We start from the raw sequence: 53750 nt of genomic DNA, 5'->3' as shown, positions 1-53750 counted from the left end.
CGTGCGTGCGGTGGATGAGGACAACAAGGTGGTGTTCTATCCGATCGATCTGGTCGATGATTCGACTGACGCGCTGCTGCTTGGCGGTATCCCGAAAGGTGCGCGGATCATCGTCGTCGGGCAGAACTTCGTCAGCGACGGACAGGCCGTCATCCCGGTCGAAGCGGACAGCGCGGTCATTGAACGGCTGATCGCCGAAGCAAGCGGCGAGGCTGCAAGCCAATGATGGGATTGCTGGAGCTTGCCGTCAAGAACGCGCGGCTGACGATCGTCACCCTGTTTTTCTTCCTGATGGCGGGCTCGCTGTCCTATATCAGCATCCCCAAGGAAGCCGAGCCCGATGTCCAGTTTCCGGTCGTCTATGTGGGCCTTTCGCTGCAAGGCGTGTCGCCGGAAGATGCCGAGCGCCTGCTGATCAGGCCGCTCGAATCGGAACTGCAGAACATCAAGGGAGTCGATACGATCACCGCCAGCGCCTATCAGGGCGGCGGCAATGTGGTGGTCGAGTTCGACCCCAGCGCCGATCTAGGCACGGCGCTCGACGATGTGCGCACCGAGGTCGACCAGGTCAAGGGCGAGTTCCCCGCCGGCACCGACGAGCCAACCGTCGCCGAGGTCAACATCTCCGAGTTCCCGGTTCTGGTCGTCACGCTGTCGGGCGACGCACCGGAGCGCGTTTTGACGCGAACGGCGCGCGAATTGCGCGACAGGCTCGAAGAGGTATCCGGCGTTCTCGAAGCAACGCTCCAGGGCTCACGCAAGGAGCAAGTCGACGTCATCATCGATCCGGTCAAGCTGTCGTCCTACAATCTGCAGCTCGATGCACTGATCGGCGGGGTCAGTACCAACAACCAGCTGGTCGCCGCCGGAACGCTGCAGGGCGATCAGGGCCAGTACGCCGTCAAGGTGCCGGCGCTGATCGAGACCATCGAAGACATTGCCAACCTGCCTATTGCCGTCAACGGCAATGCGGTGGTGCGGGCGCGGGATCTGGCCACGATCCGCAACACGTTCGAGGACCGTGAAACGCTGGCGCGCCTGAACGGCAAACCGGCAATCGCCATCGAGGTGTCCAAGCGCGCCGGCGCGAACCTGATCGCCACCGTCGATGCGGTCAAGGCGGAGGCCAACGCCTTCCAGGCCGAATTGCCGCAAGGCGTCGAGATCACGTTCAGCCAGGACAAGTCGACGGACATCCGGACCCTTCTGGCGGACCTGCAGAACTCCGTTCTGACCGCGGTTCTGCTCGTCTTCATGGTGATCCTGTTCTATCTCGGCTTCCGCTCGTCGCTGCTCATCGGCCTTGCCATTCCCACATCGTTCCTGATGGGGATCATGTTCCTGTCGATCGCCGGCTACACCGTGAACATCGTCGTCCTGTTCAGCCTGATCCTGGCGGTCGGCATGCTCGTCGACGATGCGATCATCGTCACCGAATATGCGGAACGGCGGATGGCGGAGGGGGTTGCCGCTCCGCCCGCTTTTGCCGAAGCAGCCCGGCGCATGTTCGGCCCGGTGGTCGTCTCGACCCTTACGCGCATCGCCGCGTTTTCGCCGCTGCTGTTCTGGCCGGGCATTGTCGGCGAATTCATGAGTTACATGCCGATCACGCTGATCGCGACGCTGTCGGCGTCGACCATCTATGCGCTGTTGTTCGCGCCGACCATCGGTTCCATCGTCGGCAAGGCAGCTGTGCAGAAGCGCAAGCCGGACGGTTTCTACATGGCCGTCATCAAAAAGGCGGTGCGCTATCCGATCCTGACGATCCTCCTGGTGGCCGCCCTGATGGGCGGCGTGGTCACCACCTACATGCAGAACAACAATGGCGTCGAGTTCTTCCCCTCGGTCGAGCCCGAATACGGCCTTCTCTATGTCAAGGCGCGGGGCAACCTTTCGCTGGAGGAGCAGGACGATTTGGTCCGGCGCGCCGAGGAGCGGCTGCTGTCATGGCCCGGTGTCGAGACCGTCTACACCCGTGTCGGATCGAGCCGCGGCGGCCTGCAACTTGGGTCCGGCGGTTCAGAGGACACGATCGGCACGATCCAGTACGAATTCATCGACTGGCGCGAGCGCAAGCCGGCCAGCGATATTCTCACCGATCTGCGCGCACAGTTCGCCGATGTGGCGGGCGTCAACATCGAGATCTCGGTGCCCGATGCCGGACCGCCACAGGGCCGTCCCATCCAGGTCCGCCTTTCCGCGGACGATCCGACCGGCCTTGAAGAGGCGGCGGCCAATGTCGGCGCCTATCTGGATACGCTTCCGGAAATCATCGATCTGGACACGGGGCTGCCGCCCCTGAGCATCGACTGGGAGCTCAAGGTGGACCGGACCGAGGCGGCGAAATTCGGACTGGGCCCCGATTCGGTCGGCCGTGTGGTGCAGCTCGTAACGACGGGCCTCAAACTCTCCGACTATCGTCCCGCCGGCACCGACGATGCGGTCGACATCCGCCTGCGGCTTCCCGAGGACCGGCGGACCTTGTCGACGCTGGACGAATTGCGTGTCGAGACGGCAGCCGGCTCGGTGCCCCTGTCCAATTTCGTCAGCCGCGAGCCCGCGGCATCGCTCGGCACGTTGACGCGCATCGACGGCGCCCGGACGATCACGGTCGAATCGAACCTGGTCGAAGGCGTTCAGGACTCCGTGCTGCAGGCGCAGGTGGCCGAGCACATGGCTTCGATGGACCTTCCGCCCAACATTCGCTGGGAGATGGTTGGCTCCGACCAGGAGAGCGACGAGGCGGCGGCGTTCCTCGGCCAGGCGTTCGGCGTTGCCATCTTCCTGATCTTTGCGCTGCTGCTCGCCCAGTTCAACAAGTTCACCTATGTCTGGCTGGTCCTTTCGGCGGTGGTCATGTCGACCATCGGGGTGCTCCTGGGTCTGGTCGTGATGGAGATGCCGTTTTCCATCGTGATGACGGCGGTCGGCACCATCGCGCTGGCCGGTGTGGTGGTGAACAACAACATTGTCTTGATCGACACCTATGCGCATCTTCGCAACAAGGGCGTCGACAAGATGGAAGCGGTGCTGGAGACGTGCCGGGAACGCGTGCGGCCGGTCATGCTGACCGCCGTGACCGCGATCCTGGGCGTTCTGCCGATCGCATTCGGCGTCAATCTGGCGCTTCTCAGCCACGAGGTGACGATCGGTGCGCCTTCCACCCAATGGTGGATCGCCCTGTCCAGCGCCATCGTGTTCGGGCTGGCCTTCTCGACGATCCTGACGCTGGTTGTCACGCCCGCCGCGCTGATGATCTTCACCCGCGACAATGAGAGTCTTGCGGCCGGTCACTTCCTCACCCGCTTTGGCCGATGGGTGCGGACACGGCTGCGCCGGAAAACGGCGAAAGCGCCAGCCGCCGCGCCGCAGCACGAGACCACCGAACCGGCCGGGAAACCGGAGCGTGTCGAACCCTTGCCCGAGGAATTGCCCGACGATGTCAGGCCGTTCCCCAAGGCGGCAGAGTAGATTGACCGCTCAGGCGCGCGTCGCACGCGCCAGGTAGCATCCCGGCTTGGCGATGTGCAGATGCAGTTCGGCGATGTCCGGGTCGGCCAGCATGGTGCCGATCGTGGCGTCAAGGTTTGCGCCCTCGACCACGTCGGCTGCCACCATCATCCAGTCTGCATCGAAACCGCGGACCGATATGAGACGGCGGCGGATCACATCGGGGATCGAACCCGGTTCCGGTCGCGCCTGACGGGCGCCGGCTCGCACGAACACGGCGTGGCTGGCACGGTACGGTGTCTCCTCGCCCAGATAGTCGAAATTGGCGAGCAGCAGCCGTTCGCCGGCCTCAGCATCTTCAAGACTGACCCGGCACGGATAACCCGGTTCGCAGTCGGCGGTCCGCCAGCAGGCGCGGCGTTCAGACAGCTCGGCGTCGTCCATCGCCAGCAGTGTTTCGAAGGGTTCGGGCGACAGCGCGTGGATCTGGAAGGTCATGGGCGTCCTCGTTGATCAGGACGCCCAGGATGATTGTCGCGACGCTTCCACGCCACCCGATTCTTGCGGGTCGTGGACCCGGTATCAGGCCGCTTGCCGTTTCGGGGTGATCAGGCCGCGATTGACGAGAATTTCGGCGATCTGGACTGTGTTGAGCGCGGCACCCTTGCGCAGATTGTCGGAGACGACCCACATGTTCAGCCCGTTGTCGACGGTCTGATCCTCGCGGATGCGCGAGATGTAGGTCGCATCCTCGCCTGCGGATTCGTAGGGCGTGGTGTAGCCGCCATCCTCATGCTTGTCGACGACAAGACAGCCCGGCGCCTCGCGCAGGATCTCCCGCGCCTGATCGGCGGTGATCTCGTTCTCGAATTCTATGTTCACCGCTTCGGAATGGCCGATGAAGACCGGAACGCGCACAGCGGTGCAGGTGACCTTGATCTTCGGGTCGAGCATCTTCTTGGTTTCGGCCATCACCTTCCATTCCTCCTTGGTCGAGCCGTCTTCCATGAAGGCGTCGATATGGGGAATGACGTTGAAGGCGATCCGCTTTGTGAACTTCTTGGCTTCCACCGGATCGGCGACATAGACGGCCCGCGTCTGCGCGAACAGTTCATCCATGCCCTCTTTGCCGGCGCCGGATACCGACTGGTAGGTGGCGACGACAACCCGCTTGATGGTCGCCGCATCGTGCAGCGGCTTGAGCGCGACGACGAGCTGGGCCGTCGAGCAGTTCGGGTTGGCGATGATGTTCTTCTTCGTGAAGCCTTCGATCGCGTCGGCATTCACCTCGGGCACGATCAGCGGCACGTCGGGGTCGTATCGGAACGCGGACGAGTTATCGATGACCACGCATCCGGCCGCGCCGATCCTGGGCGCCCATTCCTTGGACACCGATCCGCCGGCGCTCATCAGGCAGATGTCTGTGGTGGAGAAATCATAGTTCTCCAGCGCCTGCACCTTCAGCGTCTTGTCGCCGAACGAGACTTCCTGACCAACCGAGCGGCGCGAGGCGAGCGGCACGATCGTGTCCACCGGAAAGCCGCGTTCGGCAAGGATGTCGAGCATTTCGCGGCCGACGTTACCGGTCGCGCCTGCGATGGCGATTGTGAAACCCATGGTTCCCGTCTCCTGTCTCCCCACTTGCGGTCGTGCGCCACTCTTCCCGCCCCCGGGAGAGTGTGGGGCGGAACGGGTCAGATCGTCGTGGTCTTCTTGATCATGGTGCGCATGGTGGCCGCCTAGTGCCGGAATGCGCGCCGAATGTCAATCGACCCGGCGGTCTGATAGGCTCAGACCATGGCAGCAATCGGGATGAGATCGTCAGTGTTCGTCGCCTTGGCGCTTGGCTCCTGTCTTGGCGCCCGGATGCCGGCGCTGGCCCAGAGCGAACCGCTGTCCGGCCGGCTGACGGGCGACCGGTTGAGCGCGGCGTTTGTCGGCAAGGTCTTTCGCGGGGTTTACGAGGACGGGGTGAACTGGCGTGAAGCCTATCTGGTCGATGGCGAGGTCGATTATGAGGACGACTTCGCCGCCGCACGGGGCGAATGGTTCGTGCGCGATGATCTGCTGTGCACCTTCTACGACGGCGACTTGACAGGCGGCTGCTTCATCGTCAAGCAGCGCAGCGAGAACTGCTTCGACTTCTATGCTGTCGATCCGGCAACAGACCGGCCGGATGCCAGCCGCGATGCCATGCGGTCGGGGTTTGACTGGACCGCGCAGGGCTGGCGGTCGGACCGTGTTCCGACCTGCCCGGAAGGTCTGGTGTCTTGAGCTTTGGCCTGCCGTCAGCCGGCCGCGTAGGCCGCCACGATCGCATCACCCATCTCGGCGGTTGAGACCGGCCGCGCGCCGTCGCCCATGATGTCGCCCGTGCGCAGGCCATCGTCGAGCACTTTTGCGACGGCGGCCTCGATCCGCACGGCTTCATCGATCATGGCGAACGAATAGCGCAGGCACATGGCGAACGAGGCGATCATCGCGATCGGGTTGGCGATGCCCTTGCCGGCAATGTCCGGTGCCGAGCCGTGTACGGGCTCGTAGAGCGCCTTGCGCTTGCCGGTCGCGGGATCGGGCGCACCGAGCGAAGCGGACGGCAGCATGCCGAGCGAGCCGGTCAGCATCGCGGCGACATCCGACAGCATGTCGCCGAACAGATTGTCGGTGACGATGACGTCGAACTGCTTGGGCCAGCGCACGAGCTGCATGCCGCCCGCGTCGGCCAGCATGTGGGTCAGTTCGACATCGGCATAGTGTGCTGCATGGGTCGCCGTGACGACTTCGTTCCAGAGAACGCCCGATTTCATAACGTTGCGCTTTTCCATCGAGCACACCTTGTTGGATCGGGTGCGGGCCAGTTCGAAGGCGACCCCCGCGATGCGTTCGATCTCGAACGTGTCATAGACCTGCGTGTCGACACCGCGCTTCTGGCCGTTGCCCAGATCGGTGATCTCCTTGGGCTCGCCGAAATAGACGCCGCCCGTCAGTTCGCGGACGATGAGGATGTCGAGCCCTTCGATCACATCGCGCTTGAGCGAGGATGCATCGGCGAGCGCCGGATAGCAGATGGCCGGACGCAGATTGGCGAACAGCGCCATGTCCTTGCGCAAGCGCAAGAGACCGGCTTCGGGCCGCTGCTCATAGGGAACGTCATCCCATTTCGGTCCGCCGACCGCGCCGAACAGCACCGCATCGGCTGCCATCGCCCTGTCCATGTCCGCGTCCGAGATCGCCTCGCCGTGGGCGTCATAGGCCGACCCGCCAACGAGACCCTGATCGGTGACGAAGCCGGCGCCCTCTTTCGCATTCATGTGGTCGATCAGTTTGACGACTTCGGCCATGGTTTCGGGGCCGATGCCGTCACCGGGCAGCAGGAAAAGCGAACGCGTTGTCATGGAAGGTCTCGTCTTTGAAGGAAGTCTGATCGCTTCTATGCGCTGGCGCCGGACAACTCAACGCCTTGCGCTCTGCTTTGACTTCCAGTCGAGCGCGCGCTTGTTCTGTCCCGCCAGCCGGGCTGTTTCGGCAATGCGCCGGGCGCGGGTTTCGTCCCGCTTGGCCTGCTTGATCCACTCCAGGATCCCGCGCCGGGCCGAAGGCGGAAAGGCGTCGAAGTTGGCGCGCGCTTGCGGCACCGCTTCCAGCGCGGCAATCAGATCGTCGGGAATGATGCCTTGCTCGACATCGTCGAGGAAAGACCACGAGCCGTCGGTCCGCGCGGCCGCGACGGCGGCGATGCCCGCCGGCTGCATCAAGCCGAGCGTCTCAAGGTGTTCGACAATGCGTTTGTTCACCGCAGACCATGCGCTGCCCGGTTTGCGCGGCGAGATCAGCAGCATGCTGCGCGTCCCGTCCATCTTGCGCGGGAGCGAATCGATCCAGCCATAGCGCAGAATGGCCGCGAGCAGCTTTTCGCGGTCGAGGTACTTGTCGGGAACAGATTTCTTCCAAAGCACCAGCCAGACGCTTTCAGCCGTCTGGTGATTGCGATCCAGCCAGTCGAGTAGATCGGCTTCCGAAGAGATGTCGACCCGATCGAACCGCCTGCCCGCCATCGGTCAGTCCCGCAGCGCGGTCACGTCGATCTCGATCTTCATTTCCGGTCTGATCAGTCCACTGACGGTCATCGTCGCTGCGGGCCGGATGCCGGCGAAGAATTCGCCCAGCACCGGGAACACAATGTCGGCGAAGGACGCATCGGTCACCACATAGCGGGCGCGAACAATGTCGGAGCGGGCAAAGCCGGCCTCGTCCAGCGCCCGGTCGATCGTTGCAAGGGCATTGCGGCACTGGGTTGCGACATCGTCGGGCATCGCCATGGACGCATAGTCATATCCGGTCGTGCCGGAGACGAAACACCAGTTGCCGGCGACGACCGCCCGGGAATAGCCCGCGGTTTCCTCGAAGGGCGATCCCGTCGAAATCCGCTTGCGCACCAGCCTCAGGCCCGCTTGACCGCTATCACGGCGTTGGAGCCGCCGAACGCAAACGAGTTGCTGATCACGGCGGCCACATCGGCCTTGCGTGGCTCGTTGGGCACGTAGTCGAGATCGCATTCCGGATCGGGGTTCGCGTAGCCGAGTGTCGGTGGGAGGATGCCGTCGCGCACCGTACCCACCGCGGCGATCATCTCGAGCGCGCCCGACGCACCCATGCAATGGCCATGCATCGACTTGGTTGACGAGACGGCCAGCGAATCGGCATGGCTGCCGAAGGCGCGGCGAATGGCCTGGGTCTCCGTCTTGTCGTTGCCCATGGTGCCGGTGCCATGAGCGTTGACATATTGCACGTCGCCTCGCGCCAAATCGGCGTCGGCGAGGCATTGCTCCATGGCCCGCGCGGCACCGTCCATGTCGGGCGCGACGATGTCTCCCGCATCGGCGGTCAGGCCCGCCCCGGCCAGCTCGGCCAGGATGGTCGCGCCGCGCGCCCGTGCATGCTCCTCGGTTTCGAGAACCACGGCGCCGGCGCCGTCGCCCAGAACCAGCCCGTCCCGGTCGGCGGAAAAGGGCCGGCAGCCATTGCGGGACAGGATGCGCATGGAATCCCACGCTTTCAGGACACCGAAATTGAGCGGCGCGTCGGAGCCGCCTGCGATCATCACGTCGGCGCGTCCGGCCCGCAGCGTGTCGAGGGCGGCGGCAAAGGCATGGTTGGCGGACGAGCAGGCCGAACTGGTGCCGTAGACCGGCCCCTTGAGCCCGAATGCCATGGAGACGTGCACGGCGGGCGATGACGGCATGGCCTGCGGCACCAGGAAGATGTCGGTGCGCTTCTTCTTTTCCAGAAGTATGGCCTTGTAGTTGGTGTCGATGACATCGCCGCCGAATATGCCGGTGCCGATGATCGCGCCGGTGCGCAGCGGATCGATGCCATGGTCGATGATGCCGCTGTCGGAGAGGGCCTCCTTGGCGGCGATCATGGCCAGCAGGCCGAACCGGCTGGTGGTCAGAAGCAGACGGCGCTCGAACCCATGGTCCGGCAGTTCGCGGACCTGCGCTGCCAGCTTTGCCTTCAGTTCGTCCTTTTCGGGAATGTCGATGGGCGCGATGCCGTTCGTGCCGGTCTTCATGGCGTTCCAGATTGCCGGCGCGTTGGTGCCGAGCGCGCTGATGCCGCCCAGCCCGGTGATGACGATGCGGGGTCGGCTCACGCGCTGGCGCTCTTTTCGACGAGCCCGCGAACGGCGTCGCACACATCGCCGACCGTCTTGAGCTGTTCCCATGCGTCGGCGGCGTTCAGTTCGATCTCGATCTCGAACCGGTCCTCGAGGTCGAAGATGACTTCGGCCAGTTCGAGCGACTGGATATCGATGGTCGAAAGTTCCGTTTCCGGAGAGATGTCGGTGGGATCGCGCTCGATCTTTTCGGCGATGATACGCGCCGTCTCGGCAAAAATAGTGTCTGACATGTGCATGTGCCTTTGTCCGGCGCTGGCCGGGGTTCGGCCAACGCCGTCTGTGGTCCCCGAAAAGCCTTGTGGTGCTTGGTCGCGGCAATGTCAATCAACAAGACCGGCGCGATGCTTGCCCACCGGCCCTGGCCACCGTTTCACGTCCAGGGACGTTCTGCGCTCATCGTGCCTTCGAAGCTGTCGATGGCTGCGGCCTTCTCCAGCGTCAGGCCGATGTCGTCCAACCCGTTGAGAAGGCAGTGCTTGCGGTGTGGGTCGATGTCGAAACGGATGACACCACCGTCCGGCCCGCGTATTTCCTGCGCCTCCAGATCGACCGACAGGGTCGCGTTGGCGCCGCGACCGGCATCCTCGAGCAGCTTTTCGAGCTCTTCGGGCGTGACGACGACCGGAAGGATTCCGTTCTTGAAGCAGTTGTTGTAGAAGATGTCGGCGAAGCTCGTGGAGATCACGCAGCGTATGCCGTAGTCCAGCAGCGCCCAGGGCGCGTGTTCGCGCGACGATCCGCAGCCGAAATTGTCGCCGGCGACCAGGATCGTCGCGTCCTTGTAGGCGGGCTTGTTGAGAACGAAGTCCGGATTGTCCGATCCGTCCTCGCGATAGCGCATCTCCGAGAACAGGCCGCGACCGAGACCGGTGCGCTGGATCGTCTTCAGATAGTCCTTGGGAATGATCATATCGGTGTCGATGTTGATGATCGGCAACGGGGCGGCGACACCGGTGAGCTTGTCGAACTTTTCCATGGGTCTTCTTCTGTGCGTTCGTTCGCGCACCGCTTAGCAAAGCGTTGCGGAAAAATGAAGCGCCGGCGCACATGAGCGGGGACTTGCGCGACCGTGTCCTTCGGCGGCACAAGATGGCATGACCGATTTCGACCGCGCGCAGCTTCGACGCTCCGTTCTTTACGTGCCCGGCGACCGGCCCCGCGCCGTTTCCAAGGCAGAGACGCTGGCCGCCGACGCCATCATTTTCGATCTCGAGGATGCGGTCGCGCCCGGGGCGAAAGCCGATGCGCGGGAGACGGTGCGCGCCCATTTCGCTGCGTTCCCGGCTTCGGACAGGGAGCGGGTGATCCGCATCAATGCCCTGTCGACGCCATGGGGCACCGAAGACGTTCTGGCGGCGCGCGCGGCCATGCCCGACGCGATCCTGATCCCCAAGGCAGACGATGTCGCGGACGTTCTTGCCGTGGCCGATGCGCTGGACGAAACCGATGCAGCGGAGACGATGCGCCTCTGGGCCATGATAGAAACGCCGCGCGGCGTGCTGAACGCACCGGCGATCACCGATCTTTCCCGGCAATCGGGCGCGCGTCTCGACTGCCTGGTCGTCGGAACCAACGATCTGGCCAAGGAGGCCGGAATGGCCGGCGTCACGGCGCGGCAGCACCTGCACGCCTGGCTGATGCAGATCGTGCTGGCGGCAAAAGCCGGCGGCGCTTGCGTTCTCGACGGCGTTTTCAACGATCACAAGGACGCGGCGGGCTGTGCGGCGGAATGCCGGCAGGGCGCGGAAATGGGGTTCGACGGCAAGACGCTGATCCATCCGGCGCAGATCGCGCCGGCCAACGCTGCGTTCGCGCCCGCCGCCGAAGACATTGAACGGGCCAGGCGGCTGGTCGCCGCGTTCGCGTCGGACGACAATGCCGGCAAGGGCGTCATCGCGTTCGAAGGGTCGATGGCCGAGCTTTTACATCTGAAACAGGCCGAGCGGCTGCTCGCGCGCGCCGCTGCGGCCGCACAAAGGGAACGGAGTGAGAGCCCATGAAAGCCTATCGATTGCTGACCGGATTTGACGATTCCGCCTTTTGCCACAAGGTGACCGAGGCGCTGAGCAAGGGATGGGAGCTTTGCGGCGACCCGGTCTATGCATTCGACCCCGTTGCCGCGCAGATGCGGTGCGGGCAGGCGGTGACCAAGGACGTGCCGGGCCACGACTACGATCCGGTGCTGAAACTGGGCAATCTGTGACCGACGCGGCGTCTGCTCTGTGGCATCATGCCGGCCGTTTCGGCCTCGTGATGGTCCTTGCCTGGGCGCTGGGCGTCTGGACAGGATCAAACGCCGAGGCGCAGCCGCAATGTGCCCTGTCGCTGGTTCTGGCCGTCGATGTCTCGTCGAGCGTCGATGAGCGCGACTACCGGCTGCAGATGGACGGTCTGGCCAATGCGCTGCGCGACGAGACGGTGCGCCGCGCGATCGTGCAGGTCGGCGGCATACAGGTGACGGCCTTCGAATGGAGCGGCCGCCGCCAGCAGGTCGAGATCGTTCCCTGGACCTATCTGGCAAGCGATGGTGCGGTTTTCGCGCTCGCCGACCGGCTGCAGGCGCATCGCCGGCGCCACACCGCGTTTCCAACCGCGCTCGGCTATGCGCTGGGCCATGCGGCCGGCCGATTCGGGGCGGCCCCGCTGCGCTGCGTCCGCCATGTCATCGACGTCTCGGGCGATGGCGTCAACAATGAAGGGTTCGGCCCCGGCCCTGCCTATGCCAACTTCCCGTTCGATGGTGTGCAGGTCAATGCTCTGGTGATTGCCGGGGCCGACCCCGATCCCGTCGCCTACTACCGCAACGAGGTGCTGTTCGGACCGGGCGCCTTCATGGAGGTGGCCAACGGATTTGCCGATTTCGAAGCCGCGATGAAGCGCAAGCTGCTGCGCGAGATCGTCGGCGGCGCCTTGTCCGGCCTTAAATGAGGCAGCTTCGTTTCAGCCCGCCGATGCCTCGATATGGGCCATGTCGTCGTCGGAAAGACCAAAATGGTGGCCGAGTTCATGGATCAGGACATGGGTGACGATGTCACCCAGCGTTTCGTCGTTCTCGGCCCAATAGTCGAGGATCGCCCGGCGATAGAGGGTGATCCGGTTGGCTTGATCCCCGGTTGCCGGGTTCCACAGTTCGGCGATGCCGCGGCCCTCGAACAGGCCCAAAAGGTCGAACGGCGTCTCAAGCCCCAGATCGTCGGCGATCTCTTCGGTCGGATACTCGGCGATGCGGATCTGCACATCGCCGGTCAGGGCACGAAACTCGGCAGGTAGATGGGCATAGGCCTCGCGCGCAATCTGCTCGACTTCGGCCAGGCCCGGCGCGAAGCGATCCTTCCAGTCTGTCGTGGGGTCATAAATGCCCATGGCGCCGCCGGTTACACCCAACACTGCTCGGTTGCGGAAAACTTCATATATGCAGACGGGAAGCATTTGGGAAGATGAGCGTCCGCCGGGTGCTGCCGGCGCACAAATGAGGAAGGCGGTCGCCTAAGCTCCCGCCCCCCTGCATTTTCCGGGTCCGAACCGGCCTTTCGGCCTGCCCGCCTCGCGGCGGTCGGCATCCGTGCCGGCCGTCCCGCAGAACCGGAATGCCCGATCGCGAGGATCAAGCCTTCCGCACCGCTCCGACTTTGCCCGAAGGCTCCACCGGATGTATTTTATTCACGCCCTGGCTGGCGCTAGACAACCATGTCCGAAAACACGATCGTCGATCGGAATTGCTTGGAACTTTCGTCCGCAAACAACCCTCGACTTCCACCCGAAAGCAAAAGCCGCCAAGTCCCGAAGGACTGGAACAATCGATCCGCATTCCGTTGAAAGATCACTTCCCGATTGCCTGCATGAATACTCTCGCAAAACCGCCTTTCTGTCGAGTCGGACGTATTTCGGGGATGTGGACGGCTGTGCAAAACCCGGCGCGGGTGACCATCGTCTTTTGAATTCAACGTTCTGCGCCGTCGCGCTCTGTGGACAGATCAGCGGGGTTTCGCCGCGGGCGGTGCCGGGTCTCCTTCGGAACCGATCGCCGCTGCGCGATCGTTGATCGTTTCTCGCACCGCTTCCCAGAGAAGCGAGAAGGATTGGAAGCCCTCATCGGTCACCTCGTCGGTATCCAGCGCGCGGACCACCGTATGAAGAACGGTGTTCAGCTCGTCTTTCAGCGTGGACAGTTCGGCACGGTCGGCGGCTTTCGCCGCCCGCTCCTGAATGTCGAGCAGCTGGTAATTGTAGACATCGGCGCGATTCTTCTGGTTGGCGACGAAACGTGACCGGAGCGCCAACATGCCCGAGATCAGTCCCGTCATGATCATTACGAGCAACGCCAGAGGCTCGGCGTTTTCCTGAACGAAGCTCGGCTCATCCCGGTTGAAGAACGCCTCGGCCCCTTCATGCAAAGGCACAGAAAGGCCGCGTGTCGTGTCGGGCGCGGTGATGGCCGAGGCCAGCGCGAAGCGGATCGTCAAGTCCATCCGGTGTTCGAACAGGATGCGGGTCAGTTCGCGGACCGCCGCAGCATCCACATCGGAGCGGGTGACAAGAACGCGGGCGACGCTCAGCGTCGGAGTGCGGCTGGTCGGGACCGGCAATGCGCCCGTCAAACCGCCCATCGGTACCGCGGCGGGAGCCAGAAACGGTCGTTTGACGGCGATCGCATCGGCCTGTCGTATCGGGATGTAGCGCAGTTTCAGTCCGGTGAGCTGGGCATCCTCGAACATGCGGATCAATTGCCGGTCGCGCATCGACCGGACCGCGAAAAGCGCGTCGACATCGCCGCGCAGCAGCCTGCCGGCGCCATCGACGAACGGTTCGGCCGTCCAGTCCAGATCGCCGATCGGCAGGTCGTAATGGTCGCCGACGACCCAGAAGGAGCGAAAATTGGCCGTGTCGAAATCCGGGATCGAAACGCTGATGCGGTCAAGATCGTGGATTGAATAGGCGGACACGTCATCCCGGACGATCAGGTGAAACAGGTCCGGATAGAGATGGGCGATACCCCGAATGTCGGTGAAGACAGGTGTGTCGGCGCGGATCACCGCCGCATCTATGCGCTTGGCGTTCAGAAGCGCGATGTTCTGCGAGGCGTCGCGGGAAGTTACGACATCGAGGCGGAGCGTTTCGGAATGCCGTTCGATGACCTCGGCGGTCTCGCGCATCAGCGTGTGGGCATCCGAGCCCGCGGGACCGGTCGCCACGGTGAGCACGGCCGGGGCGGGATCGTGATTGATCCACTGCCATGTCAGCAACAGGGCGCCGGCGATGACGGCGACGCTGAAAAAGGCGGCGCGCCGGACAAGCCGTTGGCGGCGCGAGCGAATGTTGGCCGACGTCACGGTTGGCTGTTTCTCGGCAGCGGGCCGTTGGAGATTGCTCGGATCGCCCCTGGTCATCGACCGGCCCCGAGCCGTCTCAGGTGCCGCGGTCGCGCGCGGCAAGCGTGCGCAGGCGCAAGGCGTTCAGTCGGATGAAACCGGCCGCGTCCTTCTGGTCGTAGGCGCCACGATCGTCCTCGAAGGTCACGAGCGCGTCGTCGTAGAGCGAAGCGTCGGACTTCCTGCCGGTGACGATCACATTGCCCTTGTAGAGCTTGAGACGGACCGTGCCCTCCACGCGCGTCTGGCTTTCGTCTATCGCAGCCTGCAGCATGGCGCGTTCCGGTGAGAACCAGAAACCGTTATAGATCAGCTCCGCATAGCGCGGCATCAATTCGTCTTTGAGATGGGCGGCGCCCCGATCGAGCGTCACCGATTCGATGGCGCGGTGCGCGGCCAGCAGGATCGTGCCGCCGGGCGTTTCATAGACGCCGCGCGACTTCATGCCGACGAAGCGGTTCTCAACCAGATCGATGCGGCCGATCCCGTTGTCGCGACCCAGATCGTTGAGCGCCGCGAGCAGTGTCGCCGGGCTCATGGCCGCGCCATTGAGCGCGACGGCGTCTCCCTTTTCGAAGGTTATTTCGATATCGGTCGGCCGGTCCGGCGCGTCCATCGGCGAGACCGAACGCATATGGACATATTCGGGCGGCTCGGCCCAAGGGTCTTCGAGCACCTTGCCCTCGGAGGAGGAGTGGAGAAGATTGGCATCGACCGAGAAGGGCGCCTCGCCCTGCTTGTCCTTGGGCACCGGAATCTGGTGCTTTTCGGCAAAGTCGATCAGATCGGTGCGCGACTTGAAGGCCCAGTCGCGCCACGGCGCGATGACTTTGATGTCCGGATCAAGCGCGTAGGCCGACAATTCGAAGCGGACCTGGTCGTTGCCCTTGCCGGTTGCGCCATGGGCGATGGCGTCCGCGCCGGTTTCTTCGGCGATCTCGACCAGCCGCTTGGAAATCAGCGGTCGTGCGATCGACGTGCCGAGAAGATAGACGCCCTCATAGACCGCGTTGGCCCGGAACATGGGGAAGACGAAGTCGCGCACGAACTCCTCGCGCAGATCCTCGATGTAGATCTCGCGAATGCCGAGCATTTCGGCCTTGCGGCGCGCCGGTTCGAGTTCGTCGCCCTGGCCGAGATCGGCGGTGAAGGTGACCACCTCGGCGCCCAGCTCGGTCTGCAGCCATTTGAGGATGATCGAGGTGTCCAGCCCGCCGGAATAGGCAAGCACCACCTTGTTGATGTTCTTCAGGTCGATGGACATGGAAGTTCCGTGAAAAGTGCGATGGTCGGCGGCGCCTTGCGTGCCGGCGCGCACCATATTGGGTTTCCGTCGGGGCGCAAGTTCGCCGAAGGGGGAAATCCGGCGGCTCGGCTCCGGTCCCGTTGCAAGTTCCGGGTTGCTTTGCGGGCTGGTCCGGCCTTGAATGCCGCGCCGGATCAACCAAGATTGACGACCGATGAGCGATTTCATACCCGATGCGACCATCCTGGTGCAGTTCGCGCTGGCCGCGGTCGTCCTGGCGATCACGCCGGGGCCGGACATGGCGCTCTATGTCGGCCGGGCGATCACTCATTCGCGCGCGGCGGGACTGGCCTGTTTTGCCGGCGCGGTGACCGGCATTCTGGTGCACACCATGCTCGTGGCGCTGGGCCTTTCCGCCTTGCTGGTGGCGGCGCCGACGGCGTTCCTGGTGCTGAAGGTGATCGGCGCCGTCTATCTGATCTGGCTTGCATGGCAGGCGATCCGGCACGGTTCGTCATTCTCGCCCCGTACAGGAAAGAACGCCCGGGCGGGATCGTTGGTGGGCCACTATCTCACCGGTATCGGCATCAACATCCTCAATCCCAAGATCGCATTGTTCTTTTTGACGTTCCTGCCGCAGTTCGTTTCGGCGAACGACCCGCATGCGCCGGGCAAACTGCTTTTTCTCGGCCTTTTCTTCCTCGTCGTCGCCATTCCGATCATCCTGCCGATGATCTTCGCCGCCGACCGGTTTGCCGCCGCGCTGCGCGCCCGGCCGCGCGTCACCCGCACACTCGACTGGCTGTTTGCCGGCGTGTTCGGCGCATTTGCGGTGAAGATTCTGACGGCGCAGGCGCGCTGACCGGAACCGCCCGAGGCGGCCTGTTTCCATCACGGTTCGGGCGCACTATTGCTGGCACAGGCGCAAAAGGCGATTCGCGAGCGGTGCGGTTTGATCAGATTTGACAATGTGGGATTGCGCTACGGGCTGGAGCCGGAGGTTCTGTCCGATGTGTCGTTTCACATCCCGGCGCAGTCCTTCCAGTTCCTGACCGGTCCGTCCGGTGCGGGAAAGACCTCCCTGTTGCGCCTGTTGTTCATGTCGCTGCGGCCGACGCGCGGCCAGATCACCTTGTTCGGCAAGGACGTGCTGTCGCTCGACCGCCGCGAGATGCCGATGCTGCGGCGCCGGATCGGTGTCGTGTTCCAGGACTTCCGGCTTCTGAGCCACATGACGATCTTCGAAAACGTCGCCCTGCCGCTGCGGGTGCGCGGCAAGGAAGTGGCCAGCTACCGGCGCGATGTGAGCGAACTGCTTGACTGGGTCGGGCTGGGCGACAAGCTCAATGCGCTGCCGCCGGTGCTGTCGGGCGGTGAAAAGCAGCGCGTGGCCATTGCCCGCGCACTGATCGACCAGCCCGAAATCCTGCTCGCCGACGAGCCGACCGGCAATGTGGATCCGCCCATGGCACGGCGACTTCTGCGTCTGTTCATCGAGCTCAACCGCTCGGGCACGGCGGTGGTCATCGCCACCCATGACCTTGGCCTTATGGAACAGGTGGATGCACGGCGGATGATCCTCTCCAATGGGCATCTGGATGTGTTCGGATGAGCGATCAGGACCACAGGTCGCCGCCGGCCTCGCCGATCGTACCGCCGGGCAACATTGCCGGTCAGGCGATGGCGCTGGTCGTTGCGATCATGTCCTTCCTCGCCTGCCTGACCGTCGGCGGCGTCTCACTGGTCGGCCAGAGCGCGGCGACCTGGCAAAGCCAGATTTCGCGCGAGGCGACGGTTCAAATCCGGCCTGCGCGCGACTTCGACATCGAGACCGCGCTGGCCGAGGCGCAAGCGATCGCAGCCGATTATGAAGGGGTGCGCTCGGCGCGCATCATCGGCCGGGAGGAAACGCTGGGGCTGCTGGAGCCGTGGCTGGGCAGCGGGCTGGGACTTGACGAACTGCCGGTGCCGCGCCTCGTCGTCATCACCATCGACGAGACGGCGCCGCCGGATTTTGCCGCTATGCGAGCGGCGATCACGGAAGCCGTGCCCAATGCAACGCTGGACGATCACCGGGCCTGGGTGGGACGGCTTGTGGCGATGGCGCGCACAACGACACTGGCCGGCCTCGCTGTCCTGGCCCTGGTGATGGCCGCGTTGGTCATGACCGTCGTCTTTGCCACGCGCGGCGCGCTGGCCGGCAATCACGAGGTCATAGAGGTTCTGCACTTTGTCGGCGCGCGCGCCGGGTTCATCGCGCGGCAATTCGAGCGCCGCTTTCTGGTCATCGGCTTGCAGGGCGCGGCCGCCGGCGGTGCCGCGGCGGTGGCGGTCTTTCTCGTCACGGGATTTTGGGCGAGCCGAAATCTGACCAGCGCCGAGAACGAGCAGTTGTCCGCCTTTTTCGGCGATTTCTCGATGGGCGCCATCGCCTATGTCGGCGTGGCCCTGGTGGTGGTTCTGGTCGGCGCGCTGACCATGGTAACCACCCGCGTCACGGTTCTGCGGGTTCTCTACGAGATCGACGAGAAACGCGCCGATCCGTCGCTTTGAAGCCGCTCCGGTGCCGGCAGAGGTCCGACATGGCGGCAAAATGCCGGTGATGGCGTGTGTCGGGGGGCCTTGGCGATGGTTTTTGGTCTACCGCACGCCGCAATTGCCCACTAGGATTCGACACATGTCGGAAAGCGAACACATCGACAAGGCGGCCGGCGTGCTCGAGCGCCGGGCGAGCCGCGGTGCCGGGCGCCTGTACCGTGTGCGCGACTTCCTTGTTGCCATGGCGGCTTTGGCGCTGATCGCCACCGTGGTCGGCTTCTTCATTTTTGCCGCGCGTGTCGGCGGGCAGACCGAGAACCCGCCCGCTGGGGTCTCTGCCGATGCGATCGTCGTCCTGACGGGCGGCCGGGCGCGATTGGAGCCGGCCGTGACGCTGCTGCGCGAACAGCGCGGTGCAAGGCTTCTGATCAGCGGAGTCGATGCGGACATCAGCGATGTCACGCTGCGGCGCACGTTGGATATCGACGCCGATCTCTTCGAATGCTGCATCGACATCGATCGAGAGGCGCTGGACACGGAGGGCAATGCCAGGAGCAGTGCCGCATGGGCCCAGCGGAACGGCTACGCCAGCCTGATCGTCGTGACCAACGACTATCACGTGCCGCGCTCGATGCTTGAGATGCGGAACGCCCTGCCCGACGTCGAGATCGTGGCTTATCCGGTCGTCAACATGAAGCCGGAGACGGTCGATCTGGCGGCATCGATGGACCGCTACCGGGTGCTGCTCGGCGAATACGCCAAATATCTGGTGGCACGGGCGCGAACCCTTTCCTTCTAGCCGTCATGCGGGTTAAGAGGGCAATCGCCCGCCGTGCCGCCATCGGTTCCGCAAGGTTCGCCCCGTGCTCGTCATCCGGTCCCTTCTGTTCAACCTGGCCTTCTACGCGAACAATGTCGTCCAGATGATCTTCTGGACGCCGTTCTATTTTCTCGGCCCGCGCAGCTTTGCATGGTGGATCGTCCGCTTCTGGTCGCGGACCCATCTGTGGCTGATGAAGGTCATCGCCGGCACCGATCACATTGTGCGCGGGCGCGAGAAACTGCCCGAGGGAGGCTACATCATCGCCCCGAAGCACCAGTCGGCCTGGGACACGATCGCCTTCCTGCCCTGGTGGCCGGACCCGATCTACATTCTCAAACGGCAATTGATGTGGATCCCGCTGTTCGGTTGGTACATTGCGCGCATGAAGATGATCGCCATCGATCGCGGCAATCGCGAACAGGCGATCCGGTCGATCAATGCCAGCGCGCAGCAGGCCGTCGATGACGGGCGCCAGATCATCATCTATCCGGAAGGCACGCGCCGGCCGCCGGGCGCCGAGCCTTCCTACAAGAGCGGCATTGCCCATATTTACGAGAAGCTTGACGTGCCGGTGGTGCCCATTGCCCACATGGCCGGGCTCTACTGGCCGCGGCGCAAGTTTCTGCGCCATCCGGGCCTGATCGAGGTCGAGGTGCTCGATCCGATCCCGCCGGGTCTTTCGCGGTCCGCCTTCATGGCCGAACTGGAACGGCGCACCGAGGAGGCATGCGACCGGCTTCTGCTGCGCGCCGTCGAAGGGCCCAACCCGCCGCCCTTGCCGCCGACGGCCCAGGCCCGGCTCGATGCGATCAAGGCGCGGCGGGCCGCCGATCCAGACGCTGCCTGATGCCGTCGGCAACCGCTTCGATCCAACGGTCGCGAATGCCCATCTCGCGCATGTGCGCGGCGGTGTTCAGCACATAGTCTTCGTTCGGCCCGGCCTGTCCGACCGCGCCGCACACCCGGTCGATCGCTTCCGCGACACTCAGCCGGCCGGCATATTGCTCATGGGTGCGGTCGGCGACATAGGTGACCGCTTCGGCGGCCTGACCATCCGAAAGCACGATGCGGCTGCGCCGCTCCTTGTAGACATGGGTGATCAGTTCGCGCTCGCGCAGATAGGACATCACCGTGTCTTCATCATCCGGCATCACGCGAAAGGCGACACCGACGCAGGCGCCACCCCGGTCCAGCCCCATGACCAGGCCCGGCCGTTCGCGCGTACCGCGATGTTCGAAGGAACGGATGCAAAGGCTCCGGTGATAGCCGACCAGCCGGGCGCGCCGGCTTTCGGCGAAGGAAAAGCCGGGCCGCCACATCAATGACGCATAGCCGAATATCCACAATTGGTTCATAAGCGCCGCGTTCGTTTCGTCGTTCGCGAAGGAAGGTTGCAGCTAGCATGAGCGGAGCCGTGAAAAAACCGTCTTACAATGCCGGGCGGCGGATTGGCTGGCTGATGACCGCTGTCATTGCCGCCATCGTCCTCTACTCCGCCGGCTGGTTCTGGGCGGCGGACATGGTCGACCGGACGGTGACCGCGTCGGCCAATGACGAGCGCGCATCGCTGCGCTTTTCCTGCCCCGGACAGGATGTGCGCGGCTTTCCGTTCCGGATCGGCGTCTTCTGCGACGCCTTTGAGGTGGCCGCGGCGGACGGGTCCTTTGTGGCCAGCGGCGGCGCGGTTCGCTCGGCGGCTCAGGTCTACGATCCGCGCCGCGTGGTTGCGGAAATCGACAGTCCCGTCACCATCTACGACGCGGCGGGGACGGCCTACCGACTCGACTGGTCGGTCGGGCGGATCAATGCGGCGACTGCGCCGGTGAACGAACGGATGGTGGCGTTCGAGGCGGACGATATCCGTGTCGGCCTCGATGGGATCGGCGAGCTGGCGCGGGCCGACCGCCTGGGGCTCTATGTTCGCGAACAGGGAGCCGCCATGGACGTGGCGATGCGTCCGCGCGCGCTGACGGTCGATCCGGCGCTGGTCGGCGGGCGCGCTCTTCCGCCGGTCGGGCTCGATATCGATCTGCGGCTTGAGGACTGGGCGTCCACCTGGGCGTCCGGCCCGGTCGCCGCCGGGAGCGGTATGATCAACCGAGTGGCGCTGCTTCTGACCGACGATCGCGGCGTTATCGTGGAGGGGCCGTTCCGCCTGTCGCCGGACGGTCTGATCAGCGGCGATTTCTCGGTCAGGGTCGTCGATGTGCCCGGCGTGCTCGCTGCCGCGCGCGACATCGTTCCGGAGCTTGCGCCGCAGATCGAGACGCTTGCTGCTGCCGCGCCCCGGCAGGCATCGATGCCCGATGACGAACTGTCGCTGTCATTCACCGTGCGCGAAGGCCGTGTCTTTGCGGGGTTCCTGCCGCTCGGCCGTATCCCGCCGGTTCGGCTCGACCTGTCTTCAGGTCTGTGACTCGCCGCGCTTTGCGCTCTGGCGGCCGAAGTTGGGCACTTCCACATCCTGGCCGGCCTCGATGATCGACTTGCGGACGTGCCGGGTGCGCGTGAACAGGTCGAACAGCTTGTCGCCGTCGGCCCAGCGGATCGCCCGCTGCATCGATGCCAAATCCTCGGAAAAGCGCGCCAGCATCTCGAGGATCGCTTCCTTGTTGTACAGGCAGACATCGCGCCACATGGTCGGGTCGGATGCGGCAAGGCGCGTGAAGTCGCGGAAGCCGGACGCGGAATATTTGATGACTTCGGATTCGGTGACCGTCTCCAGATCGGAGGCGGTGCCGACGATGTTGTAGCTGATCAGTTGCGGCAGATGCGAGACGACCGCCAGAACGCGGTCGTGATGGTCCGGGTCCATTTCGTCGAGATCGGAGCCGCAGGCGCGCCAGAACGCCTTGAGTTTGTCGAGCGCTGCGGCATCGGTATCCGGCAGCGGCGTCAAGATGCACCAGCGATCCTCGAATAGCGCCGCAAAACCGGCATCGGGGCCAGAATACTCGGTGCCGGCGATCGGATGGCCTGGAATGAAGTGCACGCCATGGGGCACGTGCGGCGCCATCTGGTCGATGACCGACCGTTTTGTGGACCCGACGTCGGTGACGATGGCGCCAGGCTTGAGCGCGCCGGCGATGGCTTGGGCGACAGTGCCCGACGCGCCGACCGGAACCGAGACGATGACGAGGTCGGCGCCCTCGACCGCTTCGGCCGCGTCGGTGTGATAGCTGTCGCCCAGCCCAAGCTCCTCGGCCCGCCGCAGTGTCGAAGCGCTGCGTGTTGAGATCGCGATATGATCCGCCAGCTTTTCCCTGCGGACCACGCGGGCCAGCGACGAGCCGATCAGGCCGATGCCGACCAGCGCGATCCGGCCGAACATGGGTTTGGTCTGGTCGGTCATCGCTAACGCTTCATGAAGGCGGTCAGCGCCTCGATCACGCCCTTATTGGCCTCATCGGTGCCGATCGTCATGCGCAGCGCGTTTGGCAGGCCGTAGGGAACGACCTGGCGCAGCACGTAGCCGCGCTGGACGAGCCAGGCATCGGCTGCTGCCGCGCTGCGGTCGGGATCGTCGTCGGGGAAGTGGATGAGCACGAAATTGCCAACGCTGGGCGTGACCTTCAGACCCAGTGCCTCGAACGCCTCGGTCAGTTTCGGCAACCATGTGTCGTTGTGCGCGATGGCCCTGTCGACATGGCTGCGATCGGCGATCGCCGCAGCGCCTGCCGCAATGGCCGGAGCGTTTACGTTGAACGGGCCGCGCACGCGGTTGAGCGCGTCGACGATCTCCGCAGGTCCGTAGAGCCAGCCAATGCGCAGGGCGGCAAGGCCGTGGATCTTGGAGAAGGTCCGCGTCATCACGACATTGCGGTTGGCCGAGACCAACTCGATTCCCGACGCATAGTCGTTGCGCCGGACATATTCGGCATAGGCCGCATCGAGCACGAGGACGACATGCGGCGGCAGTCCCGCATGAAGACGCCGGACTTCAGCGTCGGAGAGGTAGGTGCCCGTCGGGTTGTTCGGATTGGCCAGAAAGACGATCTTCGTTCGCTCGGTGACGGCGGCAAGAATGGTGTCCACGTCGGCGCGGTGATCGGTCTCCGGCACGACCACGGGCGTGCCGCCGGCGGCCAGGATCTGGATTTTGTAGACGAGGAACCCGTGTTCGGTGAAAATGCCCTCGTCGCCCGGGCCGATATAGGTCGATGCCAGAAGGCCGAGAAGTTCATCCGAGCCGTTGGAACATACGATGTTGTCCGGGTTGAGCCCGTGCACGTTGGCGATGGCCGTGCGCAGCGCGGCGGCAGACCCGTCGGGATAGATCTGCAGAGTGTCGGCCGCCTGCCTGTAGGCCTCGATGGCCGCAGGGCTCGCGCCGAGCGGTGTCTCGTTGGACGATAGCTTGTGCAGCCTGACGCCGGGTGCGGCCTTGTCTCGGCCCGGCACATAGGCGGCGATTTGCATTACGCCATCATTGGGTTGCGGTATCGAGCGGTCCGTTTGGGTCATGCTGAACTGTCCATGGCTTGCGCGGGCGCGAAATAGCCCCCGGCGGCGCGTATGTCGAGCAGATCGTGCGGCGCGCTGCCTCCTGCTGGTATCGCGATCAGGCAGCGCTGACCCTCGCTGCCGTGCCCGATGACCTCGCCGCCGGTCCATCGATCAAGCGAGTCGACGCTTTTCAGGAGCCCGGTGTAGAGCCGCAGGTCGAACGGGACGGGGTCCGACAGGGGCGGCGACAGAACGAATGAATCGACGGTCGGAAACGGCACGTCCGCAGCCGGAAGGCGCGCCATCACCGACAGCCCGCCCGACGAATCGAGCCCGTCCCACCAGGCGCCCGCGCCTTCGAGCGGCACGATGACGAGCGCGTTCCGTTCAGCCATCGCCGCGTCCATAGCACCCGCCGCATCCTCGTGTTCCTCCATTGCGACCGTGAAACCGAACTGGAACCGCGCCATGTCGCGCATCGTTGCGGGTTCGGCGCCGCCGACCAGATGCACGCGATAGGGTGCCTGAAGCCAGGTGAAGGTCGAGATGATCTCGCGCCAGACATGGACGATCATCGACAGCGGCACCGAGCCGGAATGTCGTTCGGCGAGAACGCGCATCATCTGCGCCTCGCGGCCGGGCCGGAAGGCGGCGCCCTTGGCCTGATCGGCGCCCTTGATGCGGATCAGTTCGTCGATCACGCCGGCGCGCTGCATCAGGAGTGCATGCATGGATTCGTCGACCGCGTCGATCTTGGCGCGCAGTTCGGTCAGGCGCTGTGGATTGGGAAGCGCATCAGCCATGTTTGGTCGGTCTCGTCATATTGCGCCGTCTTAGTCGCGCGGCCCGGCAATTGCAAAACGGTGCCAGCCATTGGCGTCGCGGCCAGCAACCGAGCCCTGCGGCGCCAAAGCCGGAACGAAGACGCGGCGCGACTGGCGCTCGGCCACCGGCAGACCCTGATAAAGGCGCTTCTGGGCCTCGATGACCAGCACGCCGCCAAAGACCGGCCAAAGCCGCAGGCCCCATGCCTCGAGCCGGGTCGACAGTCGAAGCGCGAGAAACCGGCGCGACGGCGGAAAGAACAGCGCTTCGGTTTCCGCCGTCATGGTGAAGTTGGCATCGCGCAGCAGCTTGACGAGCTGGCCGCGCGAAAACGGGCGGCCATTGCCGAACGGGGTCTGCTCGATCTGCGCCCAGACGCCGCGCCGGTTGGGCACGACAATGAGGAGCCGTCCGTTCGGTGCCAGAACGCGCCATATCTCCATCAGGGTCTCGCGCGGATTTTCGGCATGTTCGAGCGCGTGGACCAGGAGCATCCGGTCGATCGAGGAATCGGGCAGGGGCAGTTCCTCGTCGAAGACGAGCGCGGTCCTTGACGGTCCGGTGCGCGGCCAGCGTGCCGCACCCTGGGCCGCAAGCATGAAGGCAAGCGTGCGTTCGGTGTCGGGCGCGAAACGATCCAGCCATGGCCGGGTGTGGCCGAGACCGACGAGCCGCTCATTGGGCATCGGCTTCCAGATGCGCGACAGGGCCAGTCCGATGGCGCGGCTGGCGCGCTTGCCCAGCGCCGAATGGTAGAAGGCGCGCAGTTCGACAATGTCGGTATGCATGGTTCGGCGCGACCCCTCGCATTGACGCGGCGCCAGAAAACCGCATTTGTGCGGCCAGGGCAACGCGGATCGGAAGGACATGCATCATGATCGAGATCGAACAGTTTACCTGTCTGTCCGACAATTTCGGCGTTCTGCTGCATGACGCGGAGACCGGGCGGACGGTTTCGATCGATGCGCCGGAAGCGGCGGCGATCCAAGCCGCCCTTTCGCGGCGCGGCTGGAAACTGACCGACATTGTGGTCACACACAAGCATTTCGATCACATTGACGGCCTCAAACCGCTCAAGGACGCGTATGGCTGCACCATTGCCGGCCCCAAAGCCGAGGCGGACGCGATCGGCATGCTCGACGAGCAATTGGCCGAAGGCGATGTCTACGAGGCCGGGTCCATGACGTTTTCGGTGATCGAAACGCCGGGCCATACGCTGGGCCAAATCAACTACCACTGCCCGCAGGCCAATGCGCTTTTTGCCGGTGATACGCTGTTTTCGCTGGGATGCGGTCGGCTGTTCGAGGGCAGCGCCGGCGACATGTTCGCTTCGCTTGAAAAGCTCAAGGCCCTGCCGCCGCAGACGCATCTTTACTGCGGTCACGAATACACGCGGTCGAATGCGGCTTTCGCGCTGTCGGTCGACCCGGACAATGATGCGCTGAAAGTCCGCGCCGATCAGGTGGAGGCGCTACGTGCCGAGGGCTTGCCGACGCTGCCGGTCACGCTGGAGCGCGAACTTGCCACCAACCCGTTCCTGCGAACCGGCGATGCCGGCATTCGCGCGCATCTGGGCATGATGGACGCCGACGATGTGGCCGTCTTCGCCGAATTGCGGGCGCGCAAGGATCGCTTCTGATGGACCATCTTTCCGCTGCCGACATCCGCGCGCTTCTCGGCATGCAGCCGCATCCGGAAGGCGGCCATTTCGTCGAGACGTTCCGCGACGCGGTTTCGCACGGATATGGCGCGCGTGGCGCATCGACCGCCATCTATTTCCTGCTCGAGGCGGGCGATGTCTCGCATTGGCATCGCGTCCTGGATGCTGCGGAGGTCTGGCATTTCTATACCGGCGCGCCGCTGGTGATCACGCTGTCCCCGAATGGTCATGACGCCGAGGCGCACCGGCTGGGCATCAATCTGGCGCTGGGCGAGCGGCCGCAGATCGTGGTTCCGGCGGGATGGTGGCAGACGGCCACATCGCTCGGCGCGTGGACGCTTGTCGGCTGCACCGTCGCTCCGGGCTTCGAATTTGCCACTTTCGAGATCGCGCCGCCGGACTGGCGGCCCACGCCGCGGCCTGCCGCCGGATCAGACAAACGCTGAAACAAGCGCGAACTGAGCGGCGACGTAGAGCACCCAGATCGCCGGTCCGGTGAAGGCGCGCCTTGCCTCGTCGTCGGGCGCGATCACAAACTTCTCCATGCCGAGTATCGCATCGGACGCCATGAACAGCACGGCGCCCGCAATGACGAGCCAGGACCCCGTCAGCAGCGCCGTCAGGCCCATCGCGAGGATGGCTCCGACATAGGCCATGACCGGCCAGCGCAGCGGGCCCGCATGGCGAAACAGGATCCGACCCAGGATGAGCGCCACGCCGACCATCATGACCGCAATCAGCCAGGAAAAGGCCGGCAGGCCGCCGAAGCGGGTTTGCGCGAACAGCAAGACGTAGATCACATGCCCGGCCAGAAAGGCGATCAGCCCCGAGAGGAATGCAGGATCAGCCGAACCGTCATCATCCGTGGCGGGCCGGGCGAAGGCCAGGAGCAGATCGCCGGCGGCGCTGTGCACGAGCGCGGCCACCAGAAGGACCGGTGCTCCGGCCAGCGCGGCGACGATGGCGAACAAGGAGACGGGCACGGTTTTGACAATGGCGCGCGCCAGGGTGCGGCGGCCAACCGGCATGAACAGATAGGCGACGGCGAACGCCAAGGCGGCAGCGAACAGGCCTTGCGTCATGGCACAGTCCGCCGGCCGATGGTCGAAAGGGCGGCGAGCAGGGCACCGGCGGTGATCAGAACGCAGGCAACCAGAACCGCCCAGCCGGCCTCGGCCCGGCCGGCGGCGATGAGAATGAGCGTCGACAGGAGCGGAGCGGCATAGCTTGAGGTGCCGACGAGCTGTATGTCGCCATGCTTGACGCCGTAATCCCAGACGTAGAAGGCCGCGCCGACCGGCAATAGGCCGAGACCGATGACGGCCAGCCATTGGGTCGCATCGAGCGGCCAGACGGCGGTTTCACGTTCAAGCAGCCACCAACCGAGTGTCGAAAGCAGCGCGGCAACGGCGCAAAAGACGATCACGGCGGATGACGGCACGGCGGCGAAGCGCCGTGCGACCAGCGAATAGCTGGCCCATGTGAACGCGGCGGCAACGGCAAGCGCATAGCCGCCGGCAAATTCGGGATTGACGGCGAGTGACGTGCCGCGCGTGACGATCAGCGCGGCCCCGATAAAGCCCAGAAGCGCGCCGGCCATGTGATACCAACGCAGCCGTTCGCCGGGCAGAAGCGCGCTGCCGACGACGATCAGAAGCGGCCAGAGATAGGCGATCAGGCTCGCCTCGACGGCCGGCGCCGCCTTCAGGGCGGCGAAATAAAGAGCGTGATAACCGAACAAGCCGATGCTGCCGAGGCCATAGGCGAGCCATTGGCCGTCCGCCGGCCACAATCTTTGCCGCCCGCGGCGCGATGCGTGCCACAAGAGGCCGACAAGCGTGCCGACCGCAAAGCTGATGGCCGCGGTCTGGAACGGCGGCATGGCGCCCGTCGCATCGGTGAGAAGCGCCAGAAAACCCCACATGACCACCGCCAGAAACCCGGCCAGCGTCGCCAGATTGCGATGCCGGGATGAAGCAGGTCGGGTCGTTGGGCTGGCTGCGTCCATGCCTCGCCGTTTCGGGGCGGGCGGTCAGTTTGTCAATTGTTCAAAGCGCGTCGCGGTGACATTGACGGTGGCCCCGTCGATCTTCACCCGCGCCTTGACCGGCGCAAAAAGGCCCGTCTGGCCGACCGGTGCGAAGCTGATCTCGATGCGGCCCTTGTCGCGCATCCAGTTGATCTCGCGCTTGGAGCGGTTGAAACCGGCGATCGGAACGAATTGGGCCCGACAGGTAACGGCATCGCCGCTGTAGCCGGTGGCCGAGAACGGGATGGTGCGCAGATAGCTCATCTTGAGATCGGCGCGCAGGGCGCCCGAGAAGGTGCTGATGGTGCGGGCGCAGACCTGCCGCAGGGACGGCGCCGGAACCAGCATGGCGCCGATCGGATCGAGAACCCCCGACAATTGCGCCGGCGTCGGTTCGATCCAGTCATCGCCCTTTGTGACGGCGGGCGTGTTGCTGGCCGAGGTGACCCTGCCGCCGGAAAAGGCGATCAACGTGCGCTTGTCGCGCCCATTGTCGGTGTAGCGGACATCGAATTTGCCGGACTGGACTGTGCCGCCCCCAATCGCACCGGACGCGTTGAGCGTGCCTGCCGTGGTGGTGAACAGCCGCGCCACGCCGCGCGCCCGCATCGTCGCGTTCACCGTGTAGCTGCTGCCATCGATGGTCGACTGGAAGCTTGTAGAGGCGATGCGAAGGCCGAAGGCCGATACGGAATATTCCGATGCGTAATTGGCAGCCCGGGCGTGATTTGCGTTGATTGTTGTGACCGCCAAGACGGCCAATGCGGCGGAGACGATGCGTCGCATGAATGTGGTCCCGTTCCTTTACTGTCCCTTCGGCCTTGCTGGGTCAGCAATGAGCCGATTGTGTGGACGGATATGGCCCCGGCCGGCTGAACGGCGGCTGAACGAACGGCATTGACGGCCAGCCGCGCAAACACTATAGAGCGGCGACTTTTCCGCAATGCGCCAGGTCCATTGCCGCGTCCGGTTTCCGGAATTGGGGCGTCTGGGCCGTTTTGCGCTGACGGATCCGACAATTGCAAGACGATCGAAGGTGAATGCCATGTCGCGCGCATGTGAACTGACGAACAAGGCGGTCATGGCCGGCAACAATGTCAGCCACGCCAACAACAAGACCCGCCGCCGTTTCCTGCCCAATCTGTGCCAGGTGACGCTGATGAGTGAGACGCTGGGCGAAAAGTTCCGCCTGCGCGTTTCTGCAGCCGCCCTGCGCTCTGTGGAGCATCGCGGCGGGCTCGATGCCTATCTCGCCAAGGCAAAAACCGCCGAACTGTCGCAGCGCGCACGCCTGATCAAGCGCCGCATCGCGCAGAAGCAGGCCGAAGGCGCCCAGGCGTAACGCCGCACTCCATCGCCGGCCCGTCCCGGTCTCATCTGCAACTGGTGGCATCACCCAGGATAAAAAAATGCGCTCTTTTCCGCTCGTTCCGACGCTCGGCTTCGTTTCCGCCATGTGCGCGGTGGTTGCCGCATCAAACTATCTCGTCCAGTTTCCCGTTCAGGTGACGGTTGGCGGCTACGATTTCGCCGATCTTCTGACATGGGGTGCGTTCACCTATCCGGTGGCGTTCCTGGTGACCGATCTGACCAATCGCCGGTTTGGCCCGTCCGCTGCGCGCACCGTTGTGTTCGCCGGTTTTGCGCTCGCAGTCGCCCTTTCGGTCGTTCTGGCGACGCCGCGCATCGCGGTCGCATCGGGCACCGCCTTTTTGACCGCGCAACTGCTCGATGTGTCGATCTTCGACCGGCTGCGGGCGCAGGCATGGTGGCGCGCTCCACTGGCCTCTTCCGTGATCGGGTCGGTTCTCGACACGCTGATCTTCTTCACGCTGGCGTTTGCGCCTGCGTTCGCCGTACTGGGCGCCAACGACGCGTTCGCGATCGAAACGTCGTCGCTGCTTGGCCTGTTTGCCGCAGAGGCGCCGCGATGGGTGTCCTGGGCGCTGGGCGATCTGGGCGTCAAGCTGCTGGTCGCGCTGGCGATGCTGGTGCCCTACGGCCTGCTGCTGAACGTCAGCCGCCCACGGCATCTGCCGGCGGCGTGAGATAGCGGAACTCGATCAGAAGGTTGCGCTGCAGGATCGAGTGATTGTCGTCTGACACGATGGTCAGGCGCGGCACGCCGTCGGCGTCCTGGGTGATCGCCAGCCCTTCCATATTGTCGATCTGGAAGCGCATGTCGGCCTCCAGCAGGATTTCGCCATCGACCGTGGCGCGCGCGCGGATTTCGGCATCGTCGATCCGGCGCAGCCGCATCGCAACGCCGTCACGTACGTTGAAGCGGCGTTCGAGCAGGATCAGATCGCCGTCGGGCAGAAAATCGATGTCCGTGACGTAGAAATCGTCCCGTTTTGCCACGGAAAACTCGAACGGCTCACCTGTACCTGGCCTCGCAAAAGCCATGATATTGCCGGCCGCATCGAGGCTGTTTTCGGTTACGCCGATCAGGGCTCCGGCAAGCGCGCTTGCCTCCGTGCCGATGGCGATGCCTTCGAACCCGCGATTTCTGCGCAGTTCGTGGAGCGGCACGGGCGGCGGGGCGGCGGCCTTCCAGCGGCGCTTTTCGCCATCGGTCTCGTACACGGCGATGCGATGTTCGCGCTCGAACGACACCCACAGCGTTCCGTCGCGGGCGGCAATGCCTTCGGCATCGGCCTGCCATTTTCCGGTGATCGGCGCGCCTCCCCTGCCCGCAATCGCGGTCATGGCCAGATCGGTGACGCCGGCGGGATTGCCATCCTCACCGCGGGCCAATGTTCCATCGACCCAGAAACCGGTGTCGGTGACGCCGATAAACCGGCCCTGCCCGTCAACGAAGCGAAAACCGGACAATGCGCCGAAATGGCGAGAGGTGGCGTTGATCTCGAGGCCCCCGGCAAATTCGAGATCGCCGAAACGTGTTTCGTCGGAGCCGATGCGGAAGCGGGTGATCGGCCGCGTCCGTGCCTCCATGCGGTGGAGTTCGGCCTGCTGTGCATGTGCCGGAGCGGGTGGGCTGGCCCATGGCGCGGTCGTCAGCATTGCCAGGGCGAGCGCTGCTCGCGACACGCCCATTCAGCCGGCCCGCCGCCGGCGCGGCGCGGCGCGGCCCTGCTGGCGCGCTGATGCGCTTTCGTCGGTGAACAGGGCGGCCAGTTGCTCGGTCATCGCGCCGGCCAGCTCCTCGGCATCGACGATGGTCACGGCGCGGCGGTAATAGCGGGTCACATCGTGGCCGATGCCGATCGCCAGCAACTCGACATCCGAGCGCGTTTCGATCTCCTCGATAACCGCGCGCAGATGGCGTTCGAGATAGTTGCCCGGATTGACCGACAGCGTCGAATCGTCGACCGGCGCCCCGTCTGAAATCATCATCAGGATGCGGCGCTGCTCGGGCCGGACGGCAAGGCGCCGATAGGCCCAGGTCAGCGCTTCGCCGTCGATGTTTTCCTTCAGGAGACCCTCGCGCATCATCAGGCCGAGATTTTTGCGCACCCGGCGCCAGGGCGCATCCGCGCTCTTGTAGATGATGTGGCGCAGATCGTTGAGACGGCCGGGTTCGGACGGCTTGCCGCGCTTGAGCCAGGCCTCGCGCGCCTGACCGCCCTTCCAGGCCCGCGTTGTAAAGCCGAGGATCTCCACCTTGACGCCGCAGCGCTCAAGCGTCCGCGCCAGAATGTCCGCGCAGGTGGCGGCGACCGAGATCGGCCGGCCGCGCATCGAGCCCGAATTGTCGATCAGAAGCGTGACCACGGTGTCGCGGAAATTGGTGTCGCGCTCGCGCTTGAAGGTCAGAGCGCCGAAGCCGCCTTTCATCTCCTCGACGACAACGCGCGGCAGCCGCGCCGGGTCGAGATAGCCTTCTTCGAGATCGAAGTCCCATGACCGGTTCTGCTGCGCCATCAGGCGGCGCTGGAGCCGGTTGGCGAGGCGGCCGACGACGCCCTGAAGGTTGGCGAGCTGCTTGTCGAGATAGGCGCGCAGACGGTCCAGTTCGGCCTCGTCGCACAGTTCCTCGGCAGCGATCGTCTCGTCGAATTCGGTCGTGTAGATGCGGTAGTCGATATCCGACAGGATATCCTGAATGCCGGGATCGGGCCGCTCGACCTCGCCGGGCTCCTCGGCATCGAGATCGAAATCGTCGTCCATGTCGTCGCTGGTGGCGTCGGACGCCTCCATCTCGCCGGTTTCGGTCTCCTCGCTCTCGGCAGGCGCCTCGTCCTGATCGGCGCTTTCCTCGCCCGACTGCTGGTCGTCCAGGCCGCCATCGTCCTGCTCTTCCTGGTCGGGCGGCTGCTCTTCAGGGCTGTCGTCGTCGTCGGCTTCGTCGGCGCCGTCGCCCTCATAATCGTCGGCCATTTCCATGGCGGCCAGCATGTGGCGCACGGCGCGGGCGAACGCGTCCTGATCCTCGACATTGGCGGCGAGCGCGTCGAGATCGGCCCCGGCCTTGTCGGTGATCCATTCGCGCCAGAGATCGGCGACGGCGCTGGCCGCTTCCGGCGTCGGCCGGCCGGTCAGTTTCTCGCGAACCATCAGCGCCACCGCTTCCTCCAGCGGCGCCTGGTCCTTTTCGGTGACCGCGGACAGATTGTTGCGCGTGAACCGGTCTTCGAGCATGGCGGCCAGATTGTCGCCCACGCCGGCCATGCGGCGCGTGCCCAGCGACTCGACGCGCGCCTGTTCCACCGCGTCATAAATGGCACGCGCCTGATCGCCCTCGGGCGCGATGGCGCGGTGCGTGGCGTTGTCGTGGCAGGCCGAGCGCAGGGCGATCGAGTCGCCCATGCCGCGCGTGACCATGACATCGTTCCTGGTTACCCGCTTTGGCAGGTCGGTCAGCCGCGCATGCTTGCCGGCGAAGGCCGGCCGATCGGCCGAAAAGACAACCTCCAGCTCCGGTTCGCCCGCGATGGCGCGCATGCAGCCGGTCACCGCTCGCTTGAGCGGCTCGGTGTCGGCGGGCTTCTGCGCGCGCTTGCGGGAATTGTCTCCTGGGCTGGCCATCGTGCTCGCGGTCGGGACCTCGTCAGCTGAGCGCGACGTTGGCCGCGCTTTCCTTGAGTTCCTCGCCGAAGCAGCGCTGGTAGAATTCGGCCACCAGCGTTCGTTCGAGATCGTCGCACTTGTTGAGGAACGTCAGGCGGAACGCCATGCCCAGATCGCCGAAGATCTCGGCGTTTTCGGCCCATGTGATCACCGTGCGGGGGCTCATGACAGTCGACAAATCGCCATTCATGAAGGCTTGCCGCGTGAGGTCGGCGAGCCGCACCATGGCGTTGACCGTCTCGCGGCCATCCTTGGTCTGATAGTGCTTGGCCTTGGCGAGCACGATCTCGACCTCATTGTCGTGCGGCAGATAGTTGAGCGTGGTGACGACCGACCAGCGGTCCATCTGCGCCTGGTTGATCTGCTGGGTGCCGTGATAAAGGCCGGTCGTGTCGCCCAGACCCACCGTGTTGGCGGTGGCGAACAGGCGGAAGGCCGGATGCGGGCGGATCACGCGGCTCTGGTCGAGCAGCGTCAGCCGGCCCGAGCTTTCAAGAACGCGCTGGATGACGAACATCACGTCGGGGCGGCCGGCATCATACTCGTCGAACACCAGCGCGACATTGTTCTGATAGGCCCAGGGCAGAATTCCGTCGCGGAACTCGGTGACCTGCTTGCCCTCGCGAACGACGATGGCATCCTTGCCGACAAGATCGATGCGGGAAATGTGGCTGTCGAGATTGACGCGCACGCATGGCCAGTTGAGACGCGCGGCGACCTGCTCGATATGGGTCGACTTGCCGGTGCCGTGATAGCCCGAGACCATGACACGGCGATTGTGGGCAAAGCCCGCCAGGATCGCCAGCGTGGTGGCGCGGTCGAAAATATAGTCCGGGTCGATCTCCGGAACGTGGGAATCGCCGGTCGAAAAGGCCGGAACGGTCATGTCGACATCGATGCCGAAGGTGTCGCGCACATCGACGCTCGTGTCGGGCATGTCCGCAATATCGAGTTCGATCTTGTTCATCTCGTCTTCTCCGGCGCGCCGCCCTCGGTCCCGCCCGTTCTCATTGTCCTATGGATGGCGCGCTAGCACAGGCCGGCGGTCTTTAACAGTTGATAGGCCTGGATCACGTCACGGAACCGTTCCTCGGAGGTGCGATCGCCGCCGTTGGCGTCGGGATGGTGCTTCTTGACCAGTTCCTTGTAGCGTGTCTTGACGTCGTCCGACGTCGCATCGTCCTTCAGACCGAGCGTGCGCATGGCCTTGGACTCCAGCGGCTTGAGCCGGCGTACCGGCTTCTGGCTTTGCGCCCGCGCCCAGGCGTCGGGATCGCGCATCCGCATCGCCTTGGCCGATCCCGACTTCAGATCCGAAAAGACCGGCGCGGCGGTCGTCTTCATATTCGCCGTGCCCATCTTCCAGGTCGGCCGGTTGCCGGTCATGGAGTCCTTCTGGAACCTGGCGATATCGTCGTCCGAAAGGCCGGAGAAATAATTGTAGTTCTTGTTGTACTCGCGCACATGGTCGAGACAGAACCACAGATATTCGCCGTCCCGATTGCGTCCGGCGGGCGCCTTGTGCGCCCCCGGCCGCTCGCACCCCGCCCATTGGCAGCGGTTGCGCGCTTCCTCTTCGGCCTGCCTCTTCTTGCCGCCAGGCTTGATGCGGATCGAATCGAAATATTTCGAGCTTGACTTCATGCGGAACCGATTATGGCGCAACGCCATCTGCAAACAAGGATTGACATCGGGAATGCGCGCGGTACGCCGGACGTGTGGGCGCGGAAAAACGACGCACCCGTTTACCGGCGATCACGACATGTGGCAAGCAGGAGATAGGCATTGGCGGGTCCGATTGAAAGCGCCATGCGCGAGAAGCTGGCTGTAGCCTTCGCGCCGGAGCGGCTCGACATCATCAACGAAAGCCATCTGCATGCCGGCCATCAGGGCGGCGCAATGGATGGCACCGGCGAGACCCATTTCCGCGTGCGCATCTTGTCGGCCGCCTTTGAGGGCCTCGGCCGGCTGGCGCGGCATCGCGCGGTCAACGATGCGCTGGCCGAGGAACTGGCCGGCGGCCTGCATGCGCTCGCCATCGAGCCGGCGGCGCCGGGCGAGCCGGTTCGCTGGTGATCGAACGCCGGCCCTTGTCGATGTTCGTCCTTCTGTTCGCGTCGCCCTGAGCGACTTGACTCAAATCATTGTGCGCTGCCTGACCGCGGTTAGCATGGTGTCAGTGTTCCTGGCAGCGAGACGCCGGCATGGCCGAACGGGATGAAAAGGTCGCGGAGACGCTCGGGCTCGACCGTGCGGCCCGACGCCATTTCAACTGGGTGGCCTATGCTCTCCTGCTGGCCGTCGTGGTGGCCGGTGGATGGTACTGGCTGACCCGGGCCGATGCCGAACGCGGCGTCGAATATGTCACTGCAGAAGCGACGGTCGGGGGGTTCGTCGTTACCGTCGATGCGACCGGAACGGTCGAGCCTACCAATCTGGTCGAAATCTCCAGCGAGCTGTCGGGCACGCTCGACGCGGTCAATGTCGACTTCAACGATACGGTCGAGGTGGGGACCGTTCTGGCAACGCTCGATACGACTCAACTGGAAGCGCAGCTTGCGGTCAGCAAGGCACAGCTCGACGCCGCCGAAGCACGAATAGCGATGGTCCAGGCGGGCCTCGACGATGCAAAGCAGAAGTTCGAGGCGGCGCGCGATCTGGAGGCACGCGGCATCACGCCCCGGCAGATGTTCTTCACGCAGGAGGCGGCGTACAATCGCGCCCGGGCGGAGATGGAGTCGGCACTCGCCGACAAGGCGCTGTCCGAGGCCAATCGGGACCTGCAGCAAGCGATTCTCGACAAGGCCTGCATCTGTTCGCCGATCCGCGGCATCGTGCTCGACCGCGCGGCCGATCCCGGTCAGATCGTTGCGTCCTCCCTGTCGGCACCGATCCTGTTCACGGTCGCCGAAGATTTGAGCCAGATGGAATTGCAGGTCGATATCGACGAAGCCGATATCGGCCGCATCGCGGTCGGCAATACCGCTACATTCACGGTCGATGCCTATGACGACCGGCGCTTTCCGGCGACAGTGACCGAAGTGCGCTTCGCGCCGCAGACGGTCGAAGGCGTCGTTACCTACAAGGCGATCCTGACGGTCGACAACAGCGCCCTGCTGCTCCGGCCGGGCATGACGGCGACGGCTGAAATCTCCGTGGCCGAGATCGAGGATGCGCTGGTCGTTCCCAATGCAGCGCTTCGCTATGCCCCGCCGCGCGAGCCGGGCGATACGCAGACCGACGACGACCGGAGCGGCCTTCTGGGCATGCTGATGCCCGAGCGCCCGCAAGAGGATGTCGAGGGCGATGTTCGCACCGTGTGGGTGATGCGCGACGGTGAGCCTGAGGAAATCCCGGTGGTGACCGGCGACAGCGACGGTTCGGTGACCGAGGTGGTCGGCGGAACGTTGCGTTCGGGAGACCTGGTGATCACGGACCGGGTCGATGGCTGAGTCCGGCCGGTCCGATCCGCCGCTCATCAAGCTGCGCGACATCACACGCGTCTACGGGCATGGCGAAGCGACGGTGCGGGCGCTTGACGGCATCAACCTGACCATCGAGGCCGGCGAGTTCATTGCCATCATGGGACCGAGCGGATCGGGCAAGTCGACGGCGATGAACGTCATCGGCTGCCTCGACAGCCCGACCAGCGGCACCTACCGGTTTCGCGGGGTCGAGGTCGCCGATCTCGACCGCGATCAGAGGGCGCTCCTGCGCCGGCACTATCTGGGGTTTGTGTTCCAGGGCTACAATCTGCTGCCGCGCACGAGTGCGCTTCACAATGTCGAGCTGCCGCTGATCTACAAGGGTCTTGGCAGGGCCGAACGCCGGGCAGCGGCGGTGCAGGCGCTCGAAAAGGTCGGCCTGACCCACCGCGCCCATCACGACCCGTCCGAATTGTCCGGCGGCCAGCAACAGCGCGTGGCGATCGCACGGGCACTTGCCGGCAATCCCGAGGTGGTGCTTGCCGACGAGCCGACCGGCAATCTCGATACGCGGCGCTCGGTCGAGATCATGAAGGTCCTTCAGGCCCTGAACCGGGAGGATGGGCTGACCATCGTCATGGTTACCCATGAGGAAGACATGGCCCAGTTCGCCGACCGCCTGATCTGGATGGTCGACGGACGCATCGAACGCGACGGGCCGACCCGGCCGGAACGCGAGGTGGCCCGCGATGCTGTATGAAACGCTTCTGCTGGCTCTGCAGGCGATCTTCCGCAATGCGCTGCGGTCGTTCCTGACGGTGCTCGGGATTGTGATCGGTGTCGCTGCGGTGATCGCCATGCTGACGGTTGGCCAGGGCTCCACCGAACAGGTGACGGCCGATGTCGAAAAGCTCGGCACCAACGTCCTGATGGTGCTCCCCGGCGGTGAGGCAATGGGCGGTCCGGCCGGCACGGCCGATCCGATGTTCGTCATAGGCGATGTCGATGCGGTGCAGGAAGAGATCGCCAGCGTGGCGCTGGCGGCACCGATCAGCCAGAATCGCGCCCGCGTCGTGTTCGGCAACGAAAACCGGCGCACCGACATTGTCGGCACCGACAACCGCTACCTTGAGGCGGCGCGCTGGGACTTCGCCCGCGGACGCGCATGGGAAGCCTCTGAAATCCAGTCCGGAAAGCCTGTCTGCATTCTGGGCGAGACGGTTCGGGCAGACCTTTTCGGCTACGCCGATCCGGTCGGCGAACAGGTGCGCATCAAGAACATGTCCTGCGAGGTGATCGGCCTTCTCGAGTCGAAGGGCGCTTCGACCTTTGGCGCCGATCAGGACGATTTCGTGCTGATGCCCTACCGGGCCTTTCACCGGCGGATTGCCGGCAATGCCGACGTCTCTACCATCTATGTTTCGGTGCGCGAAGGCGTGACCACCGAACGGGCCACCGAGGAGATCGAGGCGCTGATGCGCGACCGAAGGCGGATCGGCGCAGGCGAGGACGACGATTTCGACGTCATGGACATGGAGCAGATCGCCACCATGCTGTCGGGGATCACCGACATTCTGACCGGGCTTTTGTCGGCGGTGGCCGCGGTCAGTCTGCTGGTCGGCGGCATCGGCATCATGAACATCATGCTGGTGTCGGTCACCGAGCGCACGCGTGAGATCGGCATCCGGCTTGCCGTCGGCGCCCAGGCACGGCAGGTGCTGCTGCAGTTTCTGGTCGAGGCGATCGTGTTGTCGCTGATTGGCGGTTTGATCGGAATCCTGCTCGGCCTGGCACTCGGTTATCTTGGTGCCCAGTGGCTTGCGGTGCCGTTCCGTCCCGATCCGCTCGTGATCCTGATGGCATTCGGATTTTCGGCGGCCGTCGGCGTGATCTTCGGCTTTTTTCCGGCCCGGCGGGCGGCAATGCTCGACCCGATCGAAGCGCTGCGCCACGAATAGAAGAGACGTCTGCCGGTTTAGACCGGCGCCTGCCCATGCCGGAATCTCGATGACTCGTTCGGCTGCCAGGACAGGGTCGTTGGACCGTCAAAGAAGAAAGGCCGGGCAAGATCGCCCGGCCTTTCTGATGTTTGAGCCGTCTGCCTCAGCCGTGACCAGCCAGGATCGCCAGACGCACGTCCTCGGCCTTGGCGGCGATCGAGTTGATCGTTGCGTCGCTCATGGACACGCCCATGATCGTGGCAAGCGCGGAGACCGTGTCGGTGCTGACCGGGACGTTCTTGTCCGAGGCGGCCCCCAGCAGGATGCCCGACAGATCGGCGGTCGATGCCGGTGTGACGCCGGGAAGGCTCGTAGAGCCAGTGTTCCAAAACTCGTCGAGAAGCGCCAGATTTTCCAAAGGCGAGTCGACGATCGTGACCGAATCCCAATTGGCTTCCACATAAGCCGCAAACTGGGCCGCGGTCATCCCGTAAAGCGATGCCGAAGCTGCTGGATCGAAGTTGTTGAGCACTTCGTTCAGAGCACGCTCAAGCACATGGTCGGGGCTGCGCGCAACGTTCAGCCGCCCAAGTTCGACCTCGGGAATGCCTTCCTGAGCCCAAGCGGGCTTGCCGCCCGAACCTTCAGCGGGCTTGCCCGCCTGAGGGCCCTTCCCGTCGGAATCGTCGGGTTCGCCCGATCCGGCACGCGGTCCCTGGCCGCCCGAGCCTTGGCCGCCCTGACCGCCCGAGCCGTGGTCGTCGCCGCCATCGTCATGGCCACCATCGGAATGACCGCCACCGCCTTGTCCGCCTTGGCCTTGCCCACCTTGACCCTGGCCACCTTGGCCTTGGCCGCCTTGCTGGGCGGCGGCATCGACGGATCCGAATCCGTAGTCCGTCTTGGTTTCAATTGCGGCCCCGACCGTGAGTATCGCAACGGCAGACACGCCAGCGATCAGTGTCCGACCGAGCGTGGTCTTTGTGCGCTGTATCATTTATGCAACTCCTGTTCACCGAACTTGAAAGCCCCCCGACTCGGGGCTTGCCGGGGAACATTATCGTTGCCTTTCATGTGTACATTAACATAGATCAATATACGCTGCCTTTTGCCGACCGGGACACGTTGGCCGATTGATGGCATCGGGCCATTGCGGTAATCAGTGATCTGAAGCGGTGCCGAGGTGAGGTGAGACATGAACAGAATTCAGAAGTTTCTTCTGGCAGCTGCCGCAAGTGCGGCGATCGCGCCGATTGCTGCACAGGCTGCGGATGACATCATCGAACCGGTGATCGCGCCGCCGAGCGTTTATCCGACTTGGTATGTGCGCGGCGAGGCCGGCGGGTCGTGGCTTGCGGAAAACCGGGGCTTTTGGTGTGGGCCGGGTTGTGCGGTCCCTCCACCCGGGCAGGATCCGCGTATCATCTTTGACCTGGACAGCGGCGTTGCGTTCACGGGCAATGTCGGTGTCGGTGCGGAGGTCATGCAGGGTGTGCGTCTCGACGTGTCGGCTGGATATACTGGCGGCCAGCGCGTCGATGCCGATTGGAACCGGTCACTCACACCACCGCCGGTGAACTTCACCGAGCATGCCGATATCGATGCGACAGTTTCGGCGTTCACGGGTCTCGTGAACCTGTTCATCGAACCGCTGGCGCTGGGCGGAAACGATTCGCCCATCCAGCCCTTCGTGACCGGTGGCATCGGCTTTGCCAACGTGCGCATGGACGACTGGGTGCGCACAAACTCCGACCCGGCGCATCCGCGGCCGACCCGCGTGTTTGAAGGCTCGAGCGCGACGAACTTCGCCTGGTCCGTTGGAGCAGGCGTCAGTGCCGATCTGGAAGAGGTGGTGGGCCAGAACGTCCTGCTCGATTTGACATACCGCTATACGGACATGGGCCGCGTTGCGGGCAGCGGGACACCGCTGCCGGGCCAAGGCAATGGCGTTCCGGAAGAGCCCTTCAACTTCAACTATCGGACCCATACGGTGACGATTGGCGTGCGCGTGCCGTTTGGCACCTGAGCCGCTACCCGCCTGGGCACGCATCAATTCCGACAAGCCGGGCCTCCGCCCGGCTTTTTGCCTTTAGGCCGGCCGGACGCGGAGTTTCCTGATCCTGTTCTTCTCGCGCTTGAGCACGATGAAGCGCTTTCCGTGGAAGGTGAAGGCCTGCTTTTCGGCGGGAATCGTCTTGGCCTCGTGGATGACGAGGCCGGCGATGGTGTTGGCGTCGTCGTCCGGTAGGTCCCAGTCGAGCGCGCGATTGAGGTCGCGGATCGGCACCGACCCGTCGACGACGACCGATCCGTCCGCCTCGGTCTGCACGCCGGCCACCTCGATATCGTGCTCGTCGGCAATGTCGCCGATAATCTCCTCGATGATGTCCTCGAGCGTCACCAACCCTTCCAGCTCGCCATATTCGTCGACGACGATCGCGACATGGGCGCGGCGGCGCAGGAAGGCGTTGAGCTGGTCCTGAAGCATGGTCGTGTCGGGCACGAACCAGGGCTTGTTGGCGATCTTCATGATGTCGACGCGGGTCGGGTCGTTGTCGACCGCGTGCAGAGCGCGCAGAAGGTCCTTGGCGTGCACGATGCCGACAATGTTGTCGGTCTCGCCGCGCCAGACCGGCATGCGCGTATAGGGGCTTTCGAGGATTTCGCGCACGACGATCTCGGCCGGGTCATCGGCATTGACCATGCGCATCGCCGTGCGGTGGATCATGATGTCGCCGACATCGAGTTCGCTGAGGTCGAGCACGCCGCCGAGGCGATCGCGCTCTTCCTTGATGAACGAGCCCTCCTCGTGAAGTACGGTCACCGCGCCGCGCAGTTCCTCATGCGCGGACAGGATCGATTCGTTGGCCCCGAAGGTCACGCCGAAGACGCTCAGGATGCGCCGGACGATGAAGTCGACGGCCCGCGCCAGCGGCGAAACAATGGCGACGAAGATCTGAATGGCCGGAACGACGAACATGGCGAACCGGTCGGTCTTGGAGATCGCCAGATATTTCGGCATCACCTCGGCGAAGATGACCAGCAACACCGTCATGATCAGTGTCGCGTAGACGACACCGGTATCGCCGAACAGCGACAGGAACAGCGTGGTCGCAAGCGCCGACGACAGGACGTTGATCAGATTGTTGCCGATCAGCAGCGCGCCGATCAGCCGTTCCTTGTTTTCCGTCAGCTGGCCGACCGCGCCGGCGCGGGCATTGCCGTTGGCCTCCATCTGGCGCATGCGGCCGCGTGAAACCGCTGTCAGCGCCGTCTCCGATCCGGAAAAGAAGCCCGACATGACGATCAGCACCGCGATGGCGCCGGCTATGATCCAGATTTCCATGACTGTCAGCTCTCGAGCATCTGTTGAAGGAAGGCCCTGACCTCGGAAGCAGGCACGTCGTCCGCAATGAACGCTTCGCCGATGCCGCGCGTCAGGATGAAGGTGAGCGCACCGCGCGAGACCTTCTTGTCCTGGGCGATGAAGTCCATCAGCGCGTCGGCGTCCGGTACATGGGCGCGCACCGGTGTCAGATCGGTCGGCAGGCCCGCGGTTTCAAGATGGGCCGTCACGCGTTTCACATCGTCGGGGCTGCACAAATTCATGCGTGCCGAAAATGCGTGCGCCAGCACCAGGCCGATGGCCACACCCTCACCATGAACGAGCACATCGGAGCGGTAGCCGGTGATGCCTTCCAGTGCATGGCCGAATGTGTGGCCGAGATTGAGCAGCGCCCGTTCTCCGGCCTCACGTTCGTCGCGGGCGACGATAGCCGCCTTGGCCCGGCACGATGCGGCGATCGCCTGCGTCCGCGCCGGGCCGCCGGCGGTGATCGCATCGAGATTGTCTTCCAGCCACGAAAAGAAGGGCGCATCGTTGATCAGCCCGTATTTGGCGACTTCCGCATAGCCGGCGCGAAACTCGCGAACGGGCAGCGTGTCCAGAACAGCCGTGTCGGCGATCACGATGCGTGGCTGATAGAAGGCGCCGACCAGGTTCTTGCCCTGCGGAGCGTTGATCCCGGTCTTGCCGCCGACCGACGAATCGACCTGGGCCAGAAGCGAGGTGGGGATCTGCACGAAACCCATGCCGCGCCGCGTCACTGCTGCCGCAAAGCCCGTCAGGTCTCCGATCACCCCGCCGCCCAGCGCGACCACCAGATCGCCGCGTTCGAGCCGTGCATCGAGCAGCGCTTCGACCGTTTGCCGGAGGTGGCCGAAGTCCTTGGTGGCTTCACCGGCCGGCAGCACAAGGGTTCCCGGCTCGAAACCGGCACCGGAAAGGCTCGCGCGCACAGCATCGAGATGGAGTGCGGCCACGTTTTCGTCGGTGACGACGGCGCACCGGGTACCGGGCGCCAGCGTGGCCAGATATGTGCCGGTCTCGGCCAGAACGCCGGGTCCGATCACGATGTCATAGGCGCGTTCGCCCAGATCGACGCGAACTGTCTGGTGCAGGGTCTCGTCGATCATGGGCCGATCGTTCCGGTTTCGGGTGTTTTCAGGCTCAGATGATGATGAAGCGCCTCGACGACCGTGTCGGCCATCTCGTCCTTGCCGACATCGCGGGATATGACCGTCACATCGGCGGTGGCGTAAACCGGGTATCGCTCGTCCATCAGCTTTTGCATCACCGCGCGGGGGTCAGGCGCCCTTAAAAGCGGCCGCGTCGCCTTTCGCGACACACGCGCCATCAGAAGATCGAGATCGGCCGACAGCCAGACCGAAACGCCGGCGGCGCCGATCGCGGCACGTGTGTCGGCGTTCATGAAGGCGCCACCGCCGGTCGCCAGCACCGTTGCGCCGGCACCGAGAAGCCGGGTCATGACGCTGGCCTCAAGGCGCCGGAACTCGGCTTCGCCATAGTGCTCGAAAATGTCGGCGATCGACATGCTGGCCGCTTCCTCGATCTCGTGATCGGCATCGATGAAGGGCAGTTCGAGCCGCGCGGCCAGCTTGCGGCCGATCGCCGATTTGCCGGCGCCCATCAGGCCGATCAGGACGACCGGCCGCCCGTCCAGCCGGTCGGCGACCTGTTTGGCCATATCTGGCGATTTTTCTGTCATCCTGTGCTGTTAGCACATCATGGCGATGGCCGAGTCAAGCCGTTTGCCAGAGCTTGATCTTTCCCCCGTCGCGGCTGCATAAGAAGCGCAATTGTCCGATTTCGGGCAAAGATGGTTGTGTGATGCCCAGTCTCTTCCGGTTCCTCTTCGTGTTGGGCGTTCTTGCGGCGCTGGCCTACGGTGCCATGTTGGCGCTGGTGGTTTTCGTCAAGCCCGAGCCGCGTCCGATGACCGTCACGATTCCGGCGGACCGCCTGAACCCGGTGCGGATCACCGTTCCGACCGCCGAGCCGGCGGAAGCCGACGGGTCCGGCGATACGGAAGCGGAAGCCGCGCAATAGGCAGCGTTTCGGTAAGGTCTCGCCGCTAGGCTGTCGTCCATGATCGAAGCTTTCCTCGAGATGATGAGCGCCGAGCGCGGCGCGGCCCTCAACACGCTGCAATCCTATCGCCGCGATCTGGAGGATGCCGACCGCTTCCTGCGGGCCCGCGGCGCGGGCGGATTGCACGCCGCGCAGACCGCCGACCTGTCGGCCTATCTGCACGGGCTCGAGGCGCAGGGCTTCGCTGCCAGTTCCCAGGCGCGGCGCCTGTCGGCGCTGCGTCAGTTCTTCCGTTTCCTGTTTGCCGAAAATGTCCGCTCCGATAACCCGACTGGCGTTATCTCTTCGCCGAAAAAACAGCGTGGCCTGCCGCGCCATCTGAGCATGGAGGCGGTGTCACGGCTGCTGGAGACGGCGCGACGTGAAGCGCTTGAGGGCAAAAAATCGCCGGCACAGGCGCGGCGGACGGCGCGAACTCATGCGATCGTGGAGTTTCTCTATGCCACCGGTCTGCGCATCAGCGAACTGACGCGCCTGCCCGCGACCATCCTGCACCGCGAGGAACCGTTCTTCATGGTCAAGGGAAAGGGCGGCAAGGAGCGATTGGTGCCGCTGTCCGACAGCGCACGCCATGCCGGGCAGGCCTATCGGATGCTACTCGAAGGCGACGAACGCGCCCGACAATGCCCGTTCCTGTTCCCCGACGACAGTTTCTCAGGCCCGGTTGCGCGGCAGGTTCTGGCGCGCGACCTGAAGGCAACAGGCGCCCGTTGCGGCATTGCCGCCGAAAGCTTGTCGCCGCATGTGTTACGCCATGCCTTTGCGACCCATCTGCTTGAAAACGGTGCCGATCTGCGCGTCGTGCAGCAATTGCTCGGCCATGCGGACATATCGACCACGCAGATCTACACCCACGTAATGGATGAGCGGCTGCATGCGCTGGTCAGCGCCCATCATCCGCTGGCGGCGTCCGGAAACCGGCAATAGGGCGGCGCCCGCCCGCCCATCCTTGACATCATGGCCATTTGCCGCCACCTGCATGCCGCAACGGGCGCGGGAGCCGGCCGATGGCCGCAGGATGATCGATGTACAGCTATCTTGAGTTCGAAAAACCGATCGCGGATCTGGAAGGCCAGATCCTCGAACTCAAGAAGCTGGCCGAGAGCGGCGAAGGGGCGGTCGATGTCGCCGAGGAAATCGCGCGGCTCGAAAAGCGCTCGCACGAGGCGCTGGTCGAAGCCTATCGCAAGCTGACGCCCTGGCAGAAAGCGATGGTCGCCCGGCACCCGGACCGGCCGCACTGCATCGACTATGTCGATGCGCTTTTCACCGAATTCACGCCGCTGGCCGGCGACCGGAATTTTGCCGAAGACCACGCGGTGATGGCCGGGTTCGCGCGCTACCACGGGCAGCCCGTGGCGGTGATCGGTCAGGAGAAGGGCAACGACACCAAGTCGCGCCTGAAACACAATTTCGGCATGGCCCGCCCGGAAGGCTATCGCAAGGCTGTGCGGATCATGGAACTGGCCGATCGGTTCGGCCTGCCGGTGATCACGCTGGTCGATACGGCGGGCGCCTATCCGGGCATCGGCGCCGAGGAGCGCGGACAGGCCGAGGCGATCGCCCGGTCGACGGAAAAATGCCTGAATCTGCGGGTTCCGCTCGTGTCCGTCATCATCGGCGAGGGCGGCTCGGGCGGCGCGATCGCCATTGCCACGGCCAATACCGTCCTGATGCTCGAACACGCGATCTATTCGGTGATCTCGCCGGAGGCGGGTGCGTCGATCCTGTGGCGCGATGCGGCCCGCGCCAAGGATGTGGCCACGGCCATGAAGATCACCGCCCAGGACTTGCTCGAACTGAAGATCATCGATGCGATCATATCCGAACCGCTGGGCGGCGCGCATCGCGATGTGTCCGCCGTGATGGCCGAAACCGACAGGCATCTCACCAAGGCCATGGCGGCGCTGGACGGCAAGGATGGCGACACACTCAGGCGCCAGCGGCGCGAAAAGTTCCTGGCCATCGGCCGGAACCTCTGAGACCTCTGTCCGGCTCCCCGCCACGATCCGCGTCGGTCTGCCGCGCCCTTCAAGGCTTCGACCGCTTGGCATCGATGGGTTGGGCGCATATCTGTATGCCGCCCGCCCGAGGGGAAAAGAATGGCACAAGCACCCAGCCAGGACATCGTCACCGAAACGCTGCGCAAGATCATGCTGCCTGACGGGCGCGATCTGGTCGGCGCCGGGATGGTGTCGGACATCTTCATCGCCGACGGGAAGGTCTTCTTCTCGCTGACCTGCGATGCCGCCGATGCAGAGCGGCTGGAGCCGGTGCGCGAGGCGGCCCAGGCTGCGGTCACGGCGCTGCCCGGCGTCAAGGCGGCGATGGTTGCGCTGACCGCCGAAAAAAAGGGCGGCCAGAGCGGGCCGGAGCCGCAGGCGCGAAACGTGCCGCCACCGCCGCCATCGGCCGGGCGGCGCCCGGTCACCGACCGGGCGAAGCCGGGCGTCCCCGGGGTCAAGCACATCATCGCCGTCGCGTCGGGCAAGGGCGGCGTCGGCAAGTCGACCACCGCGATCAATCTGGCGCTCGGTCTTGCTGCTTGCGGTCTGAAAACCGGCATTCTGGATGCAGACATTTACGGGCCGTCGCTGCCGCGTCTTTTGGGATTGAAGGACACCAAACCGCAGCAGCTCGAGGGCCGCATTCTCAAGCCGATCGAACAGTTCGGGCTGCAGGCCATGTCCATCGGCTTTCTGGTCGAGGAAGAGACGCCAATGATCTGGCGCGGGCCGATGGTCGTCTCGGCGATCACGCAAATGCTGCGCGAGGTGGCCTGGAGCGATCTCGACGTTCTGGTCGTCGACATGCCGCCGGGCACGGGAGACGCGCAGCTCACCATGGCGCAGAACGTTCCGCTGTCTGGCGCGGTGATCGTCTCGACGCCGCAGGATCTGGCGCTGATCGACGCGCGCAAGGGCCTGAAAATGTTCGAGAAGGTCAATGTGCCGGTTCTCGGCATCATCGAGAACATGAGCTATTTCGTGGCGCCGGACACCGGCGCGCGCTACGACATCTTCGGCCATGGCGGCGCCAGGGCGGAAGCTCAGCGGCTGGGTGTCCCCTTTCTGGGCGAGGTTCCGCTGGTGATGGCGATCCGCGAAACCTCCGACGCCGGAAGACCGATCACCGTGGCCGAACCGGACGGTCCGCACGCCGCTGCCTACACGGCCATCGCCGAGCGAGTTTCGGCGGCGCTCTCGACCGGTGCCGGCGCGAAACCAGCCCCCGCCATCGTTTTCGAGTGATCGCGTTCCGCCGGACGCGGCCGGCCGGGGTTCAGTCTTTCAGCGAGCGTATATCGACAAACCGTCCGGCGATCGCTGCGGCGGCTGCCATGGCCGGCGAGACGAGATGGGTGCGGCCCTTATAGCCCTGCCGGCCCTCGAAATTGCGGTTCGACGTCGATGCGCAGCGCTCTTCAGGCTTCAGCCGGTCGTCGTTCATGGCAAGACACATGGAGCAGCCCGGCTCGCGCCAGTCAAAACCCGCCGCCTTGAAGATCGCGTCGAGCCCTTCGGCCTCGGCCTGTGCCTTCACCAGGCCCGAGCCGGGGACGATCATCGCATCGACCCGCTCGGCGACGCGCTTTCCCTCCACCACGCGGGCGACTTCGCGCAGATCCTCGATGCGGCCATTGGTGCATGAGCCGATGAACGCACGGTCGATCTCGATATCGGTGATCCTGGTGCCCGGCTTGAGCCCCATATAGTCGAGCGCGCGCCATTTGGAGGCGCGCTTGTTGGCATCCTCGATCTCGTCGGGGTCCGGCACGCTGCCCTCGATCGAGACGACATCCTCGGGCGACGAACCCCAGGAGACGATCGGCGGCAGATCTGCGGCGTCGAGCGTGACGATCTTGTCGAAATGGGCGCCTTCGTCGGTGTGGAGCGTTTTCCAGTAAGCGAGCGCCATGTCCCATGCCTTGCCCGTGGGTGCGCGGGGCTTGTCCTTGATGTAGGCGAAGGTGGTCTCGTCGGGCGCGATCATGCCGGCGCGGGCGCCGCCCTCGATCGACATGTTACAGACGGTCATGCGCCCTTCCATGGACAGCGCGCGGATCGCATCGCCCGCATATTCGATGACATGGCCGGTGCCGCCGGCGGTGCCGATCTGGCCGATGATGGCGAGGATGATGTCCTTGGCCGTCACGCCGTCGGGCGCGACGCCATCGACGCGCACCAGCATGTTCTTCGCCTTCTTCTGGATCAGCGTCTGGGTGGCCAGAACGTGCTCGACCTCGGACGTGCCGATGCCGTGCGCCAGCGCGCCGAACGCGCCGTGGGTCGAGGTGTGGCTGTCGCCGCAGACGATGGTCATGCCCGGCAGGGTGAAGCCCTGCTCGGGCCCGACAATGTGGACGATGCCCTGCCGGCGGTCATTCTCGGAATAGTATTCGATGCCGAAATCGGCGGCGTTCCTGGCCAGCGCCTCGACCTGGATGCGGCTTTCCTCGTTCTTGATGCCCAGATGCCGGTCTGGCGAGGTCGGCACATTGTGGTCGACCACGGCCAGTGTCTTTTCGGGCTGGCGGACGGTGCGGTTGGCCATGCGCAGGCCTTCAAACGCCTGCGGGCTGGTTACCTCATGGACCAGATGCCGGTCGATATAGATCAGCGACGTGCCGTCGTCGGCCTCGTGAACCAGATGGTCGTCCCAGATCTTGTCGTAGAGCGTGCGCGGCGCGGCCATGGCGGCGTGTCCTCATTGGCGAGTGTGCGGTATTGCGCCGATATGCAACGGCGGGGGAAGGGGCGTCAAGGACGCTGCCGCCGACTTCCGGCCGTCGCCAGCACGCATGAGAATCGGGCGTCGCTGTCAGGCAACCCGCACGATCTCGAAGCGGCAGACCTCGCTGCCCCAACCGACGCACTCGGTTTCTTGGATCGTGATGGCCGGATCGACGAGGGTCTGGAACAGGCGCCGGAACACGGCCGCGTGCCAGATGCACGACGAAAAGCCGGCCTTGCCAAGACATATCGGATTGTCGTGGATGGCGATAAATCCCGCCCCCCGTTCGACGCGTGCATTGCCGGCAAAGGTCCAGGCGTTGCGGGCGATCGCGGCCATCAGGGCGCGCTGCGCAATATTGCCCGGCAGCTGTTTGAGAAGCCATTGGGCGGCCTTGGGGATCCGGTTGGCGAGGATGTAGTCGCCTGTCAGTTCGCCGGCGCGCTTCATTACGGCATGGGCGGTCTCGGCATCCAGGCGAGCGGCGATCTGGCGGTTCAGCGCGTTGACGGTGCTCGCCTCGACCATGGCGTCGGGATCTTCGTCCGCAAAGCGTTCCAGGCCCGCTGCGTCGAAGATCGCCCGGCGCTTGTCGGCGCCCACCAGTGCATCGAGCGCCGTTCGCGTCTGGATGATTGCGTTGGGACCGACGGTCGGCGGCGCATCATCGACTGTTGCGCGGCGAACGGACGGCCTTGCCGTTTCGCTATCGAGGACCGTCACGGCGCACTTCCTCGCAGTGGTTCGTGGCTGCCGTCATTCGGCCGCCGGTGGCGCATCGGTCGGCAGCTTGACCCTCGGCGGACGCTTGGCGCTCGGCCGGCGCGTCGATGTCGGCAGTCCGGAATAGTCTTCCATCTGCTCGGTGCCGCCGCCGCAGGCCATCGGCACGCCGTCCTCGTTCTTTTCGATCTTCCGGCGGGCTTCCTGCAGCGCGACCTTCTTGTCGTGGATCGCGGCCCAGTCGTCGAGCTGCGCCTTGGCGATCGTCCGCGTCTCGTCGAAGTGGAAATCGACCTTGCCCTTGGACTGCGGGCCCCAATAATTGTGCTTGCCGAGGTCATAGAATTTGCGCTGGAAGCCGGCCTTCAGAAACGCCTTGAGGCAACCGAGCAGATAACGGCGCCGGAAGCCCGTGCCGCGCCACGGATAGTGGAACAGGGCCTTCTTGGAGTAAAAGCGCCGGTAATTGTTCATTACACGGTCGAGAAGCTCGTCGCGGTCCATCGCTTCGGGCTTCATGATCGGCGTGACGAAATTGTACTTTGAGAAGTCGAACACCTCGACCTTGTCGCCCAGTTCCTGGAACAGGGGCGTGAACGGCCAGGGCGTGTACATGGCCCAGTTGGCAAGATCGGGCTGCCAGTCCCAGGCCATTTTGTAGGTTTCCTCCAGCGTCTCGGCCGTCTCATTGTCGAGGCCGACAATGAATTGCGCCTCGGTGAAGATGTCGGCGTCGCGCAACAGCTTGATTGCCCGCTTGTTGTCGGCGACCTTGGTTTCCTTGTTGAACTGGTCGAGCTTCATCTGCGCCGCCGCTTCGGTGCCGAGCGAGACGTGCACGAGACCCGCCTTGCGGTAGAGCGGCAGCAGTTCCTCGTCGCGCAGAATGTCGGTGACGCGCGTGTTGATGCCCCATTTGATCTTCTGCGGCAGCCCGCGCGCGATCAGCTCTTCGCAGAACTCGATGAACTTCTTGCGGTTGATGGTCGGCTCCTCGTCGGCGAGGATGAAGAAGCCGACGCCGTGATCGTTGACCAGCGTTTCGATCTCGTCGACCACGGCCTTCGGGTCGCGGACGCGATAGTCGCGCCAGAATTTCCATTGCGAGCAGAACGAGCAGGTGAACGGGCAGCCGCGCGCCATGTTGGGGATCGCCACCTTCACGCCGAGCGGCACGTAGATGTATTTGTCCCATTCGAGCAGCGACCAATCCGGTTCGATCGCATCGAGATTTTTCACCGTTGGCGCGGCCGGGGTGGCGACGATCTGCTCGCCGTCGCGGAACGCCAGGCCCTTGATCGTGTCCCGCTCGGCGGGCCAGCGCCCTTCGGCAACGGCGGTGACGAACTCGGCGAAGATCTCCTCGCCCTCGCCGCGCACGATGACGTCGATCCATGGCGCTTCGGACAGGACCTGCTTGTACATGAACGTCGCATGCACGCCGCCCAGGACGCGGACGGCCTTGGGGCAGACCTGCTGGGCGATCTTCAGCACGTTCTCGGCGACATAGATGGAGGGGGTGATGGCGGTGGTGCCGACAATGTCCGGCTGCAGGTCGGCGAGCTTCTTGCCAAGATCGACATCGTCGATCTCGTTGGTCATGGCATCGATGAAGGTGACCTTGTCGAAGCCGGCCCTTTTCAGCGATCCAGCCAGATAGGCGACCCAAGCCGGCGGCCAGTTGCCGGCGATTTCCGCCCCGCCCGAGTGGTAGTTCGGATGAACGAGTACGACATGCATGGCGGGCCTCCCTGCGTTTTGCGGGGAAGCGTACGCCCGAACTGTCAACCTGAATTGACATAAGTCAACGTCAACGCATTTGGCCGGCGGGTGCAATCGGTTCAATTCTCAGCTTGACCGGCCGGGCGTTCGAGCGCATCGCGCGGCGTCTTTGTATTGAGCGCTTCAACGATGTTCATTCATGAGATCGCCGCGCTGGCGGCCGCCGCCGTATGGGCGCTGACCGGGCTCGTCTCGGTGGCCCCGGCCAGGCACCTGGGCGCCATCGCCTTCAACCGGCTGCGCATGGCGATGGTGTTCGCCATGCTGGCGGTGTGGGTGACGGCGGCGGGCACCTGGAGCACGCTGTCGGGCGAGGTGCTCTGGCCGCTGGTCTGGTCGGGGCTCATCGGCATCTTTCTGGGCGACACGGCGCTGTTTCTGACCATGAACAGGCTTGGACCGCGGCGAACGGGCATCCTGTTTTCGATGAATGCGCCGATGTCCGTCGTGCTGGGCTGGATTGTTCTGGGCGAAGCGCTGTCTGTGGTTACCTTGGCCGGCATCGCGATCGCCATGACCGGCGTGGTGCTCGCCATCGTCTTCGGCAAGCGCAAGGATCAGCTTCATCAATGGGAAAGCGTGACCGGGCCGCTGTGGGTCGGCATCGCGCTCGGCCTTGCGGCGGCGCTGTGCCAATCGGTCGGTGCGCTCATCGCGCGTCCCGTCATGGAAACGGGCATGGTCTATCCCGCCGCGGCATCGGCGGTGCGGATCGGCGTGGCCGCGCTGTGCCTGACCGTGCTGATGCAGGCGCCTGCTCGGATGGTCGGCCAGGCCAAGCCGCTGACCTGGAGCATTGCCGGCTACACCGCGCTGTCCGGTTTTCTGGCGATGGCGCTCGGCATGACGTTTCTGCTGTTTGCCCTGTCGGGCGGCGAAGTGGGGATCGTCACGACCCTTTCGGCGACGACGCCGGCGATCATGCTGCCGCTTCTGTGGTGGCGGACGCGAGAGATGCCGGCGGCCGGCGCGTGGATCGGCGCGGCGCTCGTCGTCGTCGGCAGCGCGCTGATCTTTGCGGGTTAGCGATGCTGGCTCTTTCGCAACCGCTTTTCGAGCTGCCGCAGGGCCAGCGACAGGCCGATGGTCAGGATCAGGTAGATGTAGGCGACGATCGAATAGGTCTCGAAGAAGCGGAACGAGCCGGACGCGTAGACCTTGCCCATCTGGGTGATGTCGGCGACGCCGAGCACGGAGACGAGCGAGGAATCCTTGACCATGGCGACGAAGTCGTTGCCGAGCGGCGGCAGGATGGTGCGGATCGCCTGCGGGAAGACGACGAAGCGGAACCGTTGGAAGGGTGACAGTCCCAGCGCCTCGGCCGCCTCGATCTGGCCCTTGTCGACGGCGAGTATGCCGGCGCGGAAGACTTCGGCGATGAACGCCGAATAGCCGATCATCAGCGCCAGGATTGCCCGCCACAGGAGCGAGATGTCGCGCACCAGAAGCGGCTCAATCCATCCCAGTTGCTGCAGCGGCCAGGTGACGCCATTGATCAGCCAGACCAGCGCCGGCGCGCCGACAAAGGCGATGTAGAAGAGCAGGACGATGATCGGGATGCCGCGAATAACTTCGACGTAAAAGCGTGCGATCTGCCTGAGGACGAGCGAATTCGACAGCGCCATCAGCGCCAGAAGCAGGCCGAGAATGCTGGCCATGGCAAAGCCGACCAGCGTGACGAAGACCGTGATCTGCACGCCGCGCGAGACGGTGCGGAAGACCTGGGTGTAAAGGTCGTTGGTCGCGATCAGGATTGCAAGGCCGACGCCGATGACGGCCAGTGCCAGCAGCCACCATGGAAAGTCGTCGTCGGGCGCGTCTTGCGAGGGTTCGGGCGGCAGGGCGGTCATCGGATTTGCCAGCGGCTCCGGGATTTCATAGAGGGCCGTTGTGGGCGGAGGAAAACGACGTGTCCAGGATCGTTTGGGTCATCATCGCGTTCGGCATCTTTTACCTGTTCTACGGCGCGAAGGTCTTTTCGCCGCGATGGCATTGGGACCATGTCAAGCGCATGGCACGCAACGAGCCGACCTTTTCATCGCTGGTCACGATCACGCTGGCGCTGGCGATCGCATTTGTCCTGGTGACCTATGTCCGCACTGTGACCGGTTGACCACCGGGTCGCATGAGCCAGTGCCGGCATGCGCCGGATGCGCATGCCGGAAAGACATGAAAAGGGCGTCAGAGAAGCCCCAATGCCCTACTGGCCCAGCGAGTACTCCAGAAACCATTTGGTGTTCAGCGCGTCCAGCGTGCCGTCCGCTTCCATCGAGGCGATGGCGGCGTTGATTGGCTCGACCAGATTGGAGCCTTTGGGGAAGATGAAGCCGAAATCCTCGGTGCCGAGCGGTTCGCCGACCAGCTTAAGCGCGCCGTCCGAGGCCTTGACGTAGCCCTCGCCGGCGGTGCCGTCGGTCAGGACGACATCGACATCGCCGGTGCGCAGCGCCTGGACCGAGGCGCCGAACGTTTCGAACAGCTTGATGCGCGGATTGGCCTCGTCGCCGTCGAGCATGTCGTAGACTGCCACGTAGAAGGGCGTCGTTCCCGGCTGTGCGCCCACAAGACCGTCTTCAAAGGCCGCAAAGCTCGGCGCA

The 53750-nt window shown here is 64.6% G+C and carries 60 protein-coding genes (2 of these 60 running past the window's edge); 28 read left to right on the top strand and 32 right to left on the bottom strand.

Translation table 11 applies throughout. The features are described from left to right. Both ACOQOU_RS09920 and ACOQOU_RS09915 read left to right on the top strand, forming a co-directional pair. Positions 1-226, top strand: the 3' end of a protein-coding gene (locus ACOQOU_RS09920) for an efflux RND transporter periplasmic adaptor subunit (protein ID WP_109768338.1). 935 nt of this gene lie to the left of the window's left edge; the window shows 226 of its 1161 coding nt (coding positions 936-1161); its start codon lies off the left edge, out of view; it ends in the stop codon at positions 224-226. Then, entirely contained in the window at positions 226-3471 is a 3246-nt protein-coding gene (locus ACOQOU_RS09915; RefSeq protein ID WP_306026080.1) for an efflux RND transporter permease subunit, read from the top strand. Before ACOQOU_RS09920 ends, ACOQOU_RS09915 begins: the two co-directional genes overlap by 1 nt. Positions 3472-3480: 9 nt before the next feature. On the opposite strand, the gene ACOQOU_RS09910 is transcribed toward ACOQOU_RS09915, so the two are convergent. Together ACOQOU_RS09910 and ACOQOU_RS09905 are read right to left on the bottom strand one after the other, a co-directional pair. Next, positions 3481-3948 (bottom strand): DUF1203 domain-containing protein, encoded by a 468-nt coding sequence (locus ACOQOU_RS09910; protein ID WP_306026014.1) that lies wholly within the window; start codon positions 3946-3948, stop codon positions 3481-3483. A gap of 84 nt (positions 3949-4032) precedes the next feature. Continuing rightward, the gene (locus tag ACOQOU_RS09905) at positions 4033-5067 is read right to left on the bottom strand and encodes an aspartate-semialdehyde dehydrogenase (RefSeq protein WP_306026015.1); all 1035 of its coding nucleotides are present in this window, start codon (positions 5065-5067) and stop codon (positions 4033-4035) included. A 195-nt stretch (positions 5068-5262) separates the two neighbouring features. Here ACOQOU_RS09905 and ACOQOU_RS09900 point away from each other — a divergent pair, with 195 nt between their 5' ends. Continuing rightward, positions 5263-5724: a hypothetical protein gene (locus ACOQOU_RS09900; protein ID WP_306026016.1), complete on the top strand. Its 462-nt coding sequence runs from the start codon at positions 5263-5265 to the stop codon at positions 5722-5724. 14 nt (positions 5725-5738) lie between these two features. Here ACOQOU_RS09900 and leuB read toward each other — a convergent pair whose 3' ends face one another. The 6 genes from leuB to leuD form a co-directional block, all read right to left on the bottom strand. Then, entirely contained in the window at positions 5739-6845 is a 1107-nt protein-coding gene (gene leuB, locus ACOQOU_RS09895) for a 3-isopropylmalate dehydrogenase (RefSeq protein ID WP_306026017.1), read from the bottom strand. A 57-nt stretch (positions 6846-6902) separates the two neighbouring features. Further along, positions 6903-7505 carry a YdeI/OmpD-associated family protein gene (locus ACOQOU_RS09890; RefSeq protein WP_306026018.1) on the bottom strand — a complete coding sequence of 201 codons (603 nt, stop codon included), beginning with the start codon at positions 7503-7505 and terminating at the stop codon, positions 6903-6905. Between the two features lie 3 nt (positions 7506-7508). Continuing rightward, positions 7509-7889 (bottom strand): RidA family protein, encoded by a 381-nt coding sequence (locus ACOQOU_RS09885; protein WP_306026081.1) that lies wholly within the window; start codon positions 7887-7889, stop codon positions 7509-7511. Positions 7890-7891: 2 nt separating this feature from the next. Continuing rightward, positions 7892-9103, bottom strand: a complete 1212-nt coding sequence (locus tag ACOQOU_RS09880) for a beta-ketoacyl-[acyl-carrier-protein] synthase family protein (protein WP_306026019.1) — start codon at positions 9101-9103, stop codon at positions 7892-7894. After that, the gene (locus tag ACOQOU_RS09875) at positions 9100-9360 is read right to left on the bottom strand and encodes a phosphopantetheine-binding protein (protein WP_306026020.1); all 261 of its coding nucleotides are present in this window, start codon (positions 9358-9360) and stop codon (positions 9100-9102) included. Before ACOQOU_RS09875 ends, ACOQOU_RS09880 begins: the two co-directional genes overlap by 4 nt. 140 nt (positions 9361-9500) lie before the next feature. Further along, positions 9501-10106, bottom strand: coding sequence for a 3-isopropylmalate dehydratase small subunit (gene leuD / locus ACOQOU_RS09870; RefSeq protein ID WP_306026021.1), 606 nt, complete (start codon positions 10104-10106; stop codon positions 9501-9503). Between the two features lie 118 nt (positions 10107-10224). Here leuD and ACOQOU_RS09865 point away from each other — a divergent pair, with 118 nt between their 5' ends. The 3 genes from ACOQOU_RS09865 to ACOQOU_RS09855 are packed head-to-tail and all read left to right on the top strand — an operon-like array spanning position 10225 to position 12058. Then, positions 10225-11130 carry an HpcH/HpaI aldolase/citrate lyase family protein gene (locus tag ACOQOU_RS09865; protein ID WP_306026022.1) on the top strand — a complete coding sequence of 302 codons (906 nt, stop codon included), beginning with the start codon at positions 10225-10227 and terminating at the stop codon, positions 11128-11130. Then, positions 11127-11333, top strand: coding sequence for a DUF1737 domain-containing protein (locus ACOQOU_RS09860; protein WP_109768328.1), 207 nt, complete (start codon positions 11127-11129; stop codon positions 11331-11333). The genes ACOQOU_RS09865 and ACOQOU_RS09860 overlap by 4 nt, the downstream gene beginning before the upstream one ends. Continuing rightward, positions 11330-12058 carry a DUF1194 domain-containing protein gene (locus ACOQOU_RS09855; protein ID WP_245412772.1) on the top strand — a complete coding sequence of 243 codons (729 nt, stop codon included), beginning with the start codon at positions 11330-11332 and terminating at the stop codon, positions 12056-12058. The genes ACOQOU_RS09860 and ACOQOU_RS09855 overlap by 4 nt, the downstream gene beginning before the upstream one ends. A gap of 12 nt (positions 12059-12070) precedes the next feature. Here ACOQOU_RS09855 and ACOQOU_RS09850 read toward each other — a convergent pair whose 3' ends face one another. Beyond that, on the bottom strand, positions 12071-12493 hold the full coding sequence (locus ACOQOU_RS09850) for a metallopeptidase family protein (RefSeq protein WP_109768327.1): 423 nt from the start codon (positions 12491-12493) through the stop codon (positions 12071-12073). Positions 12494-12717: 224 nt separating this feature from the next. Between ACOQOU_RS09850 and ACOQOU_RS09845 the strand changes: the two genes are divergently transcribed. Next, positions 12718-13068: a hypothetical protein gene (locus ACOQOU_RS09845; RefSeq protein WP_306026023.1), complete on the top strand. Its 351-nt coding sequence runs from the start codon at positions 12718-12720 to the stop codon at positions 13066-13068. A gap of 36 nt (positions 13069-13104) precedes the next feature. Here the strand turns inward: ACOQOU_RS09845 and ACOQOU_RS09840 are convergent, their stop codons facing one another. Both ACOQOU_RS09840 and ACOQOU_RS09835 read right to left on the bottom strand, forming a co-directional pair. Then, a complete protein-coding gene (locus ACOQOU_RS09840; RefSeq protein WP_306026024.1) occupies positions 13105-14460 on the bottom strand; it encodes a TAXI family TRAP transporter solute-binding subunit in 1356 nt (451 codons plus the stop codon). Positions 14461-14536: 76 nt separating this feature from the next. Then, positions 14537-15763: an argininosuccinate synthase gene (locus ACOQOU_RS09835; protein ID WP_109768387.1), complete on the bottom strand. Its 1227-nt coding sequence runs from the start codon at positions 15761-15763 to the stop codon at positions 14537-14539. A gap of 196 nt (positions 15764-15959) precedes the next feature. Between ACOQOU_RS09835 and ACOQOU_RS09830 the strand changes: the two genes are divergently transcribed. The 5 genes from ACOQOU_RS09830 to ACOQOU_RS09810 all read left to right on the top strand — a co-directional run bounded on the left by ACOQOU_RS09830 (position 15960) and on the right by ACOQOU_RS09810 (position 19953). Next, positions 15960-16607, top strand: a complete 648-nt coding sequence (locus tag ACOQOU_RS09830) for a LysE family translocator (RefSeq protein ID WP_306026025.1) — start codon at positions 15960-15962, stop codon at positions 16605-16607. Between the two features lie 90 nt (positions 16608-16697). Then, on the top strand, positions 16698-17357 hold the full coding sequence (gene ftsE / locus ACOQOU_RS09825) for a cell division ATP-binding protein FtsE (RefSeq protein WP_109768386.1): 660 nt from the start codon (positions 16698-16700) through the stop codon (positions 17355-17357). After that, positions 17354-18298 carry a cell division protein FtsX gene (locus tag ACOQOU_RS09820; RefSeq protein ID WP_109768324.1) on the top strand — a complete coding sequence of 315 codons (945 nt, stop codon included), beginning with the start codon at positions 17354-17356 and terminating at the stop codon, positions 18296-18298. Before ftsE ends, ACOQOU_RS09820 begins: the two co-directional genes overlap by 4 nt. A 124-nt stretch (positions 18299-18422) precedes the next feature. Further along, positions 18423-19082 (top strand): YdcF family protein, encoded by a 660-nt coding sequence (locus ACOQOU_RS09815; protein ID WP_158585177.1) that lies wholly within the window; start codon positions 18423-18425, stop codon positions 19080-19082. Between the two features lie 64 nt (positions 19083-19146). After that, positions 19147-19953 (top strand): lysophospholipid acyltransferase family protein, encoded by an 807-nt coding sequence (locus tag ACOQOU_RS09810; RefSeq protein ID WP_109768322.1) that lies wholly within the window; start codon positions 19147-19149, stop codon positions 19951-19953. Here ACOQOU_RS09810 and ACOQOU_RS09805 read toward each other — a convergent pair. Further along, the gene (locus ACOQOU_RS09805) at positions 19916-20461 is read right to left on the bottom strand and encodes a gamma-glutamylcyclotransferase (protein WP_109768321.1); all 546 of its coding nucleotides are present in this window, start codon (positions 20459-20461) and stop codon (positions 19916-19918) included. The two genes, ACOQOU_RS09810 and ACOQOU_RS09805, sit on opposite strands and share 38 nt — an antisense overlap. 59 nt (positions 20462-20520) lie before the next feature. Here ACOQOU_RS09805 and ACOQOU_RS09800 point away from each other — a divergent pair, with 59 nt between their 5' ends. Beyond that, positions 20521-21522 carry a DUF2125 domain-containing protein gene (locus ACOQOU_RS09800; protein WP_306026026.1) on the top strand — a complete coding sequence of 334 codons (1002 nt, stop codon included), beginning with the start codon at positions 20521-20523 and terminating at the stop codon, positions 21520-21522. Here ACOQOU_RS09800 and ACOQOU_RS09795 read toward each other — a convergent pair. Genes ACOQOU_RS09795 through ACOQOU_RS09780 form a run of 4 tightly spaced genes read right to left on the bottom strand, consistent with a single transcriptional unit; the run spans position 21511 to position 25165 of the window. Further along, positions 21511-22437 carry a prephenate/arogenate dehydrogenase family protein gene (locus ACOQOU_RS09795; RefSeq protein ID WP_306026082.1) on the bottom strand — a complete coding sequence of 309 codons (927 nt, stop codon included), beginning with the start codon at positions 22435-22437 and terminating at the stop codon, positions 21511-21513. The two genes, ACOQOU_RS09800 and ACOQOU_RS09795, sit on opposite strands and share 12 nt — an antisense overlap. 23 nt (positions 22438-22460) lie before the next feature. Beyond that, positions 22461-23570 carry a histidinol-phosphate transaminase gene (hisC, locus tag ACOQOU_RS09790; protein WP_306026027.1) on the bottom strand — a complete coding sequence of 370 codons (1110 nt, stop codon included), beginning with the start codon at positions 23568-23570 and terminating at the stop codon, positions 22461-22463. Beyond that, complete coding sequence (locus ACOQOU_RS09785) at positions 23567-24355, bottom strand: chorismate mutase (RefSeq protein WP_306026028.1); 789 nt, start codon at positions 24353-24355, stop codon at positions 23567-23569. Before ACOQOU_RS09785 ends, hisC begins: the two co-directional genes overlap by 4 nt. A 30-nt stretch (positions 24356-24385) precedes the next feature. Further along, on the bottom strand, positions 24386-25165 hold the full coding sequence (locus ACOQOU_RS09780) for a class I SAM-dependent methyltransferase (RefSeq protein WP_109768384.1): 780 nt from the start codon (positions 25163-25165) through the stop codon (positions 24386-24388). An 86-nt stretch (positions 25166-25251) separates the two neighbouring features. On the opposite strand from ACOQOU_RS09780, the gene gloB reads away from it, so the two are divergent. Together gloB and ACOQOU_RS09770 are read left to right on the top strand one after the other, a co-directional pair. Then, entirely contained in the window at positions 25252-26016 is a 765-nt protein-coding gene (gloB, locus tag ACOQOU_RS09775) for a hydroxyacylglutathione hydrolase (RefSeq protein WP_109768317.1), read from the top strand. Next, positions 26016-26483 carry a cupin domain-containing protein gene (locus ACOQOU_RS09770; RefSeq protein WP_306026029.1) on the top strand — a complete coding sequence of 156 codons (468 nt, stop codon included), beginning with the start codon at positions 26016-26018 and terminating at the stop codon, positions 26481-26483. Before gloB ends, ACOQOU_RS09770 begins: the two co-directional genes overlap by 1 nt. Here ACOQOU_RS09770 and ACOQOU_RS09765 read toward each other — a convergent pair. From ACOQOU_RS09765 to ACOQOU_RS09755, 3 genes are read right to left on the bottom strand one after another with little or no spacing between them, the layout of a single operon-like run. After that, entirely contained in the window at positions 26469-27119 is a 651-nt protein-coding gene (locus ACOQOU_RS09765; protein ID WP_109768315.1) for a lysoplasmalogenase, read from the bottom strand. The two genes, ACOQOU_RS09770 and ACOQOU_RS09765, sit on opposite strands and share 15 nt — an antisense overlap. After that, positions 27116-28045, bottom strand: a complete 930-nt coding sequence (locus ACOQOU_RS09760; protein WP_306026030.1) for a DMT family transporter — start codon at positions 28043-28045, stop codon at positions 27116-27118. The genes ACOQOU_RS09765 and ACOQOU_RS09760 overlap by 4 nt, the downstream gene beginning before the upstream one ends. A 24-nt stretch (positions 28046-28069) precedes the next feature. Continuing rightward, positions 28070-28852: a DUF3108 domain-containing protein gene (locus ACOQOU_RS09755; RefSeq protein WP_120222647.1), complete on the bottom strand. Its 783-nt coding sequence runs from the start codon at positions 28850-28852 to the stop codon at positions 28070-28072. A gap of 259 nt (positions 28853-29111) precedes the next feature. On the opposite strand from ACOQOU_RS09755, the gene rpmB reads away from it, so the two are divergent. Both rpmB and ACOQOU_RS09745 read left to right on the top strand, forming a co-directional pair. Beyond that, positions 29112-29408, top strand: coding sequence for a 50S ribosomal protein L28 (rpmB, locus tag ACOQOU_RS09750; RefSeq protein ID WP_109768973.1), 297 nt, complete (start codon positions 29112-29114; stop codon positions 29406-29408). Positions 29409-29475: 67 nt separating this feature from the next. After that, the gene (locus ACOQOU_RS09745) at positions 29476-30114 is read left to right on the top strand and encodes a VUT family protein (protein WP_109768963.1); all 639 of its coding nucleotides are present in this window, start codon (positions 29476-29478) and stop codon (positions 30112-30114) included. Here ACOQOU_RS09745 and ACOQOU_RS09740 read toward each other — a convergent pair. From ACOQOU_RS09740 to ACOQOU_RS09725, 4 genes are all read right to left on the bottom strand, one after another. Further along, entirely contained in the window at positions 30083-31123 is a 1041-nt protein-coding gene (locus ACOQOU_RS09740; protein ID WP_306026031.1) for an esterase-like activity of phytase family protein, read from the bottom strand. The two genes, ACOQOU_RS09745 and ACOQOU_RS09740, sit on opposite strands and share 32 nt — an antisense overlap. Next, positions 31124-33055, bottom strand: a complete 1932-nt coding sequence (gene cobT / locus ACOQOU_RS09735; RefSeq protein ID WP_306026032.1) for a cobaltochelatase subunit CobT — start codon at positions 33053-33055, stop codon at positions 31124-31126. 22 nt (positions 33056-33077) lie between these two features. Continuing rightward, entirely contained in the window at positions 33078-34064 is a 987-nt protein-coding gene (gene cobS, locus ACOQOU_RS09730) for a cobaltochelatase subunit CobS (protein ID WP_109768960.1), read from the bottom strand. A gap of 62 nt (positions 34065-34126) precedes the next feature. Beyond that, a complete protein-coding gene (locus ACOQOU_RS09725) occupies positions 34127-34741 on the bottom strand; it encodes a J domain-containing protein (RefSeq protein WP_109768959.1) in 615 nt (204 codons plus the stop codon). A 165-nt stretch (positions 34742-34906) separates the two neighbouring features. On the opposite strand from ACOQOU_RS09725, the gene ACOQOU_RS09720 reads away from it, so the two are divergent. The 4 genes from ACOQOU_RS09720 (at position 34907) to ACOQOU_RS09705 (ending at position 38480) form a co-directional block, all read left to right on the top strand. After that, positions 34907-35173 carry a BolA family protein gene (locus ACOQOU_RS09720; RefSeq protein WP_306026083.1) on the top strand — a complete coding sequence of 89 codons (267 nt, stop codon included), beginning with the start codon at positions 34907-34909 and terminating at the stop codon, positions 35171-35173. 128 nt (positions 35174-35301) lie between these two features. Further along, complete coding sequence (locus ACOQOU_RS09715; protein ID WP_306026033.1) at positions 35302-36549, top strand: efflux RND transporter periplasmic adaptor subunit; 1248 nt, start codon at positions 35302-35304, stop codon at positions 36547-36549. Then, on the top strand, positions 36542-37282 hold the full coding sequence (locus ACOQOU_RS09710; RefSeq protein ID WP_306026034.1) for an ABC transporter ATP-binding protein: 741 nt from the start codon (positions 36542-36544) through the stop codon (positions 37280-37282). Before ACOQOU_RS09715 ends, ACOQOU_RS09710 begins: the two co-directional genes overlap by 8 nt. Beyond that, entirely contained in the window at positions 37272-38480 is a 1209-nt protein-coding gene (locus ACOQOU_RS09705) for an ABC transporter permease (RefSeq protein ID WP_109768956.1), read from the top strand. Before ACOQOU_RS09710 ends, ACOQOU_RS09705 begins: the two co-directional genes overlap by 11 nt. A 145-nt stretch (positions 38481-38625) precedes the next feature. Here ACOQOU_RS09705 and ACOQOU_RS09700 read toward each other — a convergent pair whose 3' ends face one another. After that, positions 38626-39459 (bottom strand): hypothetical protein, encoded by an 834-nt coding sequence (locus tag ACOQOU_RS09700; RefSeq protein ID WP_306026035.1) that lies wholly within the window; start codon positions 39457-39459, stop codon positions 38626-38628. Between the two features lie 198 nt (positions 39460-39657). Here ACOQOU_RS09700 and ACOQOU_RS09695 point away from each other — a divergent pair, with 198 nt between their 5' ends. Beyond that, the gene (locus tag ACOQOU_RS09695; protein WP_306026036.1) at positions 39658-40488 is read left to right on the top strand and encodes an outer membrane protein; all 831 of its coding nucleotides are present in this window, start codon (positions 39658-39660) and stop codon (positions 40486-40488) included. Positions 40489-40551: 63 nt separating this feature from the next. On the opposite strand, the gene ACOQOU_RS09690 is transcribed toward ACOQOU_RS09695, so the two are convergent. From ACOQOU_RS09690 to ACOQOU_RS09680, 3 genes are read right to left on the bottom strand one after another with little or no spacing between them, the layout of a single operon-like run. Next, the gene (locus ACOQOU_RS09690) at positions 40552-41808 is read right to left on the bottom strand and encodes an HlyC/CorC family transporter (protein ID WP_109768955.1); all 1257 of its coding nucleotides are present in this window, start codon (positions 41806-41808) and stop codon (positions 40552-40554) included. A gap of 5 nt (positions 41809-41813) precedes the next feature. Continuing rightward, positions 41814-42938 carry a 3-dehydroquinate synthase gene (gene aroB, locus ACOQOU_RS09685; RefSeq protein WP_109768954.1) on the bottom strand — a complete coding sequence of 375 codons (1125 nt, stop codon included), beginning with the start codon at positions 42936-42938 and terminating at the stop codon, positions 41814-41816. Beyond that, complete coding sequence (locus tag ACOQOU_RS09680) at positions 42935-43510, bottom strand: shikimate kinase (protein WP_306026037.1); 576 nt, start codon at positions 43508-43510, stop codon at positions 42935-42937. The genes aroB and ACOQOU_RS09680 overlap by 4 nt, the downstream gene beginning before the upstream one ends. 143 nt (positions 43511-43653) lie before the next feature. On the opposite strand from ACOQOU_RS09680, the gene ACOQOU_RS09675 reads away from it, so the two are divergent. The 4 genes from ACOQOU_RS09675 (at position 43654) to apbC (ending at position 47165) form a co-directional block, all read left to right on the top strand. Further along, entirely contained in the window at positions 43654-43872 is a 219-nt protein-coding gene (locus tag ACOQOU_RS09675; protein ID WP_196780334.1) for a histidine kinase, read from the top strand. Positions 43873-43911: 39 nt separating this feature from the next. Continuing rightward, positions 43912-44841 carry a site-specific tyrosine recombinase XerD gene (locus ACOQOU_RS09670; RefSeq protein ID WP_306026038.1) on the top strand — a complete coding sequence of 310 codons (930 nt, stop codon included), beginning with the start codon at positions 43912-43914 and terminating at the stop codon, positions 44839-44841. Between the two features lie 98 nt (positions 44842-44939). Continuing rightward, positions 44940-45896 (top strand): acetyl-CoA carboxylase carboxyltransferase subunit alpha, encoded by a 957-nt coding sequence (locus ACOQOU_RS09665; RefSeq protein WP_306026039.1) that lies wholly within the window; start codon positions 44940-44942, stop codon positions 45894-45896. 120 nt (positions 45897-46016) lie between these two features. Further along, positions 46017-47165, top strand: a complete 1149-nt coding sequence (gene apbC, locus ACOQOU_RS09660) for an iron-sulfur cluster carrier protein ApbC (protein WP_306026040.1) — start codon at positions 46017-46019, stop codon at positions 47163-47165. A gap of 31 nt (positions 47166-47196) precedes the next feature. Here the strand turns inward: apbC and leuC are convergent, their stop codons facing one another. The 3 genes from leuC to bchE form a co-directional block, all read right to left on the bottom strand. Next, positions 47197-48609 carry a 3-isopropylmalate dehydratase large subunit gene (gene leuC / locus ACOQOU_RS09655; protein WP_109768949.1) on the bottom strand — a complete coding sequence of 471 codons (1413 nt, stop codon included), beginning with the start codon at positions 48607-48609 and terminating at the stop codon, positions 47197-47199. Between the two features lie 126 nt (positions 48610-48735). Further along, positions 48736-49371: a bacteriochlorophyll 4-vinyl reductase gene (bchJ, locus tag ACOQOU_RS09650; RefSeq protein WP_306026041.1), complete on the bottom strand. Its 636-nt coding sequence runs from the start codon at positions 49369-49371 to the stop codon at positions 48736-48738. 33 nt (positions 49372-49404) lie between these two features. Next, complete coding sequence (gene bchE / locus ACOQOU_RS09645; RefSeq protein WP_306026042.1) at positions 49405-51111, bottom strand: magnesium-protoporphyrin IX monomethyl ester anaerobic oxidative cyclase; 1707 nt, start codon at positions 51109-51111, stop codon at positions 49405-49407. Between the two features lie 171 nt (positions 51112-51282). Here bchE and ACOQOU_RS09640 point away from each other — a divergent pair, with 171 nt between their 5' ends. Beyond that, complete coding sequence (locus ACOQOU_RS09640; protein ID WP_306026043.1) at positions 51283-52179, top strand: DMT family transporter; 897 nt, start codon at positions 51283-51285, stop codon at positions 52177-52179. On the opposite strand, the gene ACOQOU_RS09635 is transcribed toward ACOQOU_RS09640, so the two are convergent. Then, positions 52176-53003 (bottom strand): amino acid ABC transporter permease, encoded by an 828-nt coding sequence (locus ACOQOU_RS09635; RefSeq protein ID WP_109768945.1) that lies wholly within the window; start codon positions 53001-53003, stop codon positions 52176-52178. The two genes, ACOQOU_RS09640 and ACOQOU_RS09635, sit on opposite strands and share 4 nt — an antisense overlap. 59 nt (positions 53004-53062) lie before the next feature. On the opposite strand from ACOQOU_RS09635, the gene ACOQOU_RS09630 reads away from it, so the two are divergent. Then, the gene (locus ACOQOU_RS09630) at positions 53063-53266 is read left to right on the top strand and encodes a hypothetical protein (RefSeq protein ID WP_147393280.1); all 204 of its coding nucleotides are present in this window, start codon (positions 53063-53065) and stop codon (positions 53264-53266) included. Positions 53267-53353: 87 nt separating this feature from the next. On the opposite strand, the gene ACOQOU_RS09625 is transcribed toward ACOQOU_RS09630, so the two are convergent. Continuing rightward, positions 53354-53750 carry the 3' end of a transporter substrate-binding domain-containing protein gene (locus ACOQOU_RS09625; RefSeq protein WP_306026044.1) on the bottom strand. It continues 410 nt past the right edge of the window, so the window shows 397 of its 807 coding nt (coding positions 411-807); its start codon lies beyond the right edge, outside the window — the gene reads right to left on this strand; its stop codon occupies positions 53354-53356.

This window comes from Oceaniradius stylonematis (assembly GCF_965223445.1).
Lineage (GTDB): Bacteria > Pseudomonadota > Alphaproteobacteria > Rhizobiales > Rhizobiaceae > Roseitalea > Roseitalea stylonematis.
Note: the sequence above shows the minus strand (reverse complement) of the source record. Positions and strands in the feature narration are given on the sequence as shown.

Excerpts from the sequence above, each read along its gene's own strand:
- ACOQOU_RS09915 (WP_306026080.1), top strand. The coding sequence starts at position 226 with ATGGGATTGCTGGAGCTTGCCGTCAAGAACGCGCGGCTGACGATCGTC.
- ACOQOU_RS09910 (WP_306026014.1), bottom strand. The coding sequence starts at position 3,948 with ATGACCTTCCAGATCCACGCGCTGTCGCCCGAACCCTTCGAAACACTG.
- ACOQOU_RS09905 (WP_306026015.1), bottom strand. The coding sequence starts at position 5,067 with ATGGGTTTCACAATCGCCATCGCAGGCGCGACCGGTAACGTCGGCCGC.
- ACOQOU_RS09900 (WP_306026016.1), top strand. The coding sequence starts at position 5,263 with ATGAGATCGTCAGTGTTCGTCGCCTTGGCGCTTGGCTCCTGTCTTGGC.
- leuB (WP_306026017.1), bottom strand. The coding sequence starts at position 6,845 with ATGACAACGCGTTCGCTTTTCCTGCTGCCCGGTGACGGCATCGGCCCC.
- ACOQOU_RS09890 (WP_306026018.1), bottom strand. The coding sequence starts at position 7,505 with ATGGCGGGCAGGCGGTTCGATCGGGTCGACATCTCTTCGGAAGCCGAT.
- ACOQOU_RS09875 (WP_306026020.1), bottom strand. The coding sequence starts at position 9,360 with ATGTCAGACACTATTTTTGCCGAGACGGCGCGTATCATCGCCGAAAAG.
- leuD (WP_306026021.1), bottom strand. The coding sequence starts at position 10,106 with ATGGAAAAGTTCGACAAGCTCACCGGTGTCGCCGCCCCGTTGCCGATC.
- ACOQOU_RS09865 (WP_306026022.1), top strand. The coding sequence starts at position 10,225 with ATGACCGATTTCGACCGCGCGCAGCTTCGACGCTCCGTTCTTTACGTG.
- ACOQOU_RS09860 (WP_109768328.1), top strand. The coding sequence starts at position 11,127 with ATGAAAGCCTATCGATTGCTGACCGGATTTGACGATTCCGCCTTTTGC.
- ACOQOU_RS09850 (WP_109768327.1), bottom strand. The coding sequence starts at position 12,493 with ATGGGCATTTATGACCCCACGACAGACTGGAAGGATCGCTTCGCGCCG.
- ACOQOU_RS09845 (WP_306026023.1), top strand. The coding sequence starts at position 12,718 with ATGCCCGATCGCGAGGATCAAGCCTTCCGCACCGCTCCGACTTTGCCC.
- ACOQOU_RS09835 (WP_109768387.1), bottom strand. The coding sequence starts at position 15,763 with ATGTCCATCGACCTGAAGAACATCAACAAGGTGGTGCTTGCCTATTCC.
- ACOQOU_RS09830 (WP_306026025.1), top strand. The coding sequence starts at position 15,960 with ATGAGCGATTTCATACCCGATGCGACCATCCTGGTGCAGTTCGCGCTG.
- ACOQOU_RS09820 (WP_109768324.1), top strand. The coding sequence starts at position 17,354 with ATGAGCGATCAGGACCACAGGTCGCCGCCGGCCTCGCCGATCGTACCG.
- ACOQOU_RS09815 (WP_158585177.1), top strand. The coding sequence starts at position 18,423 with ATGTCGGAAAGCGAACACATCGACAAGGCGGCCGGCGTGCTCGAGCGC.
- ACOQOU_RS09805 (WP_109768321.1), bottom strand. The coding sequence starts at position 20,461 with ATGAACCAATTGTGGATATTCGGCTATGCGTCATTGATGTGGCGGCCC.
- ACOQOU_RS09795 (WP_306026082.1), bottom strand. The coding sequence starts at position 22,437 with ATGTTCGGCCGGATCGCGCTGGTCGGCATCGGCCTGATCGGCTCGTCG.
- hisC (WP_306026027.1), bottom strand. The coding sequence starts at position 23,570 with ATGACCCAAACGGACCGCTCGATACCGCAACCCAATGATGGCGTAATG.
- ACOQOU_RS09785 (WP_306026028.1), bottom strand. The coding sequence starts at position 24,355 with ATGGCTGATGCGCTTCCCAATCCACAGCGCCTGACCGAACTGCGCGCC.
- ACOQOU_RS09780 (WP_109768384.1), bottom strand. The coding sequence starts at position 25,165 with ATGCATACCGACATTGTCGAACTGCGCGCCTTCTACCATTCGGCGCTG.
- gloB (WP_109768317.1), top strand. The coding sequence starts at position 25,252 with ATGATCGAGATCGAACAGTTTACCTGTCTGTCCGACAATTTCGGCGTT.
- ACOQOU_RS09770 (WP_306026029.1), top strand. The coding sequence starts at position 26,016 with ATGGACCATCTTTCCGCTGCCGACATCCGCGCGCTTCTCGGCATGCAG.
- ACOQOU_RS09765 (WP_109768315.1), bottom strand. The coding sequence starts at position 27,119 with ATGACGCAAGGCCTGTTCGCTGCCGCCTTGGCGTTCGCCGTCGCCTAT.
- ACOQOU_RS09760 (WP_306026030.1), bottom strand. The coding sequence starts at position 28,045 with ATGGACGCAGCCAGCCCAACGACCCGACCTGCTTCATCCCGGCATCGC.
- ACOQOU_RS09755 (WP_120222647.1), bottom strand. The coding sequence starts at position 28,852 with ATGCGACGCATCGTCTCCGCCGCATTGGCCGTCTTGGCGGTCACAACA.
- rpmB (WP_109768973.1), top strand. The coding sequence starts at position 29,112 with ATGTCGCGCGCATGTGAACTGACGAACAAGGCGGTCATGGCCGGCAAC.
- ACOQOU_RS09745 (WP_109768963.1), top strand. The coding sequence starts at position 29,476 with ATGCGCTCTTTTCCGCTCGTTCCGACGCTCGGCTTCGTTTCCGCCATG.
- ACOQOU_RS09740 (WP_306026031.1), bottom strand. The coding sequence starts at position 31,123 with ATGGGCGTGTCGCGAGCAGCGCTCGCCCTGGCAATGCTGACGACCGCG.
- cobT (WP_306026032.1), bottom strand. The coding sequence starts at position 33,055 with ATGGCCAGCCCAGGAGACAATTCCCGCAAGCGCGCGCAGAAGCCCGCC.
- cobS (WP_109768960.1), bottom strand. The coding sequence starts at position 34,064 with ATGAACAAGATCGAACTCGATATTGCGGACATGCCCGACACGAGCGTC.
- ACOQOU_RS09725 (WP_109768959.1), bottom strand. The coding sequence starts at position 34,741 with ATGAAGTCAAGCTCGAAATATTTCGATTCGATCCGCATCAAGCCTGGC.
- ACOQOU_RS09720 (WP_306026083.1), top strand. The coding sequence starts at position 34,907 with ATGCGCGAGAAGCTGGCTGTAGCCTTCGCGCCGGAGCGGCTCGACATC.
- ACOQOU_RS09715 (WP_306026033.1), top strand. The coding sequence starts at position 35,302 with ATGGCCGAACGGGATGAAAAGGTCGCGGAGACGCTCGGGCTCGACCGT.
- ACOQOU_RS09710 (WP_306026034.1), top strand. The coding sequence starts at position 36,542 with ATGGCTGAGTCCGGCCGGTCCGATCCGCCGCTCATCAAGCTGCGCGAC.
- ACOQOU_RS09705 (WP_109768956.1), top strand. The coding sequence starts at position 37,272 with ATGCTGTATGAAACGCTTCTGCTGGCTCTGCAGGCGATCTTCCGCAAT.
- ACOQOU_RS09700 (WP_306026035.1), bottom strand. The coding sequence starts at position 39,459 with ATGATACAGCGCACAAAGACCACGCTCGGTCGGACACTGATCGCTGGC.
- ACOQOU_RS09695 (WP_306026036.1), top strand. The coding sequence starts at position 39,658 with ATGAACAGAATTCAGAAGTTTCTTCTGGCAGCTGCCGCAAGTGCGGCG.
- ACOQOU_RS09690 (WP_109768955.1), bottom strand. The coding sequence starts at position 41,808 with ATGGAAATCTGGATCATAGCCGGCGCCATCGCGGTGCTGATCGTCATG.
- aroB (WP_109768954.1), bottom strand. The coding sequence starts at position 42,938 with ATGATCGACGAGACCCTGCACCAGACAGTTCGCGTCGATCTGGGCGAA.
- ACOQOU_RS09680 (WP_306026037.1), bottom strand. The coding sequence starts at position 43,510 with ATGGCCAAACAGGTCGCCGACCGGCTGGACGGGCGGCCGGTCGTCCTG.
- ACOQOU_RS09675 (WP_196780334.1), top strand. The coding sequence starts at position 43,654 with ATGCCCAGTCTCTTCCGGTTCCTCTTCGTGTTGGGCGTTCTTGCGGCG.
- ACOQOU_RS09670 (WP_306026038.1), top strand. The coding sequence starts at position 43,912 with ATGATCGAAGCTTTCCTCGAGATGATGAGCGCCGAGCGCGGCGCGGCC.
- ACOQOU_RS09665 (WP_306026039.1), top strand. The coding sequence starts at position 44,940 with ATGTACAGCTATCTTGAGTTCGAAAAACCGATCGCGGATCTGGAAGGC.
- apbC (WP_306026040.1), top strand. The coding sequence starts at position 46,017 with ATGGCACAAGCACCCAGCCAGGACATCGTCACCGAAACGCTGCGCAAG.
- leuC (WP_109768949.1), bottom strand. The coding sequence starts at position 48,609 with ATGGCCGCGCCGCGCACGCTCTACGACAAGATCTGGGACGACCATCTG.
- bchE (WP_306026042.1), bottom strand. The coding sequence starts at position 51,111 with ATGCATGTCGTACTCGTTCATCCGAACTACCACTCGGGCGGGGCGGAA.
- ACOQOU_RS09640 (WP_306026043.1), top strand. The coding sequence starts at position 51,283 with ATGTTCATTCATGAGATCGCCGCGCTGGCGGCCGCCGCCGTATGGGCG.
- ACOQOU_RS09635 (WP_109768945.1), bottom strand. The coding sequence starts at position 53,003 with ATGACCGCCCTGCCGCCCGAACCCTCGCAAGACGCGCCCGACGACGAC.